The sequence below is a fragment of the Rhizobium sp. BK619 genome (assembly GCF_014195245.1).
Classification (GTDB): Bacteria; Pseudomonadota; Alphaproteobacteria; order Rhizobiales; family Rhizobiaceae; genus Rhizobium; species Rhizobium acidisoli.
The window spans coordinates 1-56,878 of sequence record NZ_JACIBH010000001.1 but is presented as its reverse complement, the minus strand read 5'-3'; the positions used below and the strand labels follow the sequence as shown (position 1 = coordinate 56,878).

General features: G+C 58.1%; 47 protein-coding genes and 8 pseudogenes (1 of these 55 cut by a window edge). 25 read left to right on the top strand and 30 right to left on the bottom strand.

The features are described from left to right. From FHX14_RS00275 to FHX14_RS00255, 4 genes are all read right to left on the bottom strand, one after another. Positions 1-335, bottom strand: partial view of an FAD-dependent oxidoreductase gene (locus tag FHX14_RS00275; protein WP_184375306.1) — the beginning only. It extends 2,227 nt beyond the left edge of the window; 335 of the gene's 2,562 nt are visible here — the first part of the coding sequence; the start codon lies at positions 333-335; its stop codon lies beyond the left edge, outside the window. 155 nt (positions 336-490) lie between these two features. Beyond that, positions 491-730, bottom strand: coding sequence for a hypothetical protein (locus FHX14_RS00265; RefSeq protein WP_184375305.1), 240 nt, complete (start codon positions 728-730; stop codon positions 491-493). Positions 731-739: 9 nt separating this feature from the next. Beyond that, on the bottom strand, positions 740-1,000 hold the full coding sequence (locus FHX14_RS00260; RefSeq protein ID WP_037074441.1) for a hypothetical protein: 261 nt from the start codon (positions 998-1,000) through the stop codon (positions 740-742). Between the two features lie 3 nt (positions 1,001-1,003). Beyond that, on the bottom strand, positions 1,004-1,321 hold the full coding sequence (locus tag FHX14_RS00255) for a helix-turn-helix transcriptional regulator (protein ID WP_003595174.1): 318 nt from the start codon (positions 1,319-1,321) through the stop codon (positions 1,004-1,006). Between the two features lie 264 nt (positions 1,322-1,585). On the opposite strand from FHX14_RS00255, the gene FHX14_RS00250 reads away from it, so the two are divergent. After that, positions 1,586-2,647 (top strand): class I SAM-dependent methyltransferase, encoded by a 1,062-nt coding sequence (locus tag FHX14_RS00250; protein WP_003595175.1) that lies wholly within the window; start codon positions 1,586-1,588, stop codon positions 2,645-2,647. 73 nt (positions 2,648-2,720) lie between these two features. Here the strand turns inward: FHX14_RS00250 and FHX14_RS00245 are convergent, their stop codons facing one another. Continuing rightward, complete coding sequence (locus tag FHX14_RS00245) at positions 2,721-3,563, bottom strand: AraC family transcriptional regulator (RefSeq protein WP_003595176.1); 843 nt, start codon at positions 3,561-3,563, stop codon at positions 2,721-2,723. Between the two features lie 245 nt (positions 3,564-3,808). Here FHX14_RS00245 and FHX14_RS00240 point away from each other — a divergent pair, with 245 nt between their 5' ends. From FHX14_RS00240 to FHX14_RS00215, 6 genes are all read left to right on the top strand, one after another. Beyond that, positions 3,809-5,275 (top strand): alpha-glucosidase/alpha-galactosidase, encoded by a 1,467-nt coding sequence (locus tag FHX14_RS00240; protein WP_054184132.1) that lies wholly within the window; start codon positions 3,809-3,811, stop codon positions 5,273-5,275. Between the two features lie 124 nt (positions 5,276-5,399). Then, on the top strand, positions 5,400-7,490 hold the full coding sequence (locus FHX14_RS00235; RefSeq protein WP_037074353.1) for an ABC transporter substrate-binding protein: 2,091 nt from the start codon (positions 5,400-5,402) through the stop codon (positions 7,488-7,490). 114 nt (positions 7,491-7,604) lie between these two features. After that, positions 7,605-8,612, top strand: a complete 1,008-nt coding sequence (locus FHX14_RS00230) for an ABC transporter permease (protein WP_054184133.1) — start codon at positions 7,605-7,607, stop codon at positions 8,610-8,612. Position 8,613: 1 nt separating this feature from the next. After that, positions 8,614-9,753, top strand: a complete 1,140-nt coding sequence (locus FHX14_RS00225) for an ABC transporter permease (protein WP_003595180.1) — start codon at positions 8,614-8,616, stop codon at positions 9,751-9,753. Positions 9,754-9,763: 10 nt separating this feature from the next. Next, complete coding sequence (locus FHX14_RS00220; protein ID WP_054184103.1) at positions 9,764-11,431, top strand: ABC transporter ATP-binding protein; 1,668 nt, start codon at positions 9,764-9,766, stop codon at positions 11,429-11,431. Between the two features lie 22 nt (positions 11,432-11,453). Further along, positions 11,454-12,824 carry an alpha-glucosidase/alpha-galactosidase gene (locus FHX14_RS00215; protein ID WP_184375304.1) on the top strand — a complete coding sequence of 457 codons (1,371 nt, stop codon included), beginning with the start codon at positions 11,454-11,456 and terminating at the stop codon, positions 12,822-12,824. Positions 12,825-13,231: 407 nt separating this feature from the next. Here FHX14_RS00215 and FHX14_RS00210 read toward each other — a convergent pair. From FHX14_RS00210 to FHX14_RS00200, 3 genes and pseudogenes are all read right to left on the bottom strand, one after another. After that, a pseudogene (locus tag FHX14_RS00210) lies at positions 13,232-14,054 on the bottom strand (recombinase family protein); the annotation flags it as partial. Positions 14,055-14,114: 60 nt separating this feature from the next. Further along, positions 14,115-14,498: a hypothetical protein gene (locus FHX14_RS00205; protein WP_246713332.1), complete on the bottom strand. Its 384-nt coding sequence runs from the start codon at positions 14,496-14,498 to the stop codon at positions 14,115-14,117. Positions 14,499-15,073: 575 nt separating this feature from the next. Further along, positions 15,074-15,427 carry a hypothetical protein gene (locus tag FHX14_RS00200; RefSeq protein WP_003595190.1) on the bottom strand — a complete coding sequence of 118 codons (354 nt, stop codon included), beginning with the start codon at positions 15,425-15,427 and terminating at the stop codon, positions 15,074-15,076. Between the two features lie 90 nt (positions 15,428-15,517). Between FHX14_RS00200 and FHX14_RS00195 the strand changes: the two genes are divergently transcribed. From FHX14_RS00195 to FHX14_RS00180, 4 genes and pseudogenes are all read left to right on the top strand, one after another. Next, positions 15,518-16,057 (top strand): hypothetical protein, encoded by a 540-nt coding sequence (locus tag FHX14_RS00195; RefSeq protein WP_184375302.1) that lies wholly within the window; start codon positions 15,518-15,520, stop codon positions 16,055-16,057. A 3-nt stretch (positions 16,058-16,060) separates the two neighbouring features. Continuing rightward, positions 16,061-16,720, top strand: a complete 660-nt coding sequence (locus FHX14_RS00190) for a transglycosylase SLT domain-containing protein (RefSeq protein ID WP_184375300.1) — start codon at positions 16,061-16,063, stop codon at positions 16,718-16,720. Further along, positions 16,717-16,942, top strand: a pseudogene (locus FHX14_RS00185) (TrbC/VirB2 family protein); the annotation flags it as partial. The gene FHX14_RS00190 and the pseudogene FHX14_RS00185, both read left to right, overlap by 4 nt. A 58-nt stretch (positions 16,943-17,000) precedes the next feature. Beyond that, positions 17,001-17,357, top strand: coding sequence for a hypothetical protein (locus tag FHX14_RS00180; RefSeq protein WP_184375292.1), 357 nt, complete (start codon positions 17,001-17,003; stop codon positions 17,355-17,357). Between the two features lie 199 nt (positions 17,358-17,556). Here the strand turns inward: FHX14_RS00180 and FHX14_RS00175 are convergent, their stop codons facing one another. From FHX14_RS00175 to FHX14_RS00150, 6 genes are all read right to left on the bottom strand, one after another. Next, complete coding sequence (locus FHX14_RS00175; RefSeq protein WP_184375290.1) at positions 17,557-19,251, bottom strand: ATP-binding protein; 1,695 nt, start codon at positions 19,249-19,251, stop codon at positions 17,557-17,559. Beyond that, a complete protein-coding gene (locus FHX14_RS00170; protein ID WP_184375288.1) occupies positions 19,248-20,525 on the bottom strand; it encodes an SIR2 family protein in 1,278 nt (425 codons plus the stop codon). Before FHX14_RS00170 ends, FHX14_RS00175 begins: the two co-directional genes overlap by 4 nt. Before the next feature lie 605 nt (positions 20,526-21,130). Next, positions 21,131-21,730, bottom strand: coding sequence for a M35 family metallopeptidase (locus FHX14_RS00165; RefSeq protein WP_184375287.1), 600 nt, complete (start codon positions 21,728-21,730; stop codon positions 21,131-21,133). A 51-nt stretch (positions 21,731-21,781) separates the two neighbouring features. Then, entirely contained in the window at positions 21,782-22,129 is a 348-nt protein-coding gene (locus FHX14_RS00160) for a hypothetical protein (RefSeq protein WP_184375285.1), read from the bottom strand. A gap of 260 nt (positions 22,130-22,389) precedes the next feature. Continuing rightward, positions 22,390-27,702: a hypothetical protein gene (locus tag FHX14_RS00155; RefSeq protein ID WP_184375283.1), complete on the bottom strand. Its 5,313-nt coding sequence runs from the start codon at positions 27,700-27,702 to the stop codon at positions 22,390-22,392. After that, complete coding sequence (locus FHX14_RS00150) at positions 27,699-36,842, bottom strand: hypothetical protein (protein ID WP_184375281.1); 9,144 nt, start codon at positions 36,840-36,842, stop codon at positions 27,699-27,701. The genes FHX14_RS00155 and FHX14_RS00150 overlap by 4 nt, the downstream gene beginning before the upstream one ends. A gap of 625 nt (positions 36,843-37,467) precedes the next feature. Between FHX14_RS00150 and FHX14_RS00145 the strand changes: the two genes are divergently transcribed. From FHX14_RS00145 to FHX14_RS00135, 3 genes and pseudogenes are all read left to right on the top strand, one after another. Then, the gene (locus FHX14_RS00145) at positions 37,468-38,475 is read left to right on the top strand and encodes a hypothetical protein (protein ID WP_184375277.1); all 1,008 of its coding nucleotides are present in this window, start codon (positions 37,468-37,470) and stop codon (positions 38,473-38,475) included. Between the two features lie 293 nt (positions 38,476-38,768). Beyond that, positions 38,769-39,026 (top strand): annotated as a pseudogene (locus tag FHX14_RS00140) (IS481 family transposase); the annotation flags it as partial. 570 nt (positions 39,027-39,596) lie between these two features. Then, positions 39,597-40,355: a DUF2066 domain-containing protein gene (locus tag FHX14_RS00135; RefSeq protein WP_246713330.1), complete on the top strand. Its 759-nt coding sequence runs from the start codon at positions 39,597-39,599 to the stop codon at positions 40,353-40,355. Between the two features lie 157 nt (positions 40,356-40,512). Here FHX14_RS00135 and FHX14_RS00130 read toward each other — a convergent pair whose 3' ends face one another. Continuing rightward, positions 40,513-40,716 carry a cold-shock protein gene (locus tag FHX14_RS00130; RefSeq protein ID WP_184375274.1) on the bottom strand — a complete coding sequence of 68 codons (204 nt, stop codon included), beginning with the start codon at positions 40,714-40,716 and terminating at the stop codon, positions 40,513-40,515. 297 nt (positions 40,717-41,013) lie between these two features. Between FHX14_RS00130 and FHX14_RS00125 the strand changes: the two are divergent. Beyond that, positions 41,014-42,305: pseudogene (locus tag FHX14_RS00125) on the top strand (pilus assembly protein TadG-related protein). 536 nt (positions 42,306-42,841) lie between these two features. Here FHX14_RS00125 and FHX14_RS00120 read toward each other — a convergent pair. Next, entirely contained in the window at positions 42,842-43,096 is a 255-nt protein-coding gene (locus FHX14_RS00120; RefSeq protein WP_184375272.1) for a hypothetical protein, read from the bottom strand. Positions 43,097-43,610: 514 nt separating this feature from the next. Between FHX14_RS00120 and FHX14_RS00115 the strand changes: the two genes are divergently transcribed. Then, positions 43,611-44,048 (top strand): cupin domain-containing protein, encoded by a 438-nt coding sequence (locus FHX14_RS00115; protein ID WP_184375270.1) that lies wholly within the window; start codon positions 43,611-43,613, stop codon positions 44,046-44,048. A gap of 567 nt (positions 44,049-44,615) precedes the next feature. On the opposite strand, the gene FHX14_RS00110 is transcribed toward FHX14_RS00115, so the two are convergent. After that, a complete protein-coding gene (locus tag FHX14_RS00110) occupies positions 44,616-44,921 on the bottom strand; it encodes an NIPSNAP family protein (RefSeq protein ID WP_184375268.1) in 306 nt (101 codons plus the stop codon). Positions 44,922-45,091: 170 nt separating this feature from the next. Next, positions 45,092-45,370 (bottom strand): annotated as a pseudogene (locus FHX14_RS00105) (GXWXG domain-containing protein); the annotation flags it as partial. A 245-nt stretch (positions 45,371-45,615) separates the two neighbouring features. Between FHX14_RS00105 and FHX14_RS00100 the strand changes: the two are divergent. Both FHX14_RS00100 and FHX14_RS00095 read left to right on the top strand, forming a co-directional pair. Further along, positions 45,616-45,816 carry a hypothetical protein gene (locus FHX14_RS00100; protein ID WP_184375266.1) on the top strand — a complete coding sequence of 67 codons (201 nt, stop codon included), beginning with the start codon at positions 45,616-45,618 and terminating at the stop codon, positions 45,814-45,816. Between the two features lies 1 nt (position 45,817). Beyond that, positions 45,818-46,024: a hypothetical protein gene (locus FHX14_RS00095; RefSeq protein WP_184375264.1), complete on the top strand. Its 207-nt coding sequence runs from the start codon at positions 45,818-45,820 to the stop codon at positions 46,022-46,024. A 147-nt stretch (positions 46,025-46,171) separates the two neighbouring features. On the opposite strand, the gene FHX14_RS00090 is transcribed toward FHX14_RS00095, so the two are convergent. Both FHX14_RS00090 and FHX14_RS00085 read right to left on the bottom strand, forming a co-directional pair. Then, a complete protein-coding gene (locus FHX14_RS00090; RefSeq protein WP_246713329.1) occupies positions 46,172-46,753 on the bottom strand; it encodes a hypothetical protein in 582 nt (193 codons plus the stop codon). Positions 46,754-47,664: 911 nt separating this feature from the next. After that, on the bottom strand, positions 47,665-47,862 hold the full coding sequence (locus FHX14_RS00085; protein ID WP_003595293.1) for a hypothetical protein: 198 nt from the start codon (positions 47,860-47,862) through the stop codon (positions 47,665-47,667). A gap of 480 nt (positions 47,863-48,342) precedes the next feature. Between FHX14_RS00085 and FHX14_RS00080 the strand changes: the two genes are divergently transcribed. Beyond that, positions 48,343-48,579, top strand: coding sequence for a hypothetical protein (locus FHX14_RS00080; protein ID WP_003595294.1), 237 nt, complete (start codon positions 48,343-48,345; stop codon positions 48,577-48,579). A gap of 27 nt (positions 48,580-48,606) precedes the next feature. Here the strand turns inward: FHX14_RS00080 and FHX14_RS00075 are convergent. The 6 genes and pseudogenes from FHX14_RS00075 to FHX14_RS00055 form a co-directional block, all read right to left on the bottom strand. Next, positions 48,607-48,980 (bottom strand): annotated as a pseudogene (locus tag FHX14_RS00075) (thermonuclease family protein). Beyond that, a pseudogene (locus FHX14_RS32840) lies at positions 48,977-49,158 on the bottom strand (hypothetical protein). The pseudogenes FHX14_RS00075 and FHX14_RS32840 overlap by 4 nt, the downstream one beginning before the upstream one ends. A gap of 38 nt (positions 49,159-49,196) precedes the next feature. Beyond that, positions 49,197-49,511, bottom strand: coding sequence for a hypothetical protein (locus FHX14_RS00070; protein WP_184375262.1), 315 nt, complete (start codon positions 49,509-49,511; stop codon positions 49,197-49,199). Continuing rightward, a complete protein-coding gene (locus tag FHX14_RS00065) occupies positions 49,504-49,710 on the bottom strand; it encodes a CUE domain-containing protein (protein WP_184375260.1) in 207 nt (68 codons plus the stop codon). Before FHX14_RS00065 ends, FHX14_RS00070 begins: the two co-directional genes overlap by 8 nt. Positions 49,711-49,869: 159 nt before the next feature. Continuing rightward, complete coding sequence (locus FHX14_RS00060) at positions 49,870-50,361, bottom strand: DUF4142 domain-containing protein (protein ID WP_184375258.1); 492 nt, start codon at positions 50,359-50,361, stop codon at positions 49,870-49,872. Positions 50,362-50,403: 42 nt separating this feature from the next. Beyond that, on the bottom strand, positions 50,404-51,225 hold the full coding sequence (locus FHX14_RS00055; RefSeq protein ID WP_184375256.1) for a manganese catalase family protein: 822 nt from the start codon (positions 51,223-51,225) through the stop codon (positions 50,404-50,406). Positions 51,226-51,384: 159 nt separating this feature from the next. Here FHX14_RS00055 and FHX14_RS00050 point away from each other — a divergent pair, with 159 nt between their 5' ends. From FHX14_RS00050 to FHX14_RS00040, 3 genes and pseudogenes are all read left to right on the top strand, one after another. Then, the gene (locus FHX14_RS00050; protein WP_184375254.1) at positions 51,385-51,645 is read left to right on the top strand and encodes a DUF982 domain-containing protein; all 261 of its coding nucleotides are present in this window, start codon (positions 51,385-51,387) and stop codon (positions 51,643-51,645) included. Then, positions 51,642-51,776, top strand: a pseudogene (locus FHX14_RS00045) (DUF2243 domain-containing protein); the annotation flags it as partial. The gene FHX14_RS00050 and the pseudogene FHX14_RS00045, both read left to right, overlap by 4 nt. Next, positions 51,727-52,377 carry a hypothetical protein gene (locus tag FHX14_RS00040; RefSeq protein ID WP_184376280.1) on the top strand — a complete coding sequence of 217 codons (651 nt, stop codon included), beginning with the start codon at positions 51,727-51,729 and terminating at the stop codon, positions 52,375-52,377. The pseudogene FHX14_RS00045 and the gene FHX14_RS00040, both read left to right, overlap by 50 nt. Before the next feature lie 28 nt (positions 52,378-52,405). Here FHX14_RS00040 and FHX14_RS00035 read toward each other — a convergent pair whose 3' ends face one another. Next, positions 52,406-52,567 carry a hypothetical protein gene (locus tag FHX14_RS00035; protein WP_184375252.1) on the bottom strand — a complete coding sequence of 54 codons (162 nt, stop codon included), beginning with the start codon at positions 52,565-52,567 and terminating at the stop codon, positions 52,406-52,408. A 175-nt stretch (positions 52,568-52,742) separates the two neighbouring features. Here FHX14_RS00035 and FHX14_RS00030 point away from each other — a divergent pair, with 175 nt between their 5' ends. The 3 genes from FHX14_RS00030 to FHX14_RS00020 are packed head-to-tail and all read left to right on the top strand — an operon-like array spanning position 52,743 to position 55,101. After that, positions 52,743-53,543, top strand: coding sequence for a TIGR04255 family protein (locus FHX14_RS00030; protein ID WP_184375250.1), 801 nt, complete (start codon positions 52,743-52,745; stop codon positions 53,541-53,543). Next, complete coding sequence (locus FHX14_RS32835; protein ID WP_246713328.1) at positions 53,543-54,259, top strand: hypothetical protein; 717 nt, start codon at positions 53,543-53,545, stop codon at positions 54,257-54,259. Before FHX14_RS00030 ends, FHX14_RS32835 begins: the two co-directional genes overlap by 1 nt. 5 nt (positions 54,260-54,264) lie before the next feature. Beyond that, positions 54,265-55,101 carry a hypothetical protein gene (locus FHX14_RS00020; protein ID WP_184375248.1) on the top strand — a complete coding sequence of 279 codons (837 nt, stop codon included), beginning with the start codon at positions 54,265-54,267 and terminating at the stop codon, positions 55,099-55,101. Here the strand turns inward: FHX14_RS00020 and FHX14_RS00015 are convergent. From FHX14_RS00015 to FHX14_RS00005, 3 genes are all read right to left on the bottom strand, one after another. Beyond that, positions 55,098-55,424: a hypothetical protein gene (locus tag FHX14_RS00015; RefSeq protein WP_184375246.1), complete on the bottom strand. Its 327-nt coding sequence runs from the start codon at positions 55,422-55,424 to the stop codon at positions 55,098-55,100. The two genes, FHX14_RS00020 and FHX14_RS00015, sit on opposite strands and share 4 nt — an antisense overlap. A 285-nt stretch (positions 55,425-55,709) precedes the next feature. Further along, positions 55,710-56,387 carry an HD domain-containing protein gene (locus FHX14_RS00010; RefSeq protein WP_184375244.1) on the bottom strand — a complete coding sequence of 226 codons (678 nt, stop codon included), beginning with the start codon at positions 56,385-56,387 and terminating at the stop codon, positions 55,710-55,712. A 13-nt stretch (positions 56,388-56,400) separates the two neighbouring features. After that, positions 56,401-56,664 carry a hypothetical protein gene (locus FHX14_RS00005; RefSeq protein ID WP_210300928.1) on the bottom strand — a complete coding sequence of 88 codons (264 nt, stop codon included), beginning with the start codon at positions 56,662-56,664 and terminating at the stop codon, positions 56,401-56,403. Positions 56,665-56,878 lie beyond the last annotated feature (214 nt).

Genomic DNA, 56,878 nt, shown 5'->3' with positions numbered 1-56,878 from the left:
GCGCGTGCTGAGGAGAGCTTGCGCTTGATCTCTTCCATCCAGGCGTCGTCACCGGTGCGCGCCACTTCGAGACCGCCGATGCGGGCGTAATGGCCCATCTTCTCGTAGAAATCGATCGAATATTGCGTGGTCCAGACCGAGAGATAGTCGTGGCTCGTGGTGTAACAGAAGTCCGAGGCATGGGCTGTCGAGCCGATATCGGTCGGGATGCCGGACTTGTCGATGCCGACAATATCGTCCCATCCGCGCTCGACGAGATGATGCGCGATGGAGGCGCCGACGATACCGCCGAGGCCGATGATGACGACCTTTGCCTTTTCCGGAAATGCTGCCACGTGCTGTTCCTTTTACTGATCGGACGAACTAATTTTGCCAGCCGCCCTCGACTTGCGACGTGGGCATTATGCATGAGGCTCATGATCGCCAATGGTCCTACGCCGCCGAGGACCGGCGTGATTGCGCCAGCCGCGCACGCCGGGCGCCCCCGGGATCACGGCGCTGAAATCGCCCGCAGCCGGTCGATATCCACGAGCACGATGTCGTCGGAAACGGGCTCGCGATTGTGCAGGCGGAACCATTCCACCGCTTCGCGCACGCGGTCTCCATGCGGGCCTGGATAAGCGCCAAGCCCCAGGACCCATTCGCGGACTGTCTCCCGCTCCATCCGCCCGGCCCGGTACCGATCGCAGACGGTTTTCGCCGAGGCGACGAGATCATTGATGCTTTTCACGAATTTTCCTCAGTGGACGGACGGTTCGTCATCGTCGAGAAACGATCGCAGCCCGTCGCGCGCCACCACGGCCAGGAATTCGTCGAAGGCTTCCCGGTCGGTGGCAAAGGGCTCGTCCCAGCGGATCAGATCCTCGGCTTGCGTCACCACTTCCATCGTCCAGTCTTCATTGCTGCCGGATGTGCGGAAGATATCGACGAGCACGGTGACCCCGTCATCGGTGAATTCTCCGGCCAGCTCCGAGTGTTCGAGCTTCTGCTTTTTCGTCATCATTCAGCCACCCGCACCAGGCGGCGCGTCGTTTTCGAGATATTCTTCATATTGAACCGTTTCGGTCTCATTGGTGTCGATCGAATTTGCACGTTTGGCAAGCCGGACGCCGGCCCCTCCACCGTTTTCCGGAATGAAAATGACGCCGCCTGCTTCCAGGGCCTGCTTCATATCCTGAAGGGTCCGGTCATAGGGCGAGCGTTTGCCGGCCTCAAAATTGGCGATCGTCGCCTTGGCGACGTTGGCCGCCGAAGAAAGATCATCCTGCGACCAGGCCAGAAGGGCGCGCGCGGCGCGGCATTGAGCGGAAGATAGGCACATAGTGATAACCCTACATCAAAAGTGTGATTCTGCCTCGCGAAGTTTCCGAACCAGGTGATGAGGTAAACACGGGCAGGCGCTTGCCGCCGTTCCAATTCGGTCTCCTTAATGAGCGCTGCGGGCAGATACGTGATGCCGGCGGAAATCTTCTGGATTCTTTCGAACTTAATACTGCTGCTCATCTGCGGAAAGGAAAGGTTGATTGACTGAATATTATTAAAGTCTAATTTTTAAAGATCTTAAACACGCGCGCGGGAGGAAACAATGCGTGAGCCGGATATGCAGAAACTCGATGCACTGGTCGGCCGGCTGGTCGGCGATGTCGGCGCCGCCATGTCGGGCGCCTTGGTCGTGCTTGGCGACAAGGTGGGAATTTTCAAGGCGATGGCCGATGGCACGCCGATGAACGTCCAACAGCTTTCGCAAAAGACCGGGGTGAAGGAGCGCTACCTCCGGGAATGGCTCAGCGCCCAGGCGGCGGCTGATTATATTACCTATGACGAAAAAACCGACCGTTTCAGCCTCACGCCGGAGCAGGCGATGGTCTTTGCCGAGGAAAACAGCCCGGCCTTCTTCGTCGGCGCCTTCGAGGTCGTGCAATCGATGTGGATGGACGAGCCGAAAGTCACTGAGGCCTTCCGCACTGGCAAGGGCCTCGGCTGGCACGAGCACAGCACCTGCCTGTTTAGAGGAACCGAGCGCTTCTTCCGTCCGGGCTATAACAGCCATTTGATCGCCGAATGGATACCGGCGCTTGCCGGGGTCGAAGAAAAGCTTAAGGCCGGCGCCAGTGTTGCCGATGTCGGCTGCGGCCATGGGGCCTCGACCATCCTGATGGCGCAGGCTTATCCGGCGTCGCGCTTTACCGGCTTCGACTATCACGGCCCGTCGATCGAAAAGGCCAAGGCAGCCGCCGAAGATGCCGGCGTTGCCGACCGGGTGACCTTCGAGCAGAGCCGGGCGGCGGAATTTCCCGGCCGCGGCTATGACATGGTCGCGATGTTCGACTGCCTTCACGATATGGGCGATCCGGTCGGCGCCGGCCAGCATGTCAAGGAAACGCTTGGGCCGAACGGCACGTGGCTGATCGTCGAGCCCTTTGCCCATGATCATCTCAAGGACAATCTCAATCCCGTCGGCCGCGTCTATTACGGCGCCTCGACGATGATCTGCACGCCGGCGTCGCTGTCGCAGGAGGTGGGGCTCGGGCTCGGCGCCCAGGCGGGAGAGATGAAGCTGCGCAAGGTGGCGCTCGACGCCGGCTTCACGCATTTCCGCCGCGCCACCGAAACGCCGTTCAACATGGTATTCGAGGTGCGGGCCTGACCTAATGCATGTCGCCCGGAAGTGTGCAGCGGTTCCGGGATTACGACATCCATCAAAACAAAGAGCTTTAGGGCTATCTTAGCTTGCCGATGCTGGCATACATGCCGGTGGTGCGGAATTCCGTCGGGTTGGTGCCGTAGACCCGGCGGAAGACTTTGGAGAAATAGTTGGGATCCTCGAAGCCGCACATGATGGCGACTTCCTTAACCGGCAGGAAGTCTGCCTTGGTCAGAAGCTTGACGGCGCGCTGCAGCCGCTGCTGCAGCACGAATTCGGCCGGCGGCATGCCCTCGCTCTCGGCAAAGCTGCGCGAGAAATGCGCGCGGCTGAGACCGACGATGCCGGCGAGTTCGCTGACCGGCAGCGGCTTTTCCAGATTGGCGTTGATATGGTCGATCACCGGTTGCATGACGCTGAGCTCGGCGGCAAAGGCCGGCGAGCCGAAGACGTCGTCATAGAGCGCCATCGCCGCCTCATAGGCAATCGCCGAGGCGGCCCCCGGCGAGGTGGCGCCGGTCACGAGGCGCAGGCTGCAATCGGCGAGATGATCGATGGTCGAGGGCTGCAGTTTCAGCACCGGCCCGGCGGTTGACAGGACCAGCTGGTGGATGCGTAGCGTCTCCTCGCCATTCATCGAAATCCAGAAATATTCCCAGCGGTCGCCTTTCTCCAGCCAGTAGCGGTGGTTGTGCGGCACGAGCACCAGCAGCGTGTCGCCGCCCTGAAGCCGATAATTGCGATTCTGGTAGCGCAGCCGGCCGGTGCCGCTGATCGTGTGCTGCAGCACGGTGAAGGGCGTCTGGCCGCGCCTGCGGCCATCCCAGTCATAGGGCTCGTTCTCGCGCACTTCATAGCCGGAGCTGGTCGGCATGGCATGCAATCGCTGCCTGCCGCGGGGCAGCGAAACGGTCCTCATCGACTGTCCGTTTGCAATCAAATTTTGCAGCACAAAATTACCCCTGAAAGCATAATCCTTCTCTGGTGGCCTTGCCGATTTCGGGCATAATCCCGCTCGACAAACAGGGAAGAGACCACGGTCGAGAGAGCGGCCGGGAGGAAAACAGGCAGTTTTTCGGCTTTTTCAGCCTCATGTTCCGGCATGCGGGCCGATCCTCCATAAGCATCTTTTCTGTAGCATTCGAATGGGTCGAGGTGAAGATCATGAGTTTCAAAATCGCTATCATCGGTGCGGGCAGCGTTGGCTTCACCAAGAAGCTGTTCACCGATATTTTGTGCGTTCCGGAGTTTCGCGACGTCGAATTCGCGCTGACCGATCTCAGCGAGCATAATCTTGAGATGATCAAGGCGATCCTCGACCGGATCGTCGAGTCAAACGGATTGCCGACCAAGGTGACGGCGACGACCGACCGGCGCCAGGCGCTGACCGGCGCCCGCTACATCATCAGCTGTGTGCGGGTCGGCGGCCTCGAAGCCTATGCCGACGATATCAGGATCCCGCTGAAATATGGCATCGACCAGTGCGTCGGCGATACGATCTGCGCCGGCGGCATTCTCTATGGTCAGCGCAACATTCCCGTGATCCTCGACTTCTGCAAGGATATCAGAGAGGTCGCCGAGCCCGGCGCGAAATTCCTGAACTATGCTAATCCGATGGCCATGAACACCTGGGCTGCGATCGAATACGGCAAGGTCGATACCGTCGGCCTCTGCCACGGCGTCCAGCATGGCGCCGAGCAGATCGCCGAGGTGCTCGGCGCAAAGTCGCTGAGTGAACTCGACTATGTCTGCTCCGGCATCAACCACCAGACCTGGTTCATCGACCTTCGCCTCAACGGCCGCAGGATCGGCAAGGACGAGCTCATCGCCGCCTTCGAGGCGCATCCGGTCTATTCGCAGCAGGAGAAGCTGCGCATCGACGTGCTGAAGCGGTTCGGCGTCTATTCCACCGAGAGCAACGGCCACCTTTCGGAATACCTGCCCTGGTACCGCAAACGGCCGGAGGAAATCACCCGCTGGATCGACATGTCCGACTGGATCCACGGCGAGACTGGCGGCTACCTCCGCCATTCCACCGAAACGCGCAACTGGTTCGAGACGGAATTCCCCCAGTTCCTGGAATCCGCTTCAAAGCCGATCGATCCGGCCAGGCGCTCGAACGAACATGCGAGCCACATCCTCGAGGCGCTGGAGACCAACCGGGTCTATCGCGGCCATTTCAACGTCAAGAACAACGGCGTCATCACCAATCTGCCCTCCGATGCGATCATCGAATCGCCGGGCTTCGTCGACCGCTTCGGCATCAATATGGTCTCGGGCGTTACCCTGCCGGAAGCCTGTGCCGCCACTTGCATCGCCTCGATCAATGTCCAGCGCATGTCGGTGCATGCCGCCATATCCGGCGACATCGATCTCTTGAAGCTTGCCGTGCTGCACGACCCTCTGGTCGGCGCCGTGGCGACGCCTGAGGAGGTCTGGCAAATGGTAGACGAGATGGTCGTTGCCCAGGCGCGCTGGCTGCCGCAATATGCCGACGCCGTGCCGGCCGCCAAGGAGCGGCTGTCGAAATCCAAGGTGCAGACCCGCGACTGGGCGGGTGCCGCACGCCGCAACGTTCGCTCGATCGAAGAGCTGCGCGCGGAAAAGGCGGCGCTGAAACAGGCCGTCTGATTATCGTGAAGGAGGGGTCGTCATGGGTTTCCGGGAGGGAAACCCATGGGCCGCCGGCCCGCTTTCACGCCGTTTGAGGAACAGGAGCCGCGTGCCCCGCGCTCCGGAACAAGAGGGAGAAACGATGATGAAATTTCGCAAACTTGGCATTCTGGCCGGACTGACGCTCGGCGTCTCAGTCCTGGCGCTGAATGCATATGCCTCCGAAGCCACGGTTCCGCCGGCGCCGGCGGACTTCCCGGCCGAAGGCAAGATCAAATATGTGGCGCGCGACTCCATCCTGGAGTTCAAGGCGCTACCCGAATATCACGAGCCCGACTGGGTCACGAAGAACTTCGTCGCCACCGGCAAACTGCCGGCGGTCAAAGACCGTCTGCCGAAGGAGCCGATGGTCTTCAAGACGGGCAACATGCCCGACGGCATCGGTGTCTACGGCGATACGATGCGCCACGTCATCGGCGGCCGGCCGGAAGGCTGGAACTACGGCGCCGGCCAGACGCAGGGCTGGGGCGGCATCGATATCGGCCTTTCCGAATGCCTGACGCGCACCGCTCCGCTGTTCCAGGTGGAAGCCAAGGACACCGAACCGCTGCCGAACCTTGCCAAGAGCTGGGATTGGTCTGAAGACGGCCACAAGCTGACCATGCACCTGGTCGAAGGCGCCAAATGGTCGGACGGTGCGCCCTTCAATGCCGACGACATCATGTTCTACTGGGACGACGAAGTCATCGATCCGAACGTCTCGCCGCTCGGCGGCGGCGCCTCGCCTGAGGCTTTCGGCGTCGGCACGACGCTGAAGAAGATCGACGACTACACGGTCGAATGGACCTTCAAGGAGGCCTTCCCGAAGCAATATCTCTACACGATGTCCTACCCGAACTTCTGCCCGGGTCCCTCTCATATCTTAAAACCCCAGCATCCAAAATATTCGAAGAACACCTACGACCAGTTCAAGAACGCCTTCCCGCCGGAGTTCATGAACATGCCGGTCATGGGCGCATGGGTGCCGGTCGAATATCGCTCCGACGATATCATCGTCATGCGCCGCAACCCCTACTACTGGAAGGTCGACGAGAAGGGCAACCAGCTGCCCTATCTCAACGAGCTGCACTATAAGCTCTCGACCTGGGCCGACCGCGACGTTCAGGCCGTGGCCGGATCCGCCGACATCTCCAATCTCGAGCAGCCGGAAAACTTCGTCGCCTCGCTGAAGCGCGCCGCCGAGAAAACCGCGCCCGCCCGTCTGGCTTTCGGCCCGCGCCTCATCGGCTATAACTTGCGCATGAACTTCTCCGCCAACGGCTGGGGCAACCCTGACGAACGCGGCCAGGCGATCCGCGAGTTGAACCGCAATGAGGACTTCCGCAAGGCCGTCACCATGGCGCTGGATCGCAAGGCGATCGGCGACTCGCTGGTCAAGGGACCATTCACCGCGATCTACCCGGGCGGACTTTCCTCCGGCACCAGCTTCTACGACCGCAACTCTACCGTCTACTATCCTTTCGATCTTAAGGGCGCCAAGGCGGAACTGGCCAAAGCCGGCCTCAAGGATACGGACGGCAACGGCATCGTGAACTTCCCGGCCGGCACGGCCGGCGGCAAGGATGTCGAAATCGTCATGCTGATCAACAATCAGTACACGACCGACAAGAGCCTTGCCGAAGGTGTCGTCGCGCAGATGGAGAAGCTCGGCCTGAAGATCGTCATCAATGCGCTCGACGGCCCGAAGCGTGACGACGCCCACTATGCCGGCCGCTTCGACTGGCTGATCCAGCGCAACACGACGGAATTGTCGTCGGTGGTGCAGAATACCGAGCAGCTTGCGCCGATCGGTCCCCGCACCAGCTGGCACCACCGCGCCGGCAAGGACGATCAGCTCGATCTGATGCCGTTCGAAAAGGAACTGAACGACATTGTCGCCAAGTTCACGACGAGCCCGGACAATGACGCCCGCGTCGCCCTGATGAAACAGTACCAGAAGATCTCGACGGAGCACGTCAACACCGTGGGTCTGACGGAATATCCTGGTGCCCTGATCATCAACAAGCGGTTTTCCAACGTGCCGCAGGGCACCCCGATCTTCATGTTCAACTGGGCTGAAGATTCGGTGATCCGCGAACGCCTGTGGGTGGCCGCCGACAAGCAGGGCAAATACGAGCTGTTCCCCGAACAGCTGCCCGGCAAGCCCGGCGACAAGGGTCCCGTCAACAACTAGCTCCCTCCCAGCTGAAGCGAGATTCAGGCCGCGCGTGGCGCGCGGCCTGATATGACCAACGAGCCGGCCGCGCTGACAAGGAGCGACTGGCGGCAAGGAAAAGCGGACCGCCCGATGTTACGATTCCTGCTCGTGCGCATAGCCTCCGCGATCCCCGTTCTCTTCATCCTGAGCGTGGTGACTTTCGCGATCATCCAGGCCCCGCCTGGCGACTATGCCGATTATATCAGATCCCAGCTGATCAATCAGGGCGGCGCGTCCTACGCCCAGGCCGAAGCCCAGGCCCAGGCCTACCGGATCGAACACGGCCTCGACAAGCCGATGGTCGTCCAGTACGTCAACTGGATCGGCGGCATCATCACCCGCGGCGATTTCGGCTACAGCATGTTCTATAACAAGCCGGTCGCCGACGTGGTTGCCGAGCGGTTGCCGCGGACGCTGCTTCTGGCGCTCGTCTGTCACATCTTCGCTTCCGTGCTCGGCATCGGCTTCGGCATCTGGGCGGCGACGCGGCAATACAGCTGGATCGACAGCACGCTTTCGGCGGTTTCCTTCCTCGGCATGACGGTGCCGCGCTTCCTGATGGCGCTGATCATCGTCTATCTCCTGGTCTTCCAGTTCAACGTCACCGAAATCGGCAGCTTCTTCTCGCCGCAATATGGCGGGGCGCCCTGGTCCTGGGCGAAATTCGTCGATCTCGTCCACCACGTCTGGCCTGTCGTGGCAATCGCCACCTTCGGCGGGCTCGCCTACAATATGCGGGTGATGCGCGGCAATCTGCTCGACACGCTGAACGCCCAATATGTCGAGACGGCCAAGGCCAAGGGGCTTTCCGGCGGCGCGGTGGTGATGCGCCATGCGGTGCCGAACGCGCTGCATCCGCTGGTCATGTATCAGGGCGTCGTGCTGCCCTACATGCTGACCGGCGAAATCGAAACCGCGATCATCTTCGCGTTGCCGACCGTCGGCCCGGCCATCGTCGGCTCGATGGCGATCGGCGATGTCTATGTCACCGCCACCTTCATGATGGTGCTGTCGGCGACGTTGATCGTGGGCAACATCATCGCCGACATGCTGCTGGCGCTGCTCGACCCGCGTGTTCGCCAATTTGAAGGAGCCTGAGATGCTGGCTTTCGACTCCTCGCCGCCACCGCCGACAAAGACCGAGACCGCGGTCAGCAAACCAGCGCGCGGGCATGAGAGCTATATCGCCCTTGTCTGGCGCCGGCTGCGGCGCTCCTGGACCGGCATGGCCGGTCTCATCCTCGTCGGCCTGCTGCTCTTCATGGCGATCTTTGCCGATTTCGTCGCGCCGATGGATCCCAAGGCGACCGATGTCGGTTTTGCGCCGCCGCAGATGATGAGCTTCCACGACAAGGACGGCAATTTCGTCTTCCAGCCGCGCGTCTACGGCCTGGCCGATTCCGAAGCGCTCGACCCCGTCACCTTCCAGCCGATCGTCGGCGTCGATTACGACAACCCGCGCCTCCTCGGCTTCTTCGTCAAGGGATCGGAATACCGCCTTTTCGGCCTGATCCCGGCGGACCGCCACTTCTTCGGCACGACTGACGGCGAGCCCGTGCATTTCCTCGGCACTGACAAGTTTGGTCGGGACGTGCTGTCGCGCGCCATCATCGGCTCGCGCATCTCGCTGATGATCGCGCTGACTGTCGTCTTCATCGTCACCGTCATCGGCACGACGGTCGGCATGGTGTCGGGTTATTTCGGCGGCACCTTCGATGTCTGGCTGCAGCGTTTCGTCGAGCTGGTGCTCGCCTTTCCGCAACTGCCGCTCTATCTGGCGCTGACGTCGCTGATCCCGGTGACGGCTCCGACCAACGTCTTCCTCGGCTTCGTCATCGTCGTCATGTCGGCGCTCGGCTGGGCGCAGATGTCGCGCGAGGTGCGCGGCAAGACCTTGGCGCTTGCGCGCATCGACTATGTCCGGGCGGCGATGGCGGTCGGCGCCACCGACAAGCGCATCATCATGCAGCATATCTTCCCGAACGTGATGAGCCACGTGATCGTCGCGGTGACGCTCGCCATACCGAGCGTCGTGCTGCTCGAATCCTTCCTCGGGTTCTTAGGCTTTGCCGTCAAGCCGCCGCTGATTTCCTGGGGGCTGATGCTGCAGGATACGGCGACCTATTCGGTGATCGGCTCCTATCCCTGGATTCTCTCTCCCGTCGGCTTCGTGCTCGTCACCGTCTTCGCCTTCAATGCGCTGGGCGATGGACTGCGTGACGCGGTCGATCCTTATTGAGGTGATTGATATGGCTCTCGCACTGGTCAATTCCTTCGCCCCGCCCGTCCGCCACGATCATGATGGCCGCTCGGACACGCCGATCATCGACGCCCGCAATGTCGCGGTTAATTTCAAGGTCGAGGACGGCATGGTCGAAGCCGTCAAGGACGTGTCCTTCCAGCTCTATCGCGGCGAGACAATCGCCATCGTCGGCGAATCCGGCTCCGGCAAATCGGTGACGGCGCGAACGGTAATGGGGCTGCTGTCGAAGCGCGCCGTCGTCTCCGACAAATCGACGGTTGCCTATGACGGCAGCAATATCCTGAAATTTTCCGAGCGGGCCCGCCGCAAGCTGCGCGGCGACCGCATCTCGATGATCTTCCAGGAGCCGATGAGCTCGCTGAACCCGATCTACACGATCGGCAGCCAGATCGTCGAAGCGATCCGCGTCCACCGCAGGATCAGCAAGCGCGATGCGCAGAAGCGGGCGCTCGAACTGCTCGAACATGTGCAGATCCCCGATCCCGCCGCACGGCTGATGCAATATCCGCATCAGCTTTCCGGCGGCCAGCGCCAGCGCGTGATGATCGCCATGGCACTTGCCAACGATCCCGATGTGCTGATCGCCGACGAGCCGACGACGGCGCTCGATGTCACCGTGCAGGCGCAGATCCTCAACCTGATCCGCAACCTGCAGAAGGAAATGGGGATGGCCGTCATCCTCATCACCCACGATCTCACAGTCGTGCGGCAGTTTTCCGATTACGTCTATGTGATGCAGCATGGCGAAGTGCGCGAGCACAACACCACCGAAGCGCTGTTTGCCAATCCACAGCACGCCTATACAAGGCATCTGCTTGCCTCCGAGCCGCGCGGCGAGGCCAATCCGCTGCCGGAGGGATCGGATGTCATCCTCGATGCAAAGGGTGTGCGGGTTGCCTTCATGCTGCGCCATGGCACCTTCCTCAAGCCGGCGATGCGCGAGCTTGTCGCCGTCGACAGCCTTGATCTGACGCTGCGCCGTCACGAGACGCTCGGCCTCGTCGGCGAATCCGGCTCCGGCAAGACCACCTTCGGCCAGGCGATCCTGCGGCTGAATACGCCAGAGAGCGGCGAGATCCATTTCGACCATCAGCCGATCCACGGGCTTTCCAGGGCCGAGATGCGGCCCTTGCGCGCCCGCATGCAGGTGGTGTTCCAGGACCCGTTCTCCTCGCTCAACCCGCGCATGACGATCGGCCAGATCATTGAAGAAGGCCTCGTCGTCAACAAGCTGGGCGCGACCCGTGCCGAACGGCAGGACAGGGTGCGCGAGGCGCTGATCTCAGCCGGCATGCCCGGCAACATCCTGTCGCGTTTCCCGCACGAATTTTCCGGCGGCCAGCGCCAGCGCATCGCCATTGCCCGCGCCATCGCGCTGGAGCCGGAGTTCATCCTGCTCGACGAACCGACATCGGCGCTGGACCTTTCCGTCCAGGCGCAGATCATCGAACTGCTGCGCAAGCTGCAGGACGAGCGGGGCCTCAGCTACCTTTTCATTTCCCACGATCTCAAGGTCGTCCGGGCGCTTTGCCACCGCGTCATCGTCATGCAGCATGGCAAGATCGTCGAAGAGGGCCCCGTCAACGAAGTCCTATCCCATCCCAAGACCGCCTACACCGAACGGCTCGTCAAGGCCGCTTTCGAGGTAGCATGATTACCGAATGCCGGAGGTTATAATGGCAGTAAATCCCAAGATCACATTCATCGGAGCTGGCTCCACCGTTTTCATGAAGAACATCATCGGCGACGTGTTGCAGCGTCCGGCCCTTTCGGGCGCGACGATCGCCTTGATGGATCTCAATCCGCAGCGGCTTGAAGAAAGCGCCATCGTCGTCAACAAGCTGATCTCGACGCTCGGCGTCAAGGCCAAGGCCGAAACCTATTCCGACCAGCGCAAGGCGCTTGCCGGCGCCGATTTCGTCGTCGTCGCCTTCCAGATCGGCGGCTATGAGCCTTGCACCGTCACCGATTTCGAAGTGCCGAAGAAATACGGGCTGCGCCAGACGATCGCCGACACACTCGGCGTCGGCGGCATCATGCGTGGCCTGCGCACCGTGCCGCATCTCTGGAAGGTCTGCGAGGATATGCTCGCGGTCTGCCCCGAGGCGATCATGCTGCAATATGTCAACCCGATGGCGATCAACACCTGGGCGATCTCGGAGAAATACCCGACCATCCGCCAGGTTGGCCTTTGCCACTCCGTGCAGGGCACGGCGATGGAGCTGGCACACGACCTCGACATTCCCTACGAGGAAATCCGCTACCGCGCGGCCGGCATCAACCACATGGCCTTTTATCTCAAATTCGAGCATCGCCAGGCCGACGGCTCCTTCCGCGACCTCTATCCCGACCTCGTGCGCGGCTACCGCGAGGGCAGGGCGCCGAAGCCCGGCTGGAACCCGCGCTGCCCGAACAAGGTGCGATACGAGATGCTGACGCGGCTCGGCTATTTCGTCACCGAGAGCTCGGAGCACTTCGCCGAATACACGCCCTATTTCATCAAGGAGGGCCGCGACGATCTGATCGAGAAATTCGGCATTCCGCTCGATGAATATCCGAAGCGCTGCATCGAGCAGATCGAGCGCTGGAAAGGCCAGGCCGAGGCCTATCGCAGCGCCGACAAGATCGAGGTTAAGCCTTCGAAGGAATATGCCTCCTCGATCATCAACTCGGTCTGGACCGGCGAGCCCTCGGTGATCTACGGCAATGTCCGCAACAATGGCTGCATCACGTCGCTGCCCGCCAATTGCGCCGCCGAAGTGCCCTGCCTGGTCGACGCCTCCGGCATCCAGCCGACCTTCATCGGCGACCTGCCGCCGCAGCTGACGGCGCTGATCCGCACCAACATCAACGTCCAGGAGCTGACGGTGCAGGCGCTGATGACCGAAAATCGCGAGCACATCTACCACGCCGCGATGATGGATCCGCACACGGCAGCCGAACTCGACCTCGACCAGATCTGGTCGCTGGTCGACGACCTGCTCGCCACCCACGGCAACTGGCTGCCCGAGTGGGCCCGCACCAGCCGTAAAGTACAAGCCGCCTGACCTCTTTCTCCCGGGTCAGGCGTCAAAGAGCCCCGCGGTGTGGCAACGACCGCGGGGCTTTTATTTTGAGATGCAAGTCGGCATCAATTACGGGAGCCGAGTATGTCGTTGGAAGAAACCGGAGCTTCAGACCCGTTTGGCTGAAATGCGCGGCGCATCAGGAAAGGACTGTGACGCCAGGATGTTCGGTGGTGTTACGCGGTGCCAATGTGTGCCGACCGCGGCGCAGTCCACAAGCCCGGCTTTGAGAGCGGCAATCGGCAGCCGTTCGAATATGGCCGCCGATCACCTGAAGGCTTGAGCTCCGATTGGCGGGTTGTGGACGAGGTCCCCGACTACCCGTGAGCCACCCTTCGTGAGACCACGCCTGGTCCGAGGCTTTGCGTTTCCGCGATCGCCGCCCTGGAAGTCGCTTCGAGCGCTAACGGTTCTACCGCGCGCAACAACTCGCGCGCAACCGCCGCATCGACCTTCGGGCCACCGAAGGTCATGCACGGGCGCAAGCCCATCATCAGATTCTGTTTGTAGCAACGATAAACAGGATTTTGCGGATTGCCCGTATAGGCAACACTCAGCCGCCGCCCACACCGTCCGCAGGTTAGGAGACCCGATAACAATGCTTTGCCGCCACGGCCCGATTTAGTCCCACCCGAGCGGCCATAATTATGTAGGGCCAGTTGCTGTTGGTTACGCTCGTATTCGTCCCAACTGATGTAACCTTCGTGATGGTCCCGGATCATCACCTCCCAGGTACCGACGGGCTTGCCGTGCCCGTAACTGCGACGAGCCCGTCCATCGACGATGGCAGTCCGCTTCTCGCTCTTCCCATAGACGTAAACGCCGGCGTAGAAAGGGTTTTTGAGGATGCCGATGACATTGCGATAGCGTACTGGCACCCATACGAAGTTGGTCATGCGCCCTTCATCCGAGGGCCGAGGGAAGTGAACCTGATCTTTCGTCATCGATAGCAGCACCTGACGCGCACTTCCAAGCTCGTGGAAACGGGCGAATATGGATCGGATCACGTCTTGCAGACGCAGATCGGGGTCCAGTCCAAGCCCCGCCTCCCGATGCCAAATGTATCGGAACGGAACGGAAACTCGCAATTCGCCGCGCCGCGCTTTCGATCTGGCGGCGTCGAGATGCGGGCTCTCAGCACGCCCAGTTCGAACTCGCTGATACTAGCAGCAGACGATCATTGGGCCGATAGGGATTGTAGATACCGTCGTAACATGGCGGAGGTCCAGGTTGAACTTTGCTGACTCGGACCAAGAGAAAGATAGCTCGGAGTCAAACGGCCTTCGCCCGATAGGCATGAATTGATTCCGCCAAGGCTTTCTCCTTGGCTCTCGCGGATGTGAATCGACCAAACATCAGACAGACTGCAATTCCGTACCATCCAAAGAACCATGGGGCGGCAAGCAACAGCACCAGAGAAGCCGGGATCCCTAAGAAAGCCATTGCGCCGAAGTGGCCGAGGTTCTCGAGCAGTAGAATAATCGGAAAAACAATAGGCAATGGGGCAATCACCCACCAGAAACCCAGTACGATTCCGATCGGAAGCATCGCTAGCAGCGGCACCTTCATCGCCAGGCCAAGTGCCCAAAGCTCGCTGCGATGACGGTAATACGTGATCCGGTGCCAAAATTTACTCATCTCATCAAAACCCAACATCCCGGCGTGCGTGCATTGCAAATCTACGCTGCTTTATCTTCCAGCGAAGAGCAATATCGCGGGCGCTTGGGCGTGCGGACGAAATTGCGCCGTCAAGGTGTGATCGGAACATCGCTTACTAATCACATGGAGCGGTCGCACGTAATGTTGCTACCTTGTCGCACTAGTTAGCACCGCACTTGAGCCATAGCGATCTACGCATCTCATTGTCGTGGGGCGATGGTTGCGGCTTTTCCTGGCGAGAGCACATGATCTCTTGTCGCTGCAGTTACGGCCATCGTGTCCAACGGTCAAAAGGCGCATATACCACAGTGTCCTGAAAGTCCGGGCGCGTCATTGAGATGCTTCCGTGGTGAGTTTTTCCACTGCGCCGGGGCGATAGGGACGGTAAACACAGGGAGATTGCCGTTCTTGTTGTCGCGGAATGACAGTCGAGCGCCGAGGTGCCCGTACGCTCACCTTCAGCCTGCTTGTCGTAACCCTAGGCTTGCGATGCCGCCCAGTGCTCGCGGCAGCAGCGGTGGCGGCGATGTGAGAAACTCAAAGACGACCAAAATCATCACTTAAAATCGCTATCATCCGGCTGCGAAAGAACTCAGTTTCGCCAGAAGCGCTTCTGAAATCGAAAACTGGCGGGCCGTTCCACGTCCCATCGAATTTTTGACGATTGTCTCGTCCAGCATCCCCCGTTTGACCAGGAGATCGACTGTCTCTTTGACGCCGGTGCGTGTCAGTGCAGTAATTTCCATGATGCTAGAGAGGGTTAGCTTCTGATGTGCCTGGTTCATGCTGTACAGGACCGTCATCATGCCGACCTGTTTCAGCCTTGCCTGAGGCGTCTCGTCCTCGAGCGGATGATCGAGGATTTCATGCAGGATGAGACCTGAGAAGGCCAGGTTACGCCATTGGGTTGTGAGGGCTCTTGTCATGCTCTTTTACTGTGTTATATAAATCAGTATAAACTCATTACAGGCAAACCGCCTCTTCCGCAATGGAATGTCCTCTTGAGGGTCGTACTCATGAAAAACCTTCTGCTCAACTCGGTCGTCGCAGCCTGCTGCATATTGCCACCCTACCTTACTTCACCTGGCCAGGCGCACGCAAATGAATGGGTCTGCGAGGTTATCCTGTGCCTTTCCAACCCTGGAGGTGCGACGCAGTTTAGTGCCTGCCTGCCGCCAATCGAGAAGCTGTGGCGGGAGCTTGCCGCGGGGCATTCATTTCCGACGTGCAGCGGCGTCGGCTTCCGCAGCTCGCGCCCGGGCTATGAGCCGTATTACTGCGAAACGGGTTACCGGCTGGAGAGCGATTATGGGCCGCGCGGGCAAGAAGCAACCTGCGTGTCAACCGTCCTGCAGCCGGTGAGCAATGCATTCTGCCCCAGTGTTGGTGAACACTACAGTTCCAACAAGAATTCCGTGCGGTCACCACGCTGGCAGCGCCAGGATGGGCGCCGCCAGTGCATGGGCTATTTGACGGCTCGCCCGAACCTGCGCCCGCAGCCCCACTACGTCGATGTCACCATCGAGGGCGCGGCGACGCAACGGGTCTGGTACTGAACGATGGCGGTCACTTTCATTGATCTCGCTCAGAATTGCGCACCCATGGTGGAGGTTAGAACGCTTGCCGCCGTCATCAGTCTCGAGAGCCGTTTCAAGCCTATCGCCATTCGTATCAGAAACGCCCCGCCGCTTGAGCGTCAACCGGCGTCGAAAGCGGAAGCGATCGAGCTGGCGACCTCGCTTGCCGCTGATCATCAGGCCATCAAGATCGGTCTTGGCGGCCTAGGCACGCAAGAATTGCTCAAGCTGAAGCTTTCGATCTCGGATGCGTTCGATCCCTGCCTGAACCTCAAGGCCACGGCCACTCTGCTCAACAGCTATTATCGCCTCGCATTGCATGCCGGCGCCGACGCTACGCAGGCCGAGAAGGTCATGCTCCAGTCCTATTATGGCCGGAACGATCCGTCAGTCGGCAAGATGGTCAAGTATGACGAGCAGGTCCGCAAGGAAGCGGTTCGCCTGCCTTCCAACCTGGCCTCTGTCGCCATCCTGGGCGAAGAGATTCCTCCTGCTGAACCGGCAGACAGTCGGGCGGCTCAAGCAATCAGAAAATCCATTTTGCAGCCGCGTGAAGCGGCATCGTGGGACGTCTTCAACGCCGCCCGGCGGCAGACCCAGGTTCTCGTGTTTCAGAATGAACGATTGGAGCAAAGCCAATGATCACAACAGCAACCCTTCGCCCTGTCGCGGCCCGCGCGTTGATGGCTGTCGCCCTTGCAGCCTGCCTGGCAGAACCGGCTTTTGCCCAGGCAGCCGGCGTGGAAACCGTCTTGCAGAACATCGTCGACATGCTGACGGGCAATATCGCCCGGCTGCTTGCCGTCATCGCCGTCATCATCATCTGCATCGCCTGGATTCCAGGCTGCAGAAGGCCGCCGCGCTTGCGTCATCAAAAGAGGCTGAAGATTTTTCGTTGCTCCTCACTGAGGTAAGACGCTCGTTGCACGGCGTAGCAGATTTCTTCTATCCTGCTACTTCGGGCAAAACAGTGTGCTCAGACGGCGTGGAACGATCACTCGGAAATGAGCAATTTCTGAATCGTCTTCACGAGTTTGTTCGGACACAAATCCGGCAATCGGCTTCGCGGGAATTGCTCGCTTCGGAGTTGGAACATCTGGCTGCGTTTGTCCGGCGTCTCAATGACTTGGCCTCCAAAGGCGTTCATGCTGACGTGAGTTACAATGAGGCGCGGCAGGGTCTCATTGGTCTATATTTCTTTTTATCAAATTTGATTCAGCACCTCACCCAGAAGTCGGAATTGATCGACCGTGACATGGCGGAAATTTCGCAGAGTTGACCGCCCGATGCGGTACGTTTTGTTTGCGAGTGTGGCCAGCCTTTTGGTGCTCGGCCCTTGGTTCCTTGGCTTACACCATTTTTAGTCCGCGAAAAGCAGGTATCTCGGAGAGCCGCGTGAAATCAACACCTGGCTGGGACAACTAAGGCATTCCTACGGGAGACCCGTTCCGCTACGAAGCCGGTATGTTTTCGGCGGGTCATTTCCGTGTCGCCCAGAACTTGGTGTAGTTTGGCCCTTTTGAATTCGGTGGCGCCGGTGGCTCATGAATGAGGACGGGAACCGGAGCGGGTAAATCTGGGCCGACGACAACGGCCTCGCCCGGCGCGAGCGTAGGTATGAAAAGGGCCGCTTCCCGATCGAGGTCGCCGCAAGCGCGTTCCACAGCGTGGCGATCCTCGTCATTTGTCAGGCGATGCACGATCAACGTGCCGAGTTGGCTAATAACATCGGCCGGAATGTCGCGAGGACGTTGGGTCGCCATGATGGTTGTGAGACCGTACTTGCGGCCCTCTTTGGCGATAAGGCCAAAAGCTTCCAGCCTCACATTGCCGTATTCGTCGCCGACTGTCCGACCAAGAAACTGATGCGCCTCATCCAATAGCGTGATCATCGGCTTATCTCTGAAGGTATTTTCACGAGCCCTGCTCAGAAGAAACCGGCCGATGACGTTCAACAGAATTTCGCGGGTGCAATGCTCGAAGCGCACGTTCTTGAACGATATTCGGATGATATCATCGGTCTCATTATTGAAAAAGTGATCGAAAACGGTTGCCAGAGATTGGCCGGCAGTGCCGAACAGGCATGCCAATTCGGAGGAATGTATCAGCATGCGAATGCGTGCGATCAAACCTTCACAGTATCCTACCGCTTGATCATCTATCCTTCCCCAATTCGTTTGAACATCTCTATCCGAGGCATACACGCATTCCGCATGGAGCTGGTCGGCCAGGTTCTCGATATTGAAATTGCAGAATGGCGACTGAATCGCGCCGCGATGAAGCCCCAGCGCCTGAAAGAACGGCGCGCGGGGCCGATTACGCTTGGTAACCAGTCTGTTTTCGAAAAACACAACATCTGCTGTAGGATTGCCATTCGCCGCCCGAACCAATTTAAGACTCCGTATAGCCTCGCGAAGTTTGGGACCCTGCGTCTGACCCGCCGGTCTGAACAATGCGAAGAGGTCGTCTTCGGTCATTTGCGAAAACGGAAAATGCACCTGCGTCGCGCCGGCCTCGGCAGTGTCGAACGCATAATGTCTTGAGACTGCCGCAACATCCGCAAACTCTCCGGTTGGATCAAAGAGGATGCATTTGCCGCCGGCGGTCCTGATCTGATTTAGCAGTGCTGCCAGCGTCCAGCTCTTTCCGCCCCCCGTTGCGCCAAATACACCACAGTGGCGGCCAAATAACTTTTCCGGCGGCAATTTGAGTCTAATGCCCGATCCCGCATCCAAGAAGCCGAGATCAAGAAGATTGTCACCCTGCTGTGAAAGCGAATTCGCCATAAGCTCACCGAACATAGCGGGGTCGGCGCGATAGACTGCATCGCCAACGCGAGGATAGGCTCGCAGGCCGCGCAGGAGCTTTTCCTGCTTCTGGTCTACCGAGGCCAGCAACTGTATTCGACCAATCGGATGAGGTTCCGGCGGTGAGCCGAGCGCAGGCTCCACAAACAAGCGTTCGGCATCCGGCACCTTCACTTCGACGATTCGTCCGAGAAGCTTCACCGTTTCGCAGTCGATGAAAACGAAATCCCCGACAGCGCCTTTTGCGAGTGCGCGCTTCTCTGCGCGCGCCGTAGCCTTCGGCAGGTTGACCTGAATCGTGGAGGCACCAATAACGGTCGCCGTTCCAATGTAACGATCCGGATCGACAAGGCTCCTCCTTGTCATTTGAAGATATCCGTTGACGGTTCGTGCAAAACCTTGATGCGCTCGGCATGACGTTCACGCTCCGTCTGCGCAACAAGGTCGGGAACCGCTAGCGCAAGATCTTGGAACCTGCCGTTTAGGATCGTGATGCGCTCATCACCAATGTCGACCAGGCGTTTGAGCTTTTTGAAGCTTTCGTTCGCGTAGCCTTGCATGGCATGGTCGCGAGGCAACACGTGGGCTGCGCCATCAAGGGTAGCCTCGGCAAGAAATGCCACGTCGCATACGACAACCCGCAAAGTCATGTTGGCTTCGATCGCCGCAAAAATCGGTCTGACAATGTGATCGTCGTTAAAACCGAAGCCCGAAATGATCAGGGTTGTGTCTGGCTCGCGAATAGCTGTTTGAAATGCGCCCATCATGTCCAGATAGGGCGGCTCAAAAGCCTGTTGGTACTTGCTATCGCGCGGATAGATCAGGATAGGCGTTCCGAGTGCGTTGTCTCGGGAACGGACAATTTCCGCTTCCTTGCGCCGCCAATCAAGCGACCCATGAAGCTTGTAGAGCTGGAAGACATTTTCGATGTAGTTTGGACCGTCATGCGCTGCCTCCCTCCTTACAATATCGTGAGCAAAGTGCCCGGAATCGTAGACTTGCGGGATCGAATGCGAAAATCCGTCAATCACTGTGAAACGCTGGGTTTGCGCCGCGTACTCAAAGCAAAGATCATAATTCGTCGTGAAAATCTTCGCGCGCGGCTTTCTTATTCCACGCCTTGCGATCTTTCGTATTATGGCCGCATGGGCGCTGAAATCAGTGCTCTCCTTGACGAAATCGACCCGTTTCGCAATGGCCCTTTCAGCTGCAGCGATGAATTCTCCGACTTTGACCGCATTCGCATCGTCGAAAAGCTCAACGTAAATCTTACTCTGCGTTAGCAACTTCTCGATGTTTTTCCCGATTGCCTTTGCTTTCGGGATGAGCGCGACAATAGAGTCGAATACTGGTTGGGTCACATCGGCGACCACTGCGTCCCAGAGATCGCTCATTCCCGGCGCCTGGAGTGAGCCCTCTTCGCTGTTTTTAGCGCAAAATGACGAACCGGCTCCGCTTAGAACAGCGAGGTTGGAGGCGTTCAGCCCAATGCTTAGAGCTAATTCTACGGCACGATTTGATCCGGGTGCGGTAACGCGCCCGTCCTCATCCACAAAGTCGTCATAGGCAATCCAGCCTGTTGCTCTCGTGTAATGCCGAATGTTGCCGGCCTTGGCCGGAATAGCGTCCCAGTATCCCATCTCTATCCGACTCATCACACGTTATACTGGAGAACTATAAATAGCCGCCGCATAGAAACAACTCTCATTGTCCGCTAAGGTCGACCTGTCACGCCCTTTCGTCGCCCGCGTGCGCAGTAGCCCGTCGGGCGGAAGCGGAAAGGTTTAGTTCTCCGCTGCCGGACGGTACGGAACAACACTTTGGTGGAACCTCCAAGGAGCGGTTGAGAGCGCGTCGCTCAATAGAGCAATCTTGTGTTCGGCGGCGATTTCAGCCCATGTCGGCTGCTTGCTGACAATGCGGTAGAGCGCCTCGAACAACGTTACTCCCGTCAATTTCGGCGAGCCTGTCGATCCGCGTTCATTGCGCCTCTTGCGGCAATGCCCGCCCCCGATCACAGGCTCGATCGACTATTCCGCTACGCTAAGTACTTAATTCACTTGCGTAACTCGCACAGTAGCAGGTTTTTTTATAACGCGGTCGTGGGTTCCGATCCTTTCAAGAATAAGGCAAAGATCGGTTGCTTCTAGCTCATAGGGCGCCGCCGCGCGCTAAGCGCGTCAGAACCGTGTTTGACCGCCGTCGGTAGGTGCCTGGCATCGCTGGGAGACGTTACCGCTTTAGGTCACGGTCCACTCTGCAAGTCCTCGACAAATAGGCGATAACTATCGGCATTCCGACGCGCCTTTGCGGGATCATTCTTTGCAAGAGTTTCGACATCGGCGGGGCCGTATGCCAGATCATCGGTCCCATTGACGTGCGTCATCTCATGAATTACTGCGCCACTTTGAGTGATCATGCCCACAACTGGGAGATCAAAAAAATCCGGAGCAAGATAGATTGAATTCGGGGTTGGCGAATAGTACGCGGCCAAGTCCCCATCACTCCACTGGAGCTCCGTGGAGTTTACAAGCGGACACCAGAAAGTCTGAAAAACAATCTTCCCAAGCGATCCGGCGAAAACTGCTCTCACTTGGGCAACGTTTGTGCTCGACGTGGGGCCAAACCAACGCTCGAACCGTTCTATGTCCGCAGTGCCGGCGTCATCAAGCGATTGAAGGGCGGCTGAGATGCCTTGCCGAGCCTTTGCGACGGCTGAACTAACCGCTGCGGACTGCTGAGCAGTGCAAGGCTTCTGACTGTCCGCTATATCCGCACGAGCATTCCCCAGATTGCAAGCTAATATTGCCACAATCAGCCCTGTTCGAATGAGTCCGATTTTCATTTCTGCTTCCTCGGCGTGTGGTCTACTGGTTGTTCTTCAGTCTCTGTTTCCCTAGCAGCCCCCACTGTCGCATTTGATGGCCAGCGACGTGTTGACGTCATCCGCTGCGTTATAGTCCGGCTGCTGATCGTAGCTCGGCTGCCCCTCGCAGCTGAATGCTCGTCGGCTATTTACGATCCAGAAGCGCTCAATATCGCCCGACGCGATTTCTTTCTTGCTTACATCTTCGTTGTCCTGGTCCCAGCCGACCGTATCGATCGCGCCCTTTTTCACCACGACCATAGTGAAGCCATCTGGGCTCTGTCGAATTCGAGCAACACATTGTGTCCCCCGATCCAGAAGCGCTACGAGTCTCGCCGGATAGTCTTTCGCTAGGCTCGCCTTTTTATCTGCAAGCATCTGTGGAATTCTTGGGTCGTCAGTGCAATAGTCCGGTCCCGCGTTGCAGGCTGCGATAGCTTGGCTAGTGGCTCCCATAAACATGGCGACTCCGGCGAGTATTCTACGCAGTCTAGGCAAACTGGATGAAGCATTGGCATATTTGCGCATTTCGACGTCCCTCCCTCGTTTAGATGGGCCTTCAGTGGCATTATTTCTTGAGGTCACAGCTGAAGAGAAAAGCGGTTCTTGATATTCAGCCGCCTGTCTATAAGCAATCCTCATTGAGCGGCAACGCCGGGTAGCTCCAATCTAGCCGCGAATCGCGGACCGGAATCGATCAGTGTGTCAGCATCGAAGATGTCTTGAATGTACACGGGCTCAACAGCATAGGTCGCTGGCATAAAGCTTTCGATCTCCTCGGCATAAACGTACACGGCACCTGCACCAAGGGCGTGAATGTCCTTCATCACGAATTTGAAATTGTGCTCCCACTTTGTCTGCGAGTCGGCTATTCGCAGCGGAGGAACCGGTTCATTTCCCAAATTAATCCGCCTCAGGACCCCGCTCTCGGCAGATTCGTGGACCAAACGAAAACGCACCGTAGGCTGTCTCAGCTTGGACAAAGGTGTTGTATCGACTCCGTCGGGTGCCTTGGGAATTCGAACGTCCTTATGCGCCACCCCGCTTACGCAGGTGTAGATGTCCACTACCCCGTCATTCTCGGTGACCGATGCCGAAAGGGTCCGTTCGGGCAGAAGCTGTGTCCAGACCGTGACTGGCTCAGAAACCTGGAGTTCCTTCGACATCGCCTGCTCCTGGTAACGTACCAGACCCAGACGTGCAAAGAGATTAGGTGTCTCGGGCGCCTTGAGATTGAGATCGACAAACCATTGCTCGCGATCCACGTCAAAGCGCGGGGCATAGGTCAGCAAGTCCGCTTTTGTGAGTACGGTCAGCGGCTCCTCTGCGCCCGGCGGCGCTGGAATCTGCACAGGTACAAGAATTCCGGTAAGCCGGCCTGGGTTCATGGCGGCCGATGCGGACTTTGACCAGCCGAAGTTCTCTGGGGTCAAAGGAGAGGTAAGGGGCGCGTAATCCAATCGTATCGGATCGCCGCCCCAACGTGAGACGTAGGGGCCAATAGGTCCATATTCGTCGTCGCTGACAAATGGCAACGCAGCACCGCCAATGTCTGCGCTCGAAGGCAGCACTATGCCAAGCATTTCGCCTTCACCGGAGGAATACCACCCCCTCTCAAGATAAATCCGGACGCCAGAATTTCGCGTTGTTTCCAGATCTCCGGGCAATCTGCGGCTGAACTGGAAGACCGGAACCGGCGCCAGAGGAGCGCATTTGTCGGGGCGCCGGCTAGCCGGTAGCCACACGTCGACCGTTGCACCGCCTTCGACGCGGAGAGCGTCTCTTCGCTCTCCAGCGTCTATCGCGGCCGCGCTCTCGTTTGATTGCTCAGAAACGTCCAGCGGCTCCCGCAGGCGGACAACGGGAACGGAGCCATCACTGGTCCCGCTCCAGCGCGGTGCCGTTTCGAAATCAACCGCAAAACGGGAGATCGCGCGAAGACGCAGAGTCAACCTTCGCGCCTTGCCATCGGGGAAGGTGTGAAGTTGCGACGCGCTAAACAAGACTCCGTTGCTGTCGGGCCGTTCGACGATTACTCCATCTCGCGCTGCCAGATGGGCGAGACCGACCTCGATTTCACCACGCTCTGCCAGCAATTCCTTGCTGGTAATCTGCGGTCCCTCCTGTTTTGCAGCTTCTATCATCATTGCGCCGGCGCCTGGTCCAGCAAGGTTGTCGATTCGAAGCAAAATAACTTCGGATCGCTTCAAGGTTACCGCACCCGTCATCGCGTCGATTTCATCGAACCCGTAGACATCCACGACATCTGCCGGGATCCTTTGAGGATCACCGAGACCAACCTTTTGGGTCTTGCGCGGCCATGTTCCTGCCACGCGCGCCTTCAAGGAGCGCCTGCGCGTGGGATCGTCGAAGAGAGGATCGCGGGGCGAGGCACATGTAGCGATTATCTCGATCGCGGATGTCGTCGTTCTGTCGAAGGAAACCCGTCCCTTGAGCACATAGTCCTTGATGCCAACAACGGCTTCAAAGCTCTCCAATCGCTTGGCAAGCTCGTCGATCTTAATACAGGGAGAAGGATCCTTGGCACCTGTGGGCAAGGCGCGCATGATTCTGAATTCCGGGGTAGCGAGCTTGTCGATATCGCCCTGCAGGAAGGCTGGTGCAAGGAGCGGCCGATTCACCACGTGAGCGACACGAACGGTTGTCACCGCCGCAAGTTCCTCAATGGCAGCGCCAACGTTCTGCAATTCCTGTGGTTTGGAAGTTGAGGTTATCGCATTCGCTTTTTCAGCTGTCTCGGTTGTGCGGCTAAGATGTGACGTCAGCTTGGCTGCTAGTTCCTCCAAAACCGAATCTTGCGGTACCGGATAAAAGCCTGTGGTGACGTAGTTCGAGACTGGTGTCTCTGTTGAACCCAAGGCAACGCCTGGATTAATCTGCGCAGGAGGCACTGCATTGCGATACGCACCGAGCGTTTCGATCAACGCGAATTGTCTGGCGAGCACTTTTGGGTCGGGAAGATACAAGGCTTCGAGATCAAAATCGGCGCCAAATCCGAGAGCCAACTCTACCCGCTGCACACGCTGGCCGCGAGGTGCATCGAATCTGAAGCCGTCGGAATAGGCGGGCTTGGGTTTCGTCCATGTGGCCTGCGGAGACAAGCCCGCTTTGCCAGTCGCTTTGCGAATGATGACCACGGTGGGCATCGCGTCGGGGTAACGAGACTGAATATCGTATACAGGCACTTCACAGGTCGGTCCGACATAGGCGCCGTCGCTCCTACGCCGTAGACGAAGAAGTAGTCTCGTTGCATGAGGATCGGGGTAGTACGGGCGCGGTATGAACTTGCTGGTTTTAGCCAAAGGCAACGCACTCAACCTATCTGCAAGAGCATTGGCCGTAATAAACAGGGAGGCGCCGCGCACGGCGGGCGCTCCTCTTTCGTTTGGAGGCTTGACCCAACCAGGTTGCACGCTCTTCCGTGTCGGCTCAACTCCAAAGGCCCGTTTCTCCTCGATCACAGCGATCGGAAAGCCGCCGGCGCGGGTTTCGCCCTCTGGAAGCGGATACAAGGGTGCAGGCACGCCATAGGCCATGTCGCGTAGCCCGCCCTTGATCACCCTGGCGCGCCTGGCCGCGTCGTCAAATGAGCCTGCTCTGAGCATTTCGTCCAGCGCAACCGTTGGCGGCAAGAAAACACGAATGAGTTCCTGCTTCGTTACGCGCTCGCGTGCCCTCAGGTAGCGCCTACCGCGGACTGTTTTCGGCAGTGTATCGGCTTCATGGTAGTCTGCGGGAATGCTGCGCAAGACCGCTGCATTTGCAGTTTGAAAGTCCATCTCTTCAGGTCTGTCGTCCAGGACAGAACCGGGCAACAGGACGACGGGCGCGCCAATCGCTTCCTGTCGAACAAAACGGCGTAACGGCCATTCCTTGTTGTCAGCCTGAGGATCTCGAGGATATGTAAATTCCTGGGAGTCGCTATGATACAACGCAGCGGCTTCGTCCACGCTTTTCGAGCGGCCCCCGAGAAAAACTGCTCGCATGCCGAAGCGGTAGCTCTGGCCATAGCGCAACGGCGGCACGAGGCTGGATTTGGCATAGCCCGCGGCGGGCAAGCTCTGTCTCTGCAGGAAGGGGAACTGGGGTCCGGCCGCTTGATTGACGGCGTCTTGTGCTGATTCAGGCCCCGAATGGACACCCATAGGTGCACCGTCCCATGTAGCAAATGCCTCTTCCACAAAAACTTCGCGATCATTTATGGATGAAGAATCAATGCTGTGGCTTGGCGCCAGCCGTGCGGCCGAATTAACGATCGCTTGCTCGAGGGTGCGTGCTGAACGTGTCTTATTCAACTCGCCATTTCCACTCGACGGGCCGAGCAGGTCACGAATGATCTTTTCGTCGATCGCGGCAAAAGTCGTGCTGCCGTCGTCCTGGGTCTTTCGAAAGCCGTATTGAACGACGCGTGCGCCGAGCGCGCGCCACTCAATCTTGGCTTTTGTTTGGATACCTACATCGAGCCGCCGCCCGATCACCAGATCATCCGCATACAGACTGGCCTCCAAGTTGTTCTTTTCCGTGCTTGTTCGAGCGATTTGGCGTCTGACATCGTCCGCGCGATAGCGATCGATCAATGTCATTCCAGCTGTCTGGAAGCCCCTTGCTGACCCAGATTCAGTTAAAGGGCGCGCCACTGCCTCTGCCGCTTGCCGTACGTCAAGAGTCACGACGTCAAAGCGGGGCAGCCCGCTCGCACCGCAATCGCTACCCATACGAAAAAGCCCGCTTTTTAGAGACGTCACTTCGTCCTTTGAGGCAGGCCATCCCTCAGGATCCACGAATGTCCAAACGGATCGCTTGTCTCCGGGTTTGTCGGTTGGCAATTGCCAATCGCCAGGTGAGATCGAAGTTGGCGGAATAGAACCAGACCAGTCCAGATAGACGTCAAATGCAAATCCAAAAACTCGAGCCCAAGCCGGTGAGGAAACGACAGCTTGGTAAGCCTGAGTGATTTGCGCAATGCGGTCGTTCAGAATCGCTGCTTCAAGCTTCTCACCGTCGTCGTCGGGAACTCCCTGTGTCCATGAGCCAGCAACATGGCTTGCTGCCGCCTTGTTCAATCTGTCCGCATCGCCGGTTAGAACTGGCTTTTCGACCTTTCCGCAAACGTCACTTTGGGCAGACTTGCCGCGTTCAATGTCCGTAGCAGCAATTGCCTTCTTCAACTCGCAGAGCTTGGCGGCGCGTAGCGCCTTTCGCAATGCATCCTCGGAAAGTGCGGTCTCTTTCATATCCGCAGCCGCCCAAGCATCCACCAACGGTTCGGTAGAAATGTTTGAGTTTGGCCCGTGACAGGCTTTGGGGCTTCCAGGCGGTTTTCCGTTAAGTAAGTCATCGACACGCTTTGCTCTCTCAAACTCAAGCAGCAGCGCGAGGTCGCCATGCTTTACAGGCAGCACAGCTTTGATTGTCAGGGTTGCTGAGGGATCGCCTTCCGGAGGCTTGTAGTTGCCGTCTCGGTCGAGATGGGTGCCGGGATCGCCAGATTTTGCTGCGTTCTCGGGCCCAGACGGAAGCCCACAGTCGAAGCTGTTCGATTGTAGCGACTGTTCGATGCTCTTAAGTAACTCCTCCCAGAAATCGATCGTCAATCCGCTGGAGGGGTCAACAGAAGACGGGGGAAGAATTCCGGTCCATGCGTCGGCAACGCGCCCCGACAGCCATTCGGAATTGGATTTGCTCGACAGAGGTTTGACGAACCCTTGTGTTTGAACAGCCCCTTGCCTGATATTGATCGCGCGCTGCTTGACTTTGCCATCGCCGAATATTTTCTGGAATACGAGCTGGGGCCATTCGTCCAGCGGTATTCTAATTTCGCTGTCATCCCGGGTCCGAACCGGCGTCGCGATCAGCGTCATATGGAGCCGACCGTTTTGCAGGCCATTTGGCACAAGACGCAGCACGGGAGTAACTGTCGGCGCTGTCATTTGGCGGGCTCCGTGCGAGCGAGAGACAAATCAAAATAGGCAAGAAAGCTGTCGAGCGTATTCGACGAAAGCGATACGGTTTCTGCGACAACATTTGGTACATCGGGGGGGGTGCCGCGCGTTATGATCGACGTATCGACATCCGCTGGGATGTCTGCGCGGCGAATGGATTGCGTCCCGGAGCCGCCGAGGGCAGATTGCTGCTTTTTGACGGCCACACTGAAATCGTAGTCCACAATTCCCATTGAGAAGGAAAAGGTGAAGATCGCAATACCTTCCATCCCTCCGCCTGACTTCATTCCGAGCCGGACGTAAAGCGATGCATAGAAGTCGAAAATCCAGATGCTGGCGGAGCCACCAACGAAGAAGGTTCCGGAGATATCCGTGAGCGTTTGCGTCTTGTTATCGACTGTTACCTTCATCGAGCGGATATAAAAGCCGCTGGTAAGCCGTCCGACTGCGACCAGCGGTCCCGCCGAAAAGTCGGCGACACCCCCGAATTCCATCGACGCTTCGAAACCGATAAAGCCTTGCGCATCAGCATAAATGGCAACGAAGCCGCCGCCGCCGAAAGGTGGAACGGAGATTAGAAATGGCGCCATCGCTCGTCCAAGCGAAAACCGGAAGATGGCCGCTCCGCCGTCGAACGGCAATTCCGCCGCCGCCGCCAGAAGGACGTTGGAAAACGTGATCCCACCAAGTTGGATTGTGCCCAAATTCAGCCCGTAGCCGGCGGTAATCCCGGGGCGATCGCGGGTCGTTTCGATGAAGAAGCCACTGCCGTCGCCCGAGGGTGTAAGGTAGGATTGGAGCTGCTCGATGAATTTCAGCTTGGTACCGATCTTGAAGTCCCGATAGTGGACGTCGAAGCGAGGAGATCCACCGGCCTCATAGGAGAAGTCGATGCCGTCGAACATCAAAGTGACGGCATCGAAGATGCTGCCGATCAACTTGATGTCGAAAGCACCAATGTGGCCGACAGCCTTCATCTCAGCCCTTTGTTTGATGAGGTCGATCGTGGCTGTCATGTCGAGCTCAAAGCGTCCCGGCACTTTTGGCTGGAACACGCCCCCAGTCGCGCTACCGATCTTGTCAGCGTCGAAATCGTACCCCAATGAATAACGCAGTGTGCGCTTGACAGGGATTAGTTGTGATACGAGGTCCTCCACTTCATCTCTTAGAGCAGCGATGTCCACCAATGCTGCAATGTCGCCTCGGGCGATGTCATCCCACAGATGCTGAAAATTCAAGAGGATCGTTTCCACGGCCGAGCGCCCGCCGGCGATGGAAGCTGCAAAGGCCTGAAGCGCCGGGCGATCCCCGCTGACTGGTTTGTCTGACTTCGCAAGCTGGTCGACGGCCGCAAGCTCCTCATGGAGCTTGTCGCAACTTTCGCTCAGGGGCACGCACACCGTTGCCAGCGGTGCAACCAGCAATGCATTGCGGATTGCTGGACCCGCGACAACAAATGTCTCGGTGGCCTTCAGGAGCTTGGTGCGTAGATCGCGGATTTCGACGTAGGTGGTCAGGACGGCTCCAAGCAGTGTTTTGACCGGACTGTCGAGCGCCACGTCAGCAACTCGCTGAGGCAGCTTGATGAGGCGGGTGACAAGACCATCATAGGTATGGTTCACCCGCTCAACCGCCGCCTGGATAGCGTCAGTGCGTGCAATTCCGCCGGCTACCAATGCTTGCCCCACGGTCGTCGATTCAAGCTTTGTATCGAACAAGTCCTGGAGCGTGGTCAGCTTCGAGGCCGGTATGATACGATAGGCGCCAATTTTTTCGGCAAGCGCCGCACTCGCTCCCGAAAGGCCGTCGAGCGCCGAAGCAAAATCTCCGCGCTCGGGATCGAGGTCGAGAGGAAGAATGTCCCGCACGCCCTGTGATAGGGAGGAAAGCGCGGCTGCGCCCGTAGCTTGCGTCGCCCCGGCAGCCACGCCTGCTAGGCGAAACAGGGCGTTGAAGCCGGTCAGCAGGCCATTTGCTGCGCTGGCCTGCCATTCGTCGAATCTGTCCTTTTGATCTTGGGTGATCAGGTTCGCAGCCAGTGCCGCTGCAGCGGCACCGGCGATGACGGGAGCATGTGGGGATAGCTTCGTAACAACACCTTCCAGCAAATCTTGAATATTTTGTAGCCCGGTCGCGATTTCCTGACCCAGAGCCTCCAGCCGCTTGAGCAATTCTGCAGGCACCACCCCGGGATCTCCGCCGGTATTCAGGCGTTGCATTGCTGCGGTCAATTCTGCGTGAACTTTCTCTGCTCGGCCGACTATCACGGCGACTTCGCAAAATAGATCGCGATAGATCGGCAACTGCCCTTCCAGTGCGGATGCTGCGTTTCTCGCATTTTGCGGCAAGGTGGATGAAATGATCGTTTCAAGGGTGGGTTCGATCTCGAACGTCTCGGCCATGCTTGCAGCGAATGGCTTGAGCCAATGTTCAGGTGTGTTCGGAAATGATGCCGCCAGGTCTTTCGCTATCTTTCTCGCATCGATCGGCGGGTCGGTGTTCACCGGCGTTTTTGCGAGACAGGCTTGGAAGACGCCCGGGGGCAGTTTGGGTTCGATTGTTGTCACATTGGCGGAATCTTGACCTAACTCACTCAGACGTCGGAGGATCGCGTCGACCCAGTCCGTCAACTTGCGTTGTTCCGCTTTCAGCCTTTCTTCGATGAGAGTTTTGTAGGCAGCGAGGTCGACACCAAGATAATCACGGCCAAGCTCGGCAATGATCGCAAAGGCTCGGGGCGGGCTATCGGACGCAGCGAGCTCGCGCAACAACGCCAAAAGGTGTTCGATGCGTTTTACTCTTGCGACCCAAGGCGCCCAGCGTGGCGTTGGCTGTCTCCCGCCCAACCACTCTGCGACCTTGTCATTCGCGGTTTGCAATGACGTGCGATAAGCATCAATTGCCGATTTAAGCTCGCCTTTCGCTGTCTTGATTGTCTGGCCATCGAACAATCCATCGCTCAACTCGTTTTTGGCGTTGTCTTCCGCGGCCTTGTCGGCAGAAGCAAAGATCAAGTTGGACGTTTGTATCAACGCGTCTCTGGGCTCAATGGGGGGATCGTCCACCAGCCGGCGCAAGATCGGTGACAGGTCAACATCTATTGCTGTCAATCCATCTCGAACACGCTTAACAAGATCCTGCAGGTCCGGGACAGCCGCCATTGTATCCAACAACAGTGCTATGTCATCGGCCTGCAACCAGTCGAATATGTAGGCGACAAGCCGATTTCCTAAGGCCTTGGCCTCGGTCAGGATCGCTTGCTTGAGTGCACCAGCGACATTTTTGGCTGCGTCTTCGTAGCGACGAATTTTATTGCGAAGTTCATCGGCGGCGACGCTGAATTGAGCCTCGGCGGCCTGTTCTATACGCTCGATTGGATTGGCGGCGAGCCGTGACAGCTCGCGCATAAACTGGCGCCCCGCCTCGTGGACTGCGGCAAGCTGCGCCATCATTTTCAACGGATCGGTCTCCGCCAACGCCTTGACGATGGCAGCCTCCAATGCGTTCAAACCGCGATCGATTTCAGGGTAGAGATCGCGGAAGGATTCTGCCTTCAGCCCTGTGAAAACGCTTTTGATCTCTTTGATCAGGTTATTCTGGCCGTCGGTGGCACGCCCGTCGAGCTTCGACCATTCGTTTCGGGCGCTGCGCACAACCGAAAGTAATGGGGCAAGTATTTCGGTGCGCAGCAGGTCCATGACGTCGGCCGCACCACCTTCCAGCTTAGCCAGCGCCTGTGATCCGTAGTCCACCGCTTCCTGCAGTGCGGGCATCGCGTCGACACCCCCAACCAGCTTCAAAAGCTTCATCAGCGATTGGAAGGATATGACTCCGAGCAGCTTGGCATCGACACTGAAGAAGCTGTTGAATACGGTCGTGTAGTCCGCTGGTTCTGGCGGGCTTTGGCCGCTGTCGTGGCCCCCAGTGGCATTCATCGCCGATAAAGACGGTAGCGAGAAAAATCCCGCGACAGAGAGAAGCGCTTGTCCATTGCCATCGGCAGGGTAGGTGATGGGGTTGGCGTTGGGAGCTCTGCGGTAAACGGCGACATCCTTTCCGGCGCCGATAATCCCCTTGGAGCGGCTAAGGCCGACGATGCGCATGTCCGGTCGACCAACGCCACCTGACTGGTTTCCGTTCGGCCCCATGCGCAGTTCTGGAGGCTCAGACGTATCGACGTAGAGAAACAACTGGGCAGCGTTCCCAACTATAGTGACAGACTTGCTCTTATCGGCGCCGCTCTCCTGTTTGACTGGTGAATCAAAACCATATTTCACGTAATGGCCGTCAAAGCGGACAGGCGTCGCCGGCATTGATGCGCCAGACATGCGTTCGGCTTGTTCAATGCGAATGTTGGCCTTGAACATCACCGGGTAAAATGGCGGTTGATCGGCACCTTCCAGCACGCCGGTGTTGCTGACGACGTTATTGGCGCCAGCCCAACTGCCATCATCATTGCCTCGGCCCTCGACCGACAAAACAATTGACTCTGCAGCGAACGATGTATCCCCGTCCTTTTGTGGTTCTGCAAAGCGCAGGGTTTGCCCCCCGAACGCTGCCTTGCGCCACTTGTCGGCATCAATTCCAATATAGTATCGATTGAGCGCGGCCAAGGCGGTGGGGTTCTTGGCGGCTATCCGATCTGCGAAGATCAGCGGTAGCCGAGTGCGACGGCCGTCAACCAGAAACTCAAACCGGATGCGTGCCTCTTCCGTCATAGCGGTCTGGGGCCAGAAAGCGAGCCCCGGTGCGCCATCCAGGTAGATGCGGCCACTGAGGCTCTCCTTGCCCACTGGTACTTCCAGCTCAAACGTTGGATCCACAATGTCCGGCGTCTGCCGGGTAAGCATCGTGACGTCCTCTGCACACCACTGCCGGCCGTGGTTCGGCTGGCCCACGGCAGGGTACTTCTTGGCCGGGGAGGAGACGCGGACAAACATGCGTTGGCGGAGCACCGCCTTTATACCCAAACCGATTTTGTCGTCGGCTTTCGCCAAACTCGAATCTATCGGTCCTACACGGACGAAGATGCGCTCGGTCAACTTCACAAGCGACGCCTTGTGACCAAGCGGCAGAAGATAGCCGGAATAGACGACCGTCGCTAGCACGTCACGGCCAAGGACCACCTGGTGTTGCCACCGCTCGATCGACAAGCCGTCGAACATTGATCGGCCGTCATAGGTCAGTGCCGGAGCTGGTGGCTGAAAATTAGTGTCGTGAGTCAGAAAGCCGCCGAGCGCTGTAAGCGAAAGTTCCGTGACATCCAACGGCTTTGGACGATAGTAAGCCAGATCCGGAGTTGCATCTGTGAGATGGAAATCTTCGCCGGGTTCGAATTGGCCAGACCGTTCGACGAGCTCGCCGCCAATCTTTTCATCATTGTCGATCTGTCTGCGTTTGCCCGTGACCGGCAATCCGTATGCCGACGACAGGAGCACCAGCTCATGCCGATCATATGCATCAAGAGAGCTGCGAAACATGTGTAGTTCGGGGTTTTCGTAAAGTGCGCGTACACGGAATATTTCGCAAACGCGTTCGAACATTGTTGGCCGCTTGGGCCTGGCTTTCGGGATCGTGCAAATGTCGTCAATGGGGGTTTTGGGATCGACAGCTTGTCCCGACGCGGTCGCTACGTCCTGCGGCGAGACCCAAACGCCATCGACTTGCTCACGACGCAAAACCCATGGGGCCCATGGACCCCGAGGAGGCGCACCTGTGATGCGCGGCGCGCCGAGGCTACCAAACGCAACGAAGCCGATGGCTTCTGGGCGGACGTCTGGTGACCAGATCGCGCGCAATGACGGCTCAGCTTCCCGCGCGAGTAGTCTGGCGCTCCACAGCGGCTCATAGGTCGAAAACTCCACGCCAGGCCGCTTGTTCTCAGGGTCCGTCTCGAAAATGCTGGAGGGTTCCACAGCGACCAGTCCGCGGTCGACCTTGCGTGACGTTTGCCATATCGCGTCTTGGGCCGTCGAAAGAATAATGCGAGCGGGTATCTCAATCTCTGTTTCGAGACCTGCAGGATGTTTCTGTAGCGACGCTCGCACCTGGTTTAGATGCGCCTCCGCTTGTTTTGCCCCGGGGACGAAATCCTGGCTTTCGAGAATCGCGTGATCATCAATGCTTGCAACCCGGCCAGCAACGGGCGGCAAGGCGCCGGAGGAGAGCGGTTGATAGAGTTTTCTCGCTCGTTGGGTCACATAGGGCTCATGTCGTGACCAGTTTGTTAGTTCGTCGAAGGAGAATTTCATGCTTCCAAACCGCTGCACGCCCGGTCCGGGTGCTGCAGATTTGTCAACGGAGAAAGCCGGCAAGCCATTTGTTTCAGAGGAGTCGCCGGGCGCTGGTTCGCAGTTGATCCGAAATGACAAGCGACTACGGCGGGAGAGGCGCGCCGTGGCCAATCTGTCAAACGAGTCTTGGCCCGAAATCGTCTTTACGAAGCGCTTTTTAAACTCTTCAACTGTCTCGTCGGCTGGTAGCAGCGATGGGTCCGGTGGAGGCGTGCGGGACTTGTTGACAAATTCTGTATTGGCGGGATCTGAAACTGCGTCTTGTTCTATGACATATGCGCGGAAAGCGTCGCGCCATAGCTTGTAAAGTGGATAGACTTTCTCCGCGTCTCGTTCCGCGGAGAGCAGCTCTTCCAAGGTCCAGTTGGTTTTAGGTTGCGTACCAACCTTGGCGGCGACAATAATCATTGCATTTACAAGACCTGGCTGGCCATCTGCCCCCATGAACCAGGCACGGACTTTCTCTGCCTGCCATTTTCGCGCTGCTCGAATGGCAACAGAAGACATGGCATATGGGCCGATGTATTGCTTCTGCTCTTGCGATAGACCTTCAGCGCTGCTGCCTGCCAATTCGACTCGCAGCGATCCGAAAGGATATTCGACGGCTCGCATGTTGAATTTCGAATTCCCTCCTGCGACCTTTTCAAGGTCTGCTTTCGCCTTGCCGAGCTTTTTGCGCATTGCGACACGCTTTTCCTCGGAAACCTCATTGTCCAATGCTGCAAGAAATGAAGCGAGGTCGGGGAAGTCGGCGTTCTTAGGCCATTCGGTGTCTGGAAGAGGTTCCGGATCTGGCCGGAAGAACGTTTCTTCCATCACGTGTTGCGGCGAGAATTCGACACTTAAAATGGGCCTGCTATCCGTGACCTGCCCATCATGAACAAGCACACGACAATCGTCTCGCGCGGGCCGAAGTAGGGGAGCGGTCACACCCGCGAGTGCGTCCTCGCCGGCGGCAAATGCGAGGGTGAAGTCTGAAAAGCGGAAGCGCAGGTCAACCAGATCGTCGTCGCGCCGCGCAAAAAGTGTTGCTCCACCGAGATCGATCGCTGCCGCCTCTGTCTTCCACTCAGCCGTTCCCAACCAAAGAAAGCCGTCGGGTGTCGCCCACGCCGCCTCCGGCGTGACAAGCTCGGGGAGGTTTTGCCCATCGGCGTAGATAAGCCGGAAGTGGCTACCCGCAAATGTCAATGCACTGTCGCTCGTTCCCGGCAAAGCGGTGTCGATGCTCTGAAGCGCTACGTCGGCGTAAAGTCTGCGAACCTGAGGAAGTGAACTCTTCTTGCTTGCAGCCGCCTGACGATCAGCCAAAAGGAAAAATGACCGATCAGCGACCCCTGAGCGATCACCGATTGCTGCAGCGGTCGCCGCGTCGAAAAGCAAACGCTTTTCCTCGCCTTCATCGACCTCTTTTTGATCGTCGGGCCTCGCCTCCAAAGGCAACGGCGCCACCTCGAGGCGCCCGATTGCCGTCTGGATCGTCGGAGGCAAAATCAGCGTTTCAACCGGGTCGGCTTTCGCCGGGCTATTTCCAGCTTTGACATCTTCTTTGGCCTTCGGAGCGCCAACTCTTCTACTGCCGGCGGCATCAGCGACGATCACGTTTCGCCAGAAGCCGTCTTCCGTCCCGCCCAGTCTGATGCGGCTCATCTTCACATCATGCAGCGCAAGGTCCGTACAGGAAGGCTGTGGGACCTTGCCAGGCTTTTTCCCACCAACGCCGCTTGCAGAAGTATTGTTGTTCGATGAGGGGGTGCAGCTAAGCGTGGCAACAGGCCAGGAAAGCAATGCTACAATGGAGTCCGTCTCGCGGCCGCCCTGTGTTACAGCACTCGAAAGTGGTTCGAGCTGTCCGACAAACAACGCACCAACTGGTCTTTCAGCCTTGGCCAACGAGGACGGAGTGACGTCACCGGAGATCGTACCATTTGCAGCTCCAAAGGCGAAGTCGCCGGTCCAATCTGCCTTGTACTCAGCAACGAGACGACGGCCGCGATTGCCCGCTTCCGGCCCGGCCAGATCTACCCATCGCACAGTCGCTTCCTCGCCGCCTGCTGGGCCGCGAACGCTCCCGTCGAAGGCCGAGAGAGGTAGCAGCTCATTTGAGACAGCTTGAAAATGCCACACTGCATTCGCGTCAAGTCCAACGACCATTTGATCGAGGGCGCGCACCTGAGTGTCGAACATCGGCGTAAGTGCAGTGTTGATACGATTGGCAGATAGTGTTTCTACCAGTTGATCTTTTGATCGGGCCGAGATGAACTGGTGGAGCCGCTTGCGGTTGTGAACCTCGGTCCCGAAAGACTCCGAAGTTCCTTTTCCAGGCCATATGTTAGTTGTAAACCCAATCGTCCAGGCATTGACGGCGCCTTCTTCTGGCTTTTTCTCGTCCTTGGCTAATGCCGTTCGCTTGAAGTCAAATGTAATGTAAAGTTGCCGGTCGGTAGTGCTTCGATCATGGCGGCCGTAGGAAACTTCCCGCACCACAAGATATCTTTGATCTGGATTGGCGGCGTATTCGCGACAGTCCAAATCAAACCAAGCCCGCGGCCCGAAAGATGCGCTTTCGATCACCCAATCTGTATGAGCAGAGGTTTTTGTTGGCTCGTCTGCCGGATTGGGTGCGCGGATGCGCCGGACTGTGACCGCCCGTTCGTCAGGCGCCAGCAAGAAGAGGAGGTCCGTACCGTCATCCGGTTCCTCTGCGTCCGCTGCAAATATCCAATCGGCATTCATGGCGCCAACCGGCAACGCGGCTGCTCCGCCGATAAATCCACGACGCGTGATCTCTCCCGTGGAAGCGTAAGACTCCCTCGGCCCAGGATTGTTTTCCAATCTCAGCCCCCCAGAACGCCCGCCTGAAGTATTAGTAAGAATTCCCCGCTTATGTCGGGCGCAGTTAGAAAAGTTATACCTGAAACTTGGGTTGTCAATCGTAATCTATCGATAAAGTAGCAGTTTGAAATTTTAATCAACCGCTTGAATTTGGGATTTGGCGATCGTAGAAGGGACCCACGACGCTTGGGGCGACATAGCTATGTCGCCCGACGCAAATTGCTGCCGGAAGAGATTGCTCGCGCAACGTCCCGGCGACTACACCTGCCGAGAACCCTGCTGGCCGCTCCTGCGCTGGAGAGCGCCGCCTGGGAATCGTCCTCCTCGCAACCTACATGAGGGACGATGCTGCAGCCAGAAAGGTCGCGTGCGGTCCGATCAGCGACGCCGCGTTTCGAGCCGGTCAATGCCGGCCCGCTGAAAAGGGCTCGCCCAACTGGAATATGCCGGTTTTATCGAGTGCGGCGGTGACGCAGATTTCATCACCGCGGAGACCAAGATCTGCCTGCGGTAGTAGTGTTTTATAAACGCCACAATGCTCTCATATTTCCGAACCGGTTGCAACTTTCCCTTTAAAGTGGATCATCGTGTATTACACTACCGCTATACAGCCGGGGAACACTCAGTGCGCGAACTGGTATCGATTTTTATCGCCGTCATGCTTTCGTCGTTGTGCGGTTGCGCTATCGCGCCCTATCAAGAGGAAGTTACCGCTGTATCGACTCCTCAAATCGTGCGAAGCATACGATGCGAGACACGGGATGCAATTCGCGGTCAACTTGCGAACTACTTGCTTTTGCATCGTAACGACCCGACAACGATGGCTCTAGGATATCAGGTTGCCGACCGCCGCATACCCCTGTCCGAAATCGATTTGCGCCCCTTGAATGTCGGCGTTAAGCGAGCCATCGCACGCTTTAAGAACTACGCCGTGACATATGACTTTACCTTCGACGGTACGGTCACGAACAATATCGATGGAGACCTGGACGTCACGGGCACATTCGCAGCCGGGAACCGAGGATTCCCCTTCACCGCCAAGATGGACCGATCCCGACAGAATATTCAGACGTTCCGGCAGACCGACTCATTCGGCGCTTTGCTTAAAAGCACACCTCCGGAATACTGTCCCGATCCTCACCAAGTTTCGGCCAAGAATTATATTTACCCAATTTCTGGCTCGATTGGCATGGACCGTCAGCTTAACGATTTTTTATCGTTAAACGAATATGGAGCTCTCGCTCCGGCTGCTGCGGATCAGGACGGACCACCGGTTTTCGCGTCAACGATCGTTTTCAAAACGACGATTCAAGGAACTGCTGACCCGACCGTCGTCATCAGCCCCGTCGTCGGAAGCACGACCAGAGGCGGAGGATACGGGATAACCTCCGCGCGGACCGACGTCCATCAGGTGATTGTCGGCTTCGCCGCGAACGCCACAAAGATGTCCGATACGGAAATAGATGCGTTCTTGGCGCCGTATCGACGCGGATATCTCCTTGGTCCGACTTTGGGAAAAACGCCCGAGGAAATCGCTTCGGAAAAAGCTGTCGCAAACAGCATCCTGCGCTTCGAAATCGGTCGGCAGTCGGGACCTGCGGTCATCAATCAATCAATTATTTCGCTGTTTTGAGTGACGATGGATAGCGCATTCGCGGCATTCAACAGCCGAAATGAGGATTGCGCCACGCTTGTGAATGCTGAGGGCCTCCCGTCTATCGACAGCTAACGACTTTTCGTGAGGGGCCCCTCGGAAGGGCGGTCCTAGTCCATTCAAAACGGTACGTCTGTTGATGCCGGTGATTAAGACCATACGATTTCCTTTGATCAAGGCGTATGGGCTTGATCGTAATCGTCCTCCACAACTAGGTGTTTAGTCCCGGCATTTGATGGTGCAATATTTTCCTTGGCATGGAGGGAAGCACTATGGGCCAGGTTCTACACGGGAGCGCCACGACGACAGAGGCAGTCCGTCGAGCAATACAAAATAGTGAAAAGAGCCTGAGAACGCTTTCGAAGCGATACGGGATCAACCAGAAGAGCGTAGCGAAATGGAAGAAGCGGACATCGTTGGCCGACCTTCCCACAGGCCCGAAAGACCGACACTCGACGACCCTTTTCCTCGAAGAAGAGGTCGTTATCGTCGCCTTCCGCCGGCACACGTTGCTACCGCTCGATGATTGCCAGGGGCGGTTTGATACAGGCCGGGGCTGCACGCAGTAGCCGCAACTCGGAATCAAGCTGGAAGTCACGAGCAATCGCACCCTGCGCCCTGTGGGCATTAAGATCCAAATTTCTGGCGGGCATCGTTCAAAATCGCCATGTGTCGATGTACTTGCGTCGCGGGGGCACGGCCGCGGAGGCGACGGCAAGTGCATCGACTTGCGCGGGCCAGTGTTCTCTCAATGCCGATCAGTAGCACTCCACTCGAGTGCTAGTGCCCATGGGCCACCCGGTGCCACCCCGGTTAGTCGACGCGCGCGTCGGCAGTCGCGGGCAATCTAACTGATCGCGTCTTCTCGCATCGGCACTCTTGCCCCCAAGTTTTATCCAGTTTTGAGTTCGCTGCAACCGTTTAATCCGTAGCGTCCGGGCCTCTGTCCTGCGCTACCCGAACTACGAAGGAGCAGGTTTCAGCAACTCGCCGATGACGAGCTCCACTTGTCTTTTGGCTTAAAGAGGTTACGCTTTGGTTCTTCAATTTGATCCATGTAGGACTAGATGATCCGATCAAGGAAAGCTTCCATTTGTCTCATGGTGCTTTTTGCCTCGGGCGTTCTTGCGGGCGCAGGATCACTTGATGAGCTTTACACGTCCCAAACGATCGTGACGGGTACTGGCGAGAAGAACCGGGAGACGGGCTTTCGCGATTGTCTGGAACGGGTTCTGCTGCGCGTTTCAGGAGACCAGCGCCTGGTTGCACGGCCAGAGATGAGCGATCTGAAGGCGAGGGGTAGCACATTCGTTCGCGAATATACCTATAGAGATCGGCTGGCTGGCAAACCTATCCACGACGCGCAGGGCATGGATGACCGTCCTCATGACCTGACATGCTATTATGATCAGGTGGTAGTCAACGGGCTTCTGGAGAGCCTCGGCAGCCGTCCATGGCTGGACAAGCGACCTGTGACTGCAGTGTTCTTGGAGGTAAAGCGGTATCAACAAGAATTTCTTGTGAATGCCAGTGACGCACGGGATGCGGCTATGCGCGAGGCCTTCGCGCAAGCTGCAACTTCCATGGCGATGACAATCATTTTTCCGGCGCCGAAAGGCTCGGATAGGGCGGAAGAGAACCCCGACGTGACGAGGACAGCCGCCGAGATGGGGGCGGATGTTGCGCTTACGGGCTCGCTTGTGTGGAGCGACTCGGATTTCGGCTGGGTGGCTACCTGGCATCTGGCGCAGGGACAGGAAAGCCGACATTGGCAAGTGAGGGGCGTGAACTTCGACGAAGCGTTCCGCGTTGGTGTGCGGGGCGTAGCCCAGATCCTGTCGGGCAATGGACAGCCTTGAACAGCAAAAGGGGAAAGTTCGGTCAGGTTTGAGCCGGCCTTGACCATCCGCTCGGATTGCTGCCGCGGAGGAGGAGTCAGGTTCATCAAAGCCGCGTTTGAATCGTGACGCTAAGCCCAGCCCGCCCGAGGCAGGCTGGGAAATCTAAGACAGTCGATCAGAGGACCGAGACGTTCTCAGCCTTCGACTTTCCGGTCTTGCGGTCCTGTCCGACCTCGAAGCTGACCTTGTCGCCTTCGCGGAGCGAACCGCCACCCTGTAAGGCGGACACGTGAACAAATACATCTTGTCCGCCATTCTCGGGCGTTATGAAGCCGAAGCCCTTATCATTGTTGAAGAATTTAACCGTACCTGTTGGCATGAGAGACCTATTCGTGTGTCATTTGTCCAGATGGCGAAGCGGAGGCTACAGCGCCGACGCTCGTCTATCAACGGGAAACCTCCAGGGATCTGTGGGGCGGTTTCATAGCACTCAAAAACGCGACCGCGCGTTCTACATCGATTCAATTAAAATACAACCTGCAGTTTTTTCATTTGTTTTATAGTCCATCGGTAGTGATCGCCATCATAGCTGCCTGGTTGTGACGCAGCTCCTAACACGGTCACCGGGAAGGGCGTTGCATCGTTTTATTCTAACCGATCCGGTAATTTCGGAATTATGACGGCGCTGCTCGTCGTGCCCCTGCTGGGTGCGGCCGGTACAGCCATTGATTTTGGCAGCGCCCTGTCGCTTCGCACCGAATTATATGCGGCTGCAGACGCGGCAGCCGTCGGATCGATAACAAAAACCTCAGACGCGGCAACACAAGCAACTGCGATGTCAGGTGATGGATCACTGACGCTCGGGAAATCCGAAGCCCAGAAGATCTTCTTTTCGCAAATGTCCAAAAAACACGGTGAAGTGCCCGTCGCGGTGGACATCAGCGTCCAAAAAAACGGTGGCACTCTCAGATCAACAGTATCCTTTAACGCGTCAATGCCCACCACATTTATGCAGGTGTTGGGATATCATGAGATTGCCGTTTCCGGCACGGCAACCGCGCAGTACGAGACCCCATCTTACATGGATTTCTTCATGCTGTTGGACAACACGCCGTCGATGGGTGTCGCGGCCACCACTGACGACATAACTGCGATGAAACGAGCGACAGCAAACGGCCATGACGGCGGCAAAGACAAAAACTGCGCGTTCGCATGCCACATCGTTTCTGAAAAAGGCGTGGAGGATAAGAAGAGCTACTACAATGTCGCACGCAATAATGGCGTAACCATCCGCATCGACGTGGTAGCAGCTGCCATTAAAGCCTTGATGGCCAAGGCAAAGGACACGCAGTCGATGCCCAGCCAATTCCGGGTCTCTGCTTATACGTTCGGCAAAACCGCCCAGGACGCCAAGAATCCGAAACTCTTCAAGGTCTCCGACCTGGACTATAATCTTAGCGCAGTGGCAGTCGCGACGAACATGATCAGTCTTATGAGCATTCCATATCAGAATTACTACAGCGACCAGCAGACGAGCTTTGACGAAGCGTTGAAAGGGATTGAAGGCGAAATCAAGGGCAACATCGGCAAGGGCACCAGCAATGCCGATCGCCAGAAGATCGTGTTTTTTGTGGCTGACGGCGTTGGGGATAGCTATAAACCGGCAGGCTGCACCGGCCCAAAAGGCGCCAACGGCGGGCGGTGCATGGAACCCATTGACACGACTTATTGCAAGAAGCTCAAAGACCGGGGCATTAAAGTCGCCGTCCTTTATACGACGTATCTGCCCCTACCAGATAAAACTTTTATAACGACTGGGTGAAGCCTTTCGAGAGCAAAATCGCCACGAAAATGGAAGAATGCGCCACGCCCGGTTTCTATTTCGCAGTCAGTCCCACCGATGGCATTGAAGAGGCTATGGAGGCCCTGTTCCTGAAGATCGTCAGCGCACCTCGGATAACCAGCTAGTGGCAGCCAGACATCACGACCGTCCATTGCTGAGCGCGTCATTGCCAGGGCTCGCGCCTCTGGCATCGTCAACATAAAGGTTGCCGACAACTTCGAAGCGCAAGTTGCGTGATCGATACAATGCACTCCTGGAGCGGTCGCTAGCCAACACCGCCGGAAGCAGGGCAACGACCCCGCAGAGCACGTCCGATAGGTGCTGAAAACATCCTGACCTACAATTTCTCGCCGTGGCAGACCGGTCTGCGTCTTGCTAACGACACGACTATTAGCGCTGGGACGGAGACGATGCTGGAGACTCACCGGGTTGCCACAGCGACGCGAAGAGGCCGACGTCGGCGACTTGCTACCGTTCAACTTCTCCAGAACCTCTGGCCTGACAGTGCCGCATACCTCTCCGGGTTCGAGTGCGCTTCCGCCGGAATGTAGCGGGCATGCCCGGCCGCTCTTCCGCTCCAGTTGGGCGCAGCAGATCTTTTCATCGGGCGGTCAATCCACGACGTTTGATCGCAGTCAACGTCGGCGTAGTGGTCGCCGTGTCAGGGCAGCTCAATTGTGATCGTCGTTCCCTCGATTAGGTCGGTTTGAGAGATTCCCATCAAAAGATAGCCTGCGTTAGCTGCGGGTCTGGGGTGCGGCCAGTTCCTAAATGCGATCGCCACAATAGTCTCCTTGCCGGGAATTTTGATTTTAGCGCAAAGCGCTTTGCCCAAGGGAAGGTTACATCGTCCCTTCAGAATCACGATCGCGCCAATGTTGCTGTCGATCGAAAACGCACCCAGGATTGGTCGCATGCTAGGCCGATCTTCTTGCATGGTAGTAGTTGTGCCCCTTCTGAACTAACTCGCGGAGAGACACCAGCATCTCGCGAATCAATTCAGGAAGACTTGCAATTATGCCGAGCATTTAAGCCAATTCGGCCTAACAGGGGGCAGCGAGCGTGGAAGGCGATGAAAATTGGCACGCCTCCATGCCTGCTGGTGCCAACGGCGTCATCATGCGGCGCCGCCATTCCTCGCATTACAGCAGCAATGCTGCTCAAGCGCGCCAAAACGGGCGAAGCGACGTTCGCACCTATCGCCCGTCGGTTTTGCGCTCCCGTGAACGTGGCCGTCTACTGCCCGAGGTTTGGAATACCGGGGAGTAGCCAGTCATAATTGGTATTGTCCCAGGTATAGCCAGTCGTGACATCCATATGTTACGCTACCGATCGTCATATCATCTTTGCTTCTTCTTATATGTGACGACGTAGTGCTGAGCCAAACCTTAGACTCATACTGCGCGCTTGTTCGCAACCCAGGGAACACGATGGACATCATGGCTAATCGCACCACAGAATGGCTGGGCACCACGTACACGCTTTTGTTGACCAAGCCGGAAACCGGCGGCGCTTTCGCGCTCGTTGAGAGCGTCACCGAACCCGGGTATGGCCCGCCTCGACACGTTCATAAAAATGAAGACGAAGCATTCTTTGTCCTCTCGGGCGATGTCGAGTTCTGGACGAAGGACGGAACGGTGGTCAAGGGAGCTGGGGAAGCCGTGTTCATGCCGCGCGGCATTGAGCACACTTTTAGGGTTGCAGGCGATAAGCCGGCACGAATGCTGACTATGCTCACCCCTGGCGGCTTCGAAGCGTATTTTTTGGAGATGGGCCGCAACAAATACCGCATCCCCGAAGACATGGGCGCAGTCGCCGGCTCGGCGGCCACTTATGGTGTCGCTTTCACAGGCCCGCCACTCCCCTGAACTGCCCACTTCGGAGCGGGTTTTTTGTCTCGGTGGAGCTAGCTGAGCGTTACTTAATTTGGCAAGTTCCGAGGGAAGGTAAACGCAAATCGCACCATTCGTAAACGGAGAGGTAACCAGTTTTGTGGGTTACAATCGTTTGCTCGGATGATTTGCAGCATTACATTCATTACCGCGTTAATTGCACCTCACGGTTTCGCGATGATAGACAAGCTTTTGCTACATGCAGCTACCCCAGGTACAGTGCATAGCTGGCTTGATCGCACTCCGACCCGGACCTTCGGCTCTCTTAGAAAAGCTATCGAATACGCAGGCCAGCATGCCCACGACATTCCGGCTCTTGAAGTTTTGGTTAGAGCCGACGATCGGAGTTATCTGATCATTTGGGGCGACGAACTTGCATCCATGATTGGCAAGGTTTGCCGACATTAGGGATTCTGCGAACCGCCACATTCCGGGGACGGCAATCCAATCGGACGTGACTCGGCCGCCTGGACACATATCGGGTTGGGTCCGGCGCGAGCGGTCAATTGAAATTCAGCCAATGCCGCAACTGCACGAATTCCATCAGCAGAGCACGGGCCGCATGAAGCTACGTTCATAGCTGACGATACTGCGGTTGCGTTTATCGAGTTCGAAAGCAGCCTGACATTCCGGATCGCTTGCCAGGCAGGTGCGATAGTCCTCGTAGGCGGCAAGGCTCGGGAACGAAAACAAGGCGACCGCAATGTTGTTGGCGCCTTCGGATGGTAGGAAATAACCGTGATGGGTGCCGCCCATCCTGTTGACGATCGGAATCCAGAGCCGGGCATATTCCTCGAATTCCGCAAGCTTGTACGGATCGATCACATAACGCAGGTGGCAGGTAATCATTGAAATATCCCTTGCGTAACACCGGGCGGACGACTGCCCGGCTTATCACCTTCCGGCACCGAGTTGAGATAGTTCAAATGTTTTGTCGTGATGCCTGCATCACGATTGCTGATAGGTCGGCCGGCCTGAAATGAAAATGGCGGCGTTTCGACGGCTGGCAATGGCCATCATGTCTTGCCGAAGGCTGCGAAGCGGATCACCGTCCGGATCGGGAAGAAGGACGGCTCGATGGGTACTAGGCGTGCCGGTCGCCATTGGAACAGCAACGCGTCCGCTCTGAAGTCGGGGGGAAATCTCTTGCCAAACCACTGCAGGTTTTCCAGCACGCCGTCCAACGGATGCCCCGATGGAATGCCTTCGCCCCGCCACACCCCGGTCAATTCGGCCGGGAGGACGGGTGGCAGCGAGCCTAACCAGGCGATCTTCTTCGACTGCAGATCGTCCGACATCCAAGCTCCTGCAAATGAAGGGTGAGGGCGATGCCGGACAGGTGGGGCGCTCGTCTGCCGTTTCGTTGCCATCGCGAGAAAACGGAAAAATCGCGATGTTCACCATCCCTGTCGCGTCCGTTTGACACGGCCCGCGCTCATTAAGGGAATGTCGAACCAGGAGGATGGTTCCGACACTTCGGCGACGAAAGAGGAACAAGGAGGCCGCTGCGAAGGTTACCTGTAACCAAACAGGAGGAACCGAAATGGGAATGGATAAACCGAAGGACGGTGCCCCAGGCACCACCGATCAGTCGCCCAGATGGGAAGGCCCGCAGGAGAATACGCCGCCGGGGTACATGCCGGCAAAAGACGACCCCGACCGAGCCAAGGACGCCAATGGCGAAACCAACAGCGATCCAGAGGTGAAGAAGGTCTCGGATGGATTCAAGCAGAAGGGCGATTGAGATGTCGGACGTCGAAAAGGATGCCAAAGGGCAATATGCCAAGTCGGTAGCAGACCGGAAGTCGAGCGGCGTCCACAGCGCAAAGCCCACAGTGATCACCGGATCGGAAGATGCGACCGAAAACAAGACGCCGCCGGGAAAGAAGCCCGTGAAGGACTGGGATATCAACTTCGATCCCGCAGACGAAAACGAAGGCATGACGCGGTAGTCTGATTTAGAGAGGCCGCGCTATCACGCGGCCTTTCGTTAAATCATGACTTAGCGGGTTCCGGGTAGGGTCTGGCTCTGCCGCAGGTCGTCGATCGACTGCTCCTGCGACCTCCGGTCGTCGGCAGGTCGGTCGTCTTCCGACGCATCACGCTGATGGCCCGTCGGGATCACGTCGTCGACAACGTCGTTCGGAAGGTCTTCCGCTAGGTCGTATGCGCGAACGCGCGGCGAGGTCGCCTGAACGACCGATGCCCGTGGCGCTGCTGGCAGTCGCATCAGCCTGGAAGACGTCGTCCTTCGTCGCCACCACCTGCTGACTGGTTCCCGCCGTCCAGCCTTCCTCACGCCAAAGATTTGCGCGCTCGTCCATGTCGATCGCACCTTCGTCGTCGAGGATGTCGTGAGCCGTATCGTAGGTGTTCTGGTCGACGGATGCGGAGACGAGGAAACCGCCGCGGCGAAGGCCCTCGGCGTAGACGTCGCGGTCTTCATCCGGGAAGAACCAGTCCGCGAGCCCGGCCCAGAAGCCGGTATTTTCCGCCGCGGCTCCACCCCCTTCGCCGTCGGCTTCGTAGCCCGGCATGAGACGGACGTCGGCGACGCCGGCCGCCTTCAGGTTGTCGATAGCCGCCTCCGCGTCGCTCCTGCTGTCGAAGAAGGCGGTAAGCGTGCTCTTGGCGAGGCCGCTCGCGAACCTGGGCGCGCCTTCGTTGTAAATGTTGGTCATGATGCTCCTCCTGGGGTGGGTGAGGAGCGAACGAGCATCAGAGCCTTATGTTCCGCGCCCGTCTTAGGGATCGAGGCACGGAAACCGCGTCCCACACGGTCGCCTTCGGGATGGCACATGCGATCGCATCCCATGGCGAAGCGCGCCGCAGCTTGGCAAAGCTCGCTCCCGCTCCGAACTGAGCGACCAACGCCTTTCGCTCGAGACTGTCCCGGCGATCGCACCGAAGGCATTCGACCTCGATAGGAAGACGGACGTCTTTCAGTTTCGGGCCAGGCAGGTTGTCCGGCGGCGGACGTCGTCTTCTCAATCTCTTTTCCGATGCTAGCGCCGCATGACATCTGAAGGGCCACGCAGAAGGGTTGGAGAACAAGTGGACCATTGCCCTCTGCGCGGCCCGAACCCCTTAGAGGGGCAGATCGTGAACAGACAGGGCAGACGCTATCCAACGATCCGGAAGCCTAACCACTGTCAGAGGCGGCGGTTCCTGTACAGTTTCGAACTATTTGGATCCCGGATCCAGCTTCGACACCGGCTGAAGATCTACTGAGGCGAGTCCCAGTTCAGCTAAGAGGAAGACCCCGCCTGAGCGGGGGTAGTGAAGGGGGTGGTTTCTATTAACCGCGCCTCTGACCACGGAATGGTAACCCTGACCGAAGTTCTATTAATTTGCAATAATATTAACTCGTCGGAAATGTTTTCTTCCCAGTTATTTGAGTGGCGAAGTGTTCGGTTTCGTACAAAATCGGCCGTGTCGGTACAAGGTTATACAATTTCTGGTAATTTTGTTATTGGCCGCTCAGCGATCTGCTAAACCCCGAGCATTAATTCTCCTGTGCGTTGGGCGGCCGCTGATGTTCCACAAGTCCAAGGATGCGGTTCCGGTACAGTTCCACACATTCGGAGCGCCATCAGATCAGCAGCCGCAGCAGCGCTTGCTCGTCCTTTACCCCATGCTGAAATGTCTGAATGATCCGGCTCGCCAATTCCTCGCAATCTGCCTCTTTGGTTATACCTTTCGCAGAGACGACGAAGTCATAGACCCGCTGACAGAGAGCCAAATCGTTTTCATCTAAAACAATTTGCGCAATGGTTTGGAATGGCAGCATGATTTTCCTTTCCCCGACAATGTATGACGAAAAAGAGCCGATGCTATGGCGAGGGTGACTTCCCACAGGATAGGCTTATACTTCCCCTATCGTCAGCAACCGACAACGTAGGCGTTGGCGACTGAGGGTTCTCTGTGCCTCCGCCTGCAAGTAGCGGTGTGCAACCATGAACAAGGACCTCTTCGAGGCCGCGATTGAATCCTCCCTTCTTCGACTAGACCAATCATACAAGCTGCTGAGATCAACACGACCGGACCGATACCTACCCAAGGTCTCAGCGAAACGCAGCTCATCCGCGCCAGGCTCAGAGAAACCGACGCCCAGCTCTCCGAAAAAGCCGAAGCGGCCCATCAAATGAGGTGCGGCCGGCGTAGCAGCGCGCTGTTGACCTGCGGGTGGATCGGTCGGAATTGCTTCTGCTTCGGCGGGTTGGAACTGCGCGAGCAAATCTCCGTTTAGCTAGCTCCGAAGGAGCAGGCTATGCCGAAATTCTACTTCAATATAAGGAGGGGCGAGAGGCTGGAGTTGGACGAGGAAGGCACCGAGTTCGCGAGTCTTGAAGAGGCCTGTGCGGGGGCACTTGAGGCAGCGCGAGAGATCCTCGCAGAAGCTATTCTGACTCGGCAGTCAATCGATGGCGATTCGTTTGAAATCGCATCAGAGGATGGCACGCTCCTGGCGATGATCCCTTTTTCTTCGGTTATCCCGAAAGGCTAAATGCAGGTCGGGGATCTGGCGCCGAATTCAGCTACACCAGTCATTTCGCTGCTTCGGGCTCCAAGTCCTGGCGAACCCCTCCCGCACGAGCGTCTTGCCGATTTCTTCACCATTCGTTGGGTAGATGTTGATGAGCGGCCGGTGTGAAGGCGTCCGGTCCATCGCGCCGCTGAACATCACCCGCAGTCCCTTTTCGTCCAGCAGCTCTTTCAGCCGGCCTTTTGCGATCAGCGCGAGCTTCCGCTCCGTCATGCACTTCGCGTGCGATCCGACCTCCGGGGTGTCTACGCCCGAGACGAACGGAACGCCTTCCCCAGCAGCCGCATATTCTGCCCGTCGCATTTTACGGTGTCGCCGTCCACGGCCGTCATCGACGCGCAGATGATCAGCCCAGCAATCATTGAATATCTGCTCCGCGCTCGGCCGCCTCGAGCTTAAGTCTCAGCACCTGTTCCTGTTCATAACTCTTGTGGGGAAAGTGCTCAAAGCACCACCAGCGGGTTGGCGCGGCCGACGATGGGCTGTTGCCCGGCTTCCCCACTCGTTGCAATCCGTTTCCTCGCAGAAATGCAGATACATGTGCGCTGATGTCGTCAGCGCCGGCCGGTCCGTATCGCTCATCTTTCCTCCTGGAGTTGCCAGCCCGCTTTCGGCTTAGGCCACCCCTTCTTTGCTGCCCGGAAATCAGCTTCCATCTCGGCTTTCGCCTTCGCCACCATTGGGCCTGTTGCCCAGACAGTGATGCGCATGCGGCCCGCCCTGAAGACGAAGCGACGTTCGCTGACTCTTTTGCCGGCGGTATAACCTGCGCGAAAGCAGGCGCGCACAGCCGACGGGGTAACGCTCTCTCGGAAAGAACCCGGTTGCGACCGCCACCAGTCGTTAAAAGCGATTTCGAAAGTAACGGTTTTTGGTTGCGGACGGTCAAGCATAATCTCGATCGTAGCTCGGCCGCCACCCGCGCACGATGCCTCGGCCCATGGCGCCTTCGGTTAAAACTAACTGCCAGCGAAGGTGGCGAATGTCTCCCAGGAGGGTCCCTATGGCCGCTTGCACATCGCCTTTGTGATAGGCAAGCACCTCTGCAATCTCATCATCAACCATGGCTTCGCCGAACGGCTGCTCGCGCATATCCGTGCTCCGTCAGGGCGCCTGGTTTTCCATCGCATGCGCGTTGCGCAGCCGGGCGACGAAGAAGTCGCGCGTCTCGTTGTCTGCCATTTTGACGTTCCCTTTATGGTCTCGTGCGGGGCGCGCGCTGGTGGTGAGCGCTGTCTCAGTCGGGCAAATCTATTTGTTGGCCATGCCTTGGACACGAGTTAGATGCATATGAAGATCCGGCAACATTTTTGCGGCGGTATTCTTCAAGGAACCGTCAGGACCCTCCTTCGAGTAAGCCTTGAATATCTCATAGGCCTGCTGATGAGCGATCACCTGCGTTGACAGATAAGCCTGATCGAGGTTTGCGGCGTCGCTGTTTCGAAGCGCGTCGAGCTTCTGCTGATGCGCTACGTCGAGCGACTGCGAAACGGTGACGCCGTCGTTCTTGGCTGCATCCGCCAGCGGCGCTACTGCTCTGCCATGATCCCGTAGCATGTCCCGCGCGAACTGCTTCGCATCGACCGCCCGTCCCTTGGAGATTTCGATCTTCGCAGCCTCGATTTCGAACATGTTCGACATGGAAGCCTTCTGCGCAAAATCCTGCTTCGCGCCGGCATCGTCCGCGGCCGAGATCGGCATGCTGATCAGGCACGCAGCTGTGCTGAGAATAAGTCGTTTCATCGAACGCCTCCTGTTGAGGGCAAGCCGAAGCCCGCCGCAATATCAAAGCTGCTCAGCCTGGGCGCCACTATTCGGTTTGGCCGTTCCGAGAATTGGTTTTTCGCCGATCGGCTCAAGCGACCGCGTCGAGTACGTTCCCTTGCCGTCGACCGATGGCCCTTCCGACCAGCGACCTGGGGCCGGGGCGCTGCCGTCTGCCTGGAAGCCGAGATAGGCGTAGCTGAATTCCTGAAGTTCCTTCTCCTGCGGGAAACTATTGGGGATCGGGAAAACGCCCGTGGGGCCACCGAGTTCTTCGAGTGCCGCGAGCCACTGGTTCTGGTGCATGGTGTCGCGCGCGATCAAATAGGAAAGCATTTCCTTGCCGGGATCGTTTGTCAGATTGAAAAGGCGTACCGCTAGAACTCTCCCGGTGGACTCGGCCGCGACGTTTGCAGTCATGTCGGCTGCGATGTTTCCGCTGGCGTAGATGTGCGACATGTTGAAAGGCACGCCATCGGAATCGACCGGCATCGCCGAAAGGCCCGCGGAAAGCAGGTTCTTCATATTCATACCTCCAATCACCGCACTTGCCACCGGATCGGCAGCGACCTCGTCCTTGACCGATACTGGCGCGCCCTCCAAGTTAAGGGCGACGGCAGTCGCCAACATTTCGATATGGCCTAGTTCTTCCGCAGCCGTATTCATCAGCAGGTCGCGAAACTTGGGATTTCCGCGGGCGCCGCAAGCCTGGAAGAAATATTGCATCGCGACTCGAATTTCTCCTTCGACGCCGCCGATCGCTTGCTGCAAAGCGCGCGCGAACAATGGATCCGGTGTTTCGACGCGCACAGGAAATTGCAGCTTTCCGTCAGTGTAGAACATTTTCCACTCCATATTGCTTAGGTTGCGGGAACGACAACCACAGCACTGGTCTTATGTTCCGACGGCTCGATCACGCGTCCGATAGCGCACCAAACTCCCGACTGAGGAACCTGGCAGCGGCGCCCTTGTTTCCCTGGGAACGTCAACAGGAGGTCTATTGTGGAAAACGTTATCGACGTCGCCTTCCACGTCACCTGGGACACACCGGTATTTGTGCGGATAGGCAACGGCTTCCGCGAACGGATCGATGGCCCCGACGCGGCGCTTTCTGAACTCCTCCACCGCTGGCCATCGAACGGTTGTCCAGAATATGCCCTGGCAAAGAGACGATGCTTGGACGCGATCGCCCGTCACGGCAGCCCGGCGCTGGCCCGGAGCGCATTCATAGAGGCCGCGGTCGTAGCGAAGGTCCTGGCATGACTGGCATAGCAGGCGGCGATAGAAGAAAGTTCCCGATGTCCGCTGGTCTTCTTCTGGGAGTAGGACTCGGCGGTTTCTTCGATGGCATTGTCCTTCACCAATTGCTCCAATGGCACCACAGACGGAGTTCCTGCCCATCGACGCCGACGTCGTATTGGCGCAGAAGAGGCTTCTGTCTCCCATGTTACCTGCTTCGAAGGCGCCTACGTCAGCCGGGGCGAAGGCCGCTGGTTCATGACCTTCGACTATTCGGAGTGGGAGACCTCCGTTGCGGAGGAGAGAATGGCCCGCGCGTTCATGGTCGAGTTTCCAGACGGCATCCCGGCGGCCGCGATCCCAGACCAACTGATGGACTTTCACGCCGACGACATCGCGGGCGGCGATCCGAAGCTGCAGTGGATGCTGGTCAACATCGTCCTCAATGCGATGATGTACTTCAGCCAGGACCACGTCGACGTCTTCGAGAGTCGGTTCGATGGCCAGTGGGGCAGGGCGCTCAAGCCGAACGTCTACGATTGCGGCCAGCCGCGGATGTTCAAACGTCAGCCTCCCTTCGTCCCCGGCAATTGGATGCACCACCAGCGTACGGGGGCCCTAGGCATCTCTACAATCTGGAATATGCCTCGCTGGGGTGTCGAAAGGCCGACAGCGCCGCGCCGCGGCGAGAGCGAGGCGAAGGTCGTAGAACTGTTCGGGCGACATCCGAAGGACCGTCCTGCCCGAACAAAGTAGCCCTTGGGTAATGCGTTGGCGTGTCCGTTTAGCCGCGGGAGTTTTCCTCAACCTCTTTTTCAAACGCCCGGATCAATTGCGCAGCGTTGTTGAATTCGCGCGCTAGCTCTTCGAGCTTTTCTGTCGTGAACATATGCTCGACCTTCTTTCGCACGATGACAGAATCGCCGGCGAGGAATTCACAAATCATTTGCCTTTCAGACCCGCCCTCGCGTCCAAAAACGCCCGACAGGCCGTGCCGAGGGGCGTGGTCGCCTAAGCTGAGCGGCTTGATTAACGGAACGTTGAAACCTGCGGCGCATTATCCCACTTTACGCATAACTTTACATCGCTATAACGTGGATGTAGTCGGAAGGGGCAAATCAATGACTCACAATAAAAACTTCGATCCCCTGCATGGACAACACGTCGATCATGTTCCGTTGAAGAACGCTCCGCTGGTCAAGGTGCTTGCCCAGGTCAGGTTCCCGGACGTCACCGTCACGCCGGATCCCCAGTTCGTCTCGGGGTTCCAGCAGGCGATCCGCCGGCGATATCCGACGGTACGGCAGGAAGCCACTCCGCATTTCGTCTTCGGCCCCGGCGGCGTCCAGGTCACGCCGAACCCCGTCTGGCGTTTCATCGATCCTTCGAACGTCTGGCGCGTGTCGCTCACCCCCACGTTCCTGACGCTGGAGACGGAGAGGTACGGATCTGGCCACGACTTCGCGGAACGGTTCCGGGCGCTGTTGCAGGATCTTGGCGAGACGATCTCTCCGAGCCACGTCAACCGCATCGGCATCCGGTATGTCGACCAGGTGGAACTCGTCGGCGGTCTCCGCATCGAGGAACTGCTGCATCCGCACATGAACGAGATCACCGGAGCGCTGAAAGGTGTCCGTCACATGGTATCGGAACTAGAGGCGGAGACGACGGAGGGCGGCGTTCTGGCCCGCTGGGGACATCTTCCCGCCGACGGATCACATGATCCGGAGATGATGCCTGCAAAGGACGTGCCTTCGTGGTTTCTCGATGTCGATTCATTCTCTAGCTACGAATCAAATCTTCTGGAATACAAGGTTGAGGAAATCTCCAGGATTACAACTTCTCTCGCCAACCGCGCCTACGACTTCTTCCGCTGGTGCGTGAACGACAAGTTTCTGGAGCATTTTGGGAAGGACGCCTGATGAACATCGCAAGAAAGTCTTTTGGCTTCAAGAGCAACGGCTCCTCTAGCGGCTTCAATGGCTATGGTCTGATCCTCGTCGACGACAAGAGCCTCGAGGCCCTGCGTCGCGCCTGCGGAGTCGTTTCGCAGCAGGCGACGTCCGGCAGCGGCGGATTGCGTTCGATGCCTACGCACGGCACGCCGATGGTCAACGGCGGCCTGCTGCGCCGTGGCACTGCCGCAAGCGCCAGTCCTACCGTACTTGCCGCCCCGGACGACGTGCCTCTGATGCTGGCGGAGATCAAGCGGATGACCGGCTTCGGGTGGAACGAGATCGGCGAGCTCTTGGGCTGCACTCGACAGACCGTCTACAACTGGACGCAGGGAGCGGCGGTCAGGGCCGAGAACGCGAAGCGGATTTCCGCGCTGCACGAGACGGTGAAGTTCTTCGACCGCGGACCGCAGGAAGAAAACGCCGGGCTGATCGCCACCTCGTACGCCGGCCGCACCGTGCGCGACATGCTGACGTCCGGCGAGTTCGCCGTCGTAAAACGCCTTACCGGCAGGGGCGCGGGACGTCCTCCCGCGCGTTGGTCGCCCGTCGAACCTGTTTTGTCCGGCCGCCAGGACCACTGGACCGATCGCATCGGCGCGGACATGCCGGAGGAGGTTGACGCTGTCACCGGTTTCCTTCCCAATAAGGTCGTCAAGAAGGTTAAGCTGAAGGTCAAGTAGCCGGCATGGCGGACGGACAGGAGGCTGATGCCTTCACCAGCGAGGAGCTGGAAGACCTCGAGAAGTGGCGGCAGGGAGACTTTGCGCTCGACTGCCGCGTCTTTCCGGTTATCACGGACTGGAGCAAGGAGGATCTCGACCAGGACCTTCATGCGGTCGAAGGCTGGGTGGTGATCTCGCAGACCTGCGACATCGTCAACGTCGGCCCCGGCAAGGAGTTTGTGACCGTCTGCCCGATCGTCGTCGCGACGCCGGGTCTTAAGGCGGAGGTCGACAAAGGCATGACCCCTGCCGCTGCAGGACTCGAGCTCCCGGTCGACGAGATGCACGTCGTCGACCTCGGGCGCTCCGCCAGCCTTCACAAGAAGGCCCTCCTGGAGCTTGATCGGCACGACGGGTTCAAGACCGACTTCACGCGCTCCATCTTTAGCGAATCCTTGGAACGCCGCTTCGGGCGGTTTGCCTTCCCGACGTTGATCAGCAACGGCCCGCTGCGGCATCTCCGCAACCGCGCCAAGGAGAAGCACGACGTGAATTCAGAGGTCGGACAGGTCTATCGCGCCATCAGCCAGTTCCGGCTCCGGGCCGCCCCGAACTTCGACACAAAGGGCGCTCTCGTCGCATTCCACGTGGTTGTGGATCCTGAGAAGACTAAGGCGGTTGGCCGAGTGGCCATTCTCGACGAACTGAAGAAGGTGGCGGACCATCCGAAGTTCGCATGGCCGGACGAGCACTTCGGCCGCGAGGAGGACTTCTTCGTCGTCCAGACGCTGGACGAGATGTCGGCCCGTGAATACCAGGAGAGCTGGGCCGTCGACCTAGACTTCCTTTCGAAGGGCTAGCTTCCCGACACGGCGGCGCAGTCATCGGGCGACGCCGACAGCTCCGCGATTTTCCGGATAACGTTCTTCCGATCACGCTCGTCTTCAATCCGATGCTCCACCCGCAGCAGGAAGTGGAGGTCGTCGTAGATGTCGCGCCTGAACCGCGGGTTCTTCCGCGCGCAATCCATCCTCGTACGGAAGCTCGCATTCAGGCTCTCGAAGGCTTTCAGCGCTCGCGATGCGACGAGATACCGTCCGTTCCCGCGCGAAAGCCTCTCCGCCTCGTCCATATCGATTTCGTGCCGCCGATGGTCGACCGCTTCCTTCAGGACGGACTTCATCTCCTCTACCGTAAGGTAGACCTCCCCGACGTCGCGGCGCTCCTGCTGGAGACGAGGGGCGATATCGGCGCAGGTCGAGTCCTTTCCGCGTGCTATGCCGACAACCTGATGGCCGGAGTCGATCAGGCGGTGAGAGCGCTCTGCCGGTGCCTTTGCTAGCGCCGGTGGCGAGAAATGTTCGTGTCTTCATGTTCCTATGATCCCTTTGTGGGACCGCGCGGCATCGGCTGACCTTGTGTTTGCAGCAGCCAACCAAGGCGGCGGCGTCAGGCCGCCATCCACTTCTCAGTGAGCGTGATCGCAGTCGTGTCCGCAGCGGTGGTCGAGTTTCCATCGAGAACTGAGGATCGCCTTACAGATGTCGATCCGCTCGAACGTCGGATCCTTGAACGCGAGGATGTCGTCGTTGAACGTGCCGAACGTGGTTTGAGGGCGGTGCCTCATTCCGTCATAGAAGGCGTCGACGATGCCTTCTGCGAAAGCAGCTTCGCGAGGGTATGCCTCGATGACAGCCTCACGTTCCGCAGGCGAGAACTCGTCGAAACCACGTCCGACGACGTCCATTCCGGCGCCTGCCTGAACCAAAGCGATCTCAGGGCGCATGAATTCCGGAATGCCTGGGGTCGTGTGGAGCGCTACCGCGTTCCAGACGAGCTCGATCTGCTCTGGCGCGATCCCGTGGCTTCGAAGAAAGTCGGCCGCGGCATTGGCGCCGTCGACTTCGAAGCGGAGCTGACTGCCGCCGTAATGCTCCGTCAGTCCGAGGTCGTGAAACATGCAAGCCGTGTAAAGCAATTCACGGTCGAAGATAATTCGCTGCTTGTTTCCGGCTATTGCTCCCCAGTAGTAGACCCGGACGGAATGGTTGAACAGCAGATCGCTTTCAGTGTCGCGGATGAATTCGGTGACCTCGCGGGCGATCTTGCTGTCCGGAACAGAAACTCCTTCCAGTCTCGAAGGCATAGGTTCGTCCTCTTCAGTTGTTGACGCACTCTTCGCATGCCCAAGGAGAACTCCTCATTAGGCAGCAGAAGTTGCGGCGATGGAAATGAGGGTTCTTGTCCGCCATGACGTCGGCGAGACCGGTTCCCTGTGTGACCTCCGGTCGATGCTCCAGACCGTCGTAGAGGGCCTGGAGCAGATGTTCGGCGAAGTCTGCTCCGCGTGGATATGCTGCTTCCACGGCCGTTCGCTCGTCTTTGGTAAACTGGTCGTAGCCGGCGCCGACGAGGTCCATCATGACGCCTTCTGCGGTAAGGGCGCCTATTGGATCCAGATGGGCCGGTATACCCGGCGTCGTGTGCAGCGCGATCGCGAGCCAGACCTTCTGGATGTTCTCTTCCGAGACGCCGTGGCTGCGAAGTGTTGATTTCCACTGAGAGCTGACCCGGCGCAGCTAGATATTTCCATTGAGAATTGACCCATGTTTCAACCGTCCCTCGCATGTTTTCAGC

What these genes read in the sequence shown, in the direction of transcription:
- FHX14_RS00055 (WP_184375256.1), bottom strand. Translation starts at nt 51,225, where the DNA reads ATGTTCTACACTGACGGAAAGCTGCAATTTCCTGTGCGCGTCGAAACA.
- FHX14_RS00065 (WP_184375260.1), bottom strand. Translation starts at nt 49,710, where the DNA reads ATGCGCGAGCAGCCGTTCGGCGAAGCCATGGTTGATGATGAGATTGCA.
- FHX14_RS00110 (WP_184375268.1), bottom strand. Translation starts at nt 44,921, where the DNA reads ATGATTACCTGCCACCTGCGTTATGTGATCGATCCGTACAAGCTTGCG.
- FHX14_RS00090 (WP_246713329.1), bottom strand. Translation starts at nt 46,753, where the DNA reads ATGACCAACATTTACAACGAAGGCGCGCCCAGGTTCGCGAGCGGCCTC.
- FHX14_RS00175 (WP_184375290.1), bottom strand. Translation starts at nt 19,251, where the DNA reads ATGACAAGGAGGAGCCTTGTCGATCCGGATCGTTACATTGGAACGGCG.
- FHX14_RS00030 (WP_184375250.1), top strand. Translation starts at nt 52,743, where the DNA reads ATGACTCACAATAAAAACTTCGATCCCCTGCATGGACAACACGTCGAT.
- FHX14_RS00015 (WP_184375246.1), bottom strand. Translation starts at nt 55,424, where the DNA reads ATGAAGTCCGTCCTGAAGGAAGCGGTCGACCATCGGCGGCACGAAATC.
- FHX14_RS00040 (WP_184376280.1), top strand. Translation starts at nt 51,727, where the DNA reads ATGGCATTGTCCTTCACCAATTGCTCCAATGGCACCACAGACGGAGTT.
- FHX14_RS00005 (WP_210300928.1), bottom strand. Translation starts at nt 56,664, where the DNA reads ATGATGGACCTCGTCGGCGCCGGCTACGACCAGTTTACCAAAGACGAG.
- FHX14_RS00250 (WP_003595175.1), top strand. Translation starts at nt 1,586, where the DNA reads ATGCGTGAGCCGGATATGCAGAAACTCGATGCACTGGTCGGCCGGCTG.
- FHX14_RS00200 (WP_003595190.1), bottom strand. Translation starts at nt 15,427, where the DNA reads ATGACAAGAGCCCTCACAACCCAATGGCGTAACCTGGCCTTCTCAGGT.
- FHX14_RS00100 (WP_184375266.1), top strand. Translation starts at nt 45,616, where the DNA reads ATGGGAATGGATAAACCGAAGGACGGTGCCCCAGGCACCACCGATCAG.
- FHX14_RS00240 (WP_054184132.1), top strand. Translation starts at nt 3,809, where the DNA reads ATGAGTTTCAAAATCGCTATCATCGGTGCGGGCAGCGTTGGCTTCACC.
- FHX14_RS00260 (WP_037074441.1), bottom strand. Translation starts at nt 1,000, where the DNA reads ATGACGAAAAAGCAGAAGCTCGAACACTCGGAGCTGGCCGGAGAATTC.
- FHX14_RS00220 (WP_054184103.1), top strand. Translation starts at nt 9,764, where the DNA reads ATGGCTCTCGCACTGGTCAATTCCTTCGCCCCGCCCGTCCGCCACGAT.
- FHX14_RS00085 (WP_003595293.1), bottom strand. Translation starts at nt 47,862, where the DNA reads ATGCTGCCATTCCAAACCATTGCGCAAATTGTTTTAGATGAAAACGAT.
- FHX14_RS00155 (WP_184375283.1), bottom strand. Translation starts at nt 27,702, where the DNA reads ATGACAGCGCCGACAGTTACTCCCGTGCTGCGTCTTGTGCCAAATGGC.
- FHX14_RS00135 (WP_246713330.1), top strand. Translation starts at nt 39,597, where the DNA reads ATGGTGCTTTTTGCCTCGGGCGTTCTTGCGGGCGCAGGATCACTTGAT.
- FHX14_RS00235 (WP_037074353.1), top strand. Translation starts at nt 5,400, where the DNA reads ATGATGAAATTTCGCAAACTTGGCATTCTGGCCGGACTGACGCTCGGC.
- FHX14_RS32835 (WP_246713328.1), top strand. Translation starts at nt 53,543, where the DNA reads ATGAACATCGCAAGAAAGTCTTTTGGCTTCAAGAGCAACGGCTCCTCT.
- FHX14_RS00080 (WP_003595294.1), top strand. Translation starts at nt 48,343, where the DNA reads ATGCCGAAATTCTACTTCAATATAAGGAGGGGCGAGAGGCTGGAGTTG.
- FHX14_RS00010 (WP_184375244.1), bottom strand. Translation starts at nt 56,387, where the DNA reads ATGCCTTCGAGACTGGAAGGAGTTTCTGTTCCGGACAGCAAGATCGCC.
- FHX14_RS00035 (WP_184375252.1), bottom strand. Translation starts at nt 52,567, where the DNA reads ATGATTTGTGAATTCCTCGCCGGCGATTCTGTCATCGTGCGAAAGAAG.
- FHX14_RS00205 (WP_246713332.1), bottom strand. Translation starts at nt 14,498, where the DNA reads ATGTTGGGTTTTGATGAGATGAGTAAATTTTGGCACCGGATCACGTAT.
- FHX14_RS00070 (WP_184375262.1), bottom strand. Translation starts at nt 49,511, where the DNA reads ATGCTTGACCGTCCGCAACCAAAAACCGTTACTTTCGAAATCGCTTTT.
- FHX14_RS00165 (WP_184375287.1), bottom strand. Translation starts at nt 21,730, where the DNA reads ATGAAAATCGGACTCATTCGAACAGGGCTGATTGTGGCAATATTAGCT.
- FHX14_RS00245 (WP_003595176.1), bottom strand. Translation starts at nt 3,563, where the DNA reads ATGAGGACCGTTTCGCTGCCCCGCGGCAGGCAGCGATTGCATGCCATG.
- FHX14_RS00225 (WP_003595180.1), top strand. Translation starts at nt 8,614, where the DNA reads ATGCTGGCTTTCGACTCCTCGCCGCCACCGCCGACAAAGACCGAGACC.
- FHX14_RS00130 (WP_184375274.1), bottom strand. Translation starts at nt 40,716, where the DNA reads ATGCCAACAGGTACGGTTAAATTCTTCAACAATGATAAGGGCTTCGGC.
- FHX14_RS00160 (WP_184375285.1), bottom strand. Translation starts at nt 22,129, where the DNA reads ATGCTTGCAGATAAAAAGGCGAGCCTAGCGAAAGACTATCCGGCGAGA.
- FHX14_RS00020 (WP_184375248.1), top strand. Translation starts at nt 54,265, where the DNA reads ATGGCGGACGGACAGGAGGCTGATGCCTTCACCAGCGAGGAGCTGGAA.
- FHX14_RS00095 (WP_184375264.1), top strand. Translation starts at nt 45,818, where the DNA reads ATGTCGGACGTCGAAAAGGATGCCAAAGGGCAATATGCCAAGTCGGTA.
- FHX14_RS00255 (WP_003595174.1), bottom strand. Translation starts at nt 1,321, where the DNA reads ATGTGCCTATCTTCCGCTCAATGCCGCGCCGCGCGCGCCCTTCTGGCC.
- FHX14_RS00060 (WP_184375258.1), bottom strand. Translation starts at nt 50,361, where the DNA reads ATGAAACGACTTATTCTCAGCACAGCTGCGTGCCTGATCAGCATGCCG.
- FHX14_RS00215 (WP_184375304.1), top strand. Translation starts at nt 11,454, where the DNA reads ATGGCAGTAAATCCCAAGATCACATTCATCGGAGCTGGCTCCACCGTT.
- FHX14_RS00190 (WP_184375300.1), top strand. Translation starts at nt 16,061, where the DNA reads ATGGCGGTCACTTTCATTGATCTCGCTCAGAATTGCGCACCCATGGTG.
- FHX14_RS00230 (WP_054184133.1), top strand. Translation starts at nt 7,605, where the DNA reads ATGTTACGATTCCTGCTCGTGCGCATAGCCTCCGCGATCCCCGTTCTC.
- FHX14_RS00195 (WP_184375302.1), top strand. Translation starts at nt 15,518, where the DNA reads ATGAAAAACCTTCTGCTCAACTCGGTCGTCGCAGCCTGCTGCATATTG.
- FHX14_RS00115 (WP_184375270.1), top strand. Translation starts at nt 43,611, where the DNA reads ATGGACATCATGGCTAATCGCACCACAGAATGGCTGGGCACCACGTAC.
- FHX14_RS00120 (WP_184375272.1), bottom strand. Translation starts at nt 43,096, where the DNA reads ATGCGACCAATCCTGGGTGCGTTTTCGATCGACAGCAACATTGGCGCG.
- FHX14_RS00170 (WP_184375288.1), bottom strand. Translation starts at nt 20,525, where the DNA reads ATGGGATACTGGGACGCTATTCCGGCCAAGGCCGGCAACATTCGGCAT.